Source organism: Gemmobacter fulvus, from assembly GCF_018798885.1.
GTDB lineage: Bacteria > Pseudomonadota > Alphaproteobacteria > Rhodobacterales > Rhodobacteraceae > Gemmobacter > Gemmobacter fulvus.
Window position 1 is genome coordinate 1,758,231 of the sequence record NZ_CP076361.1, and the last position, 57,671, is coordinate 1,815,901.

The following is a 57,671-nucleotide window of genomic DNA, read 5'->3' on the forward strand; positions in this document are numbered from 1 at the left end:
CTGCGCCATTTCCGCACCCTGCACGCGCTGGCCACCGATCAAAGCGGGCAGGCGGTTTTCCGGGTGCGCGGCCCGCGCAAGGACCGCATCCTGCGACAGTCGAAGGATTGGGCGGTCAAGCGGCTGGAAGATGCGCTTGGCCTGATCGTGGATACCGACCTCACGCTGCGCTCCACCTCCAAGGCCCCTGCGATGGCGGTGATGGAGCGGGCGATGATCCGACTGGCGATGATGAAGCGCTAGGCCATTAACCTAGCCTTTACCCTTTCGCGCGACGCTCACGGCATGACCAGTTCCCGCGCCTTTCACGAAGCAAGCCTGCCGCTGTTCGCCCCACCGGGCGACGAGGATGAGGCCATTGCAACCCCGCTTGCAGGCCGTCTGCCCTCGTATATCGCGGATCACCGCAAACGCCTGCGCGCACGCTTTACCGAAGGCGGGGCCGGCGCGATGGCGGATTATGAATTGCTGGAACTGGTGCTGTTCCGTGCCTTGCCCCGGCTGGATGTCAAACCGCTGGCCCGGCTGCTGCTGGACACTTTCGGCGATTTCAACCGGGTGGTCACAGCGCCCGCCCCCCGTCTGCTGGCGGTGAAGGGGGTGGGCGAGGCGGTGGTGCTGGAGCTGAAGGTGCTGGAGGCCGCAGCACAGCGTATGGCCCGCGCCAGGGTGATGCAGCGCGCCATCCTGTCCTCCTGGGATGCGCTGCTCGACTATTGCCACACCGCCATGGCGCATCGGGAAACCGAACAGTTCCGCATCCTGTTTCTCGACCGCAAGAATGTGCTGATCGCGGATGAGGAACAGGCCAAAGGCACAGTGGATCATGTGCCGGTCTATCCGCGCGAGGTGGTGAAGCGGGCGCTGGAGTTGAATGCGAGCGCGCTGATTCTGGTGCACAATCACCCCTCGGGCGACCCCACACCCTCGGATGCCGATATCAGTATGACCATGCAGATACGCGATGCGGCCGATGTGCTGGGCATCACCCTGCATGACCATCTGATCATCGGCAAGGAACGCGAGCTCAGTTTTCGGGCGCAGCACTATCTGTAGTGGCGGGCCGCAGCCAGAGTTCGACGCGGCGGTTTGCCCGCCGTCCTGCCGCCGTGGTATCGCAGGCCATCGGCAGCGCCTCGCCAAAGGCCTCGACCCGCGGGAAGGCCTGCCCTTCGGCCAGATCGGGCACGGCCTCGGCCAAAGCGGTGGCAATGCCCATCGCCCGGCTTTCCGACAGCGCCATATTGGCCGCCGCATCGCCGGACCCGTCCGAAAATCCGGCGAGGATCACATCCAGCCCCTTGAACGCCCCGACCGCCAGCAACTGCCCCAAGAGTTGCAGGTTTTCGCGGCTGCGCGCATCCAGCGTGCTGCTGCCATCCTCGAACCGGAAGGTCAGCGAGGACCGGCTGGCCCCCGCCATCACATCGGCAAGGCGTTTCAGCTCGTCCAGCGGCACATCGCCGCCCGCGCCCTTGATCGCATTCAGCAAGCGCAGGCCGTCGGCGGTCAAAGGCACCACCTCCGGCGCGCGGTCCACATACCCCGCCTCGGCCACAGCCGCCTGCGCGGCGGGGTGATCGAGAAATTCCAGCATTTCCCGCACGAACAGCGGCAGGCGGCGGCGCGGGGTCAACAGATGCAGCGGCAGGGTCAGCGGGTAATCCTCAGCCTTGACCGAGGCGCGCACTGGCAGCAGCAGAAAACCACAACTGTCGGTCAGCGGCAGCGCCCGGGCCGCGCCCTTGGCTGATTGGCCGGTGATCGCCAGCGCCCAAGGATCACGCGCCACCGCCTCGGCCAGATCGGCCACGCTGTCATGCTCCACCACCGCCGCCACATCGCGGCCCAGCCGCGCGGCCAGCGCCTCTTGCATCGAGGTGTCGCGGGACAGCGCGTGCAGCACCAGCGGCATATCCGGCCCGCCCAACTCCTGCCAGTTGCGGATCTCGCCCGACAGCGCGCGCGCCAGATCCGGGGTAGAGATGCGGGGGTGGATATTGTCCTGCGCCACAATCGGGATCAGCGCATCCAGCCCCATCGCCCGCGCGCCAAACCCCTTGTCTGCCGTCACCGACACCACCAGCTCTGCCGCGCCCGCCAGCAGCGCCGCGCGCCCCTGTTCTGGGGTGGAGGGGGTGAAGCTGATCTGCGCCAGCGCCTGACCGCTGCCCGGATCGGTCAGCCGGGTTTCAAAACCCTCGGCCAGTAGCTTGGTCTCGATGGTCAGGCCGCGCGTCGCGGCATAGGCGGCAAAAAGCCTGGGCAGCAGGGCATTGCCCGGCTCTTTTGCGCCCATGATCCGGATCATCGCGAAGGTGGCTGTCAGATCGGGGCAGCCCGGCCCTTCGCAGATCACGCCTTCGCCATCTAGCGTCAGCGGGCCGTATTTGGTGTCGACGCGGTAGAATTCACCGTCAAACCCCTGCAACGTGCCGTCGATGGACAAAGAGCCATCCCGTGCGGTCAAGGTGACATCCTGCGCAAAAGCACCTGTTCCGCAAAACGAGAGCGCGGCGAAAACCGCCGCGCACCAAAGCTTTCGCCGCATGAATGACCTACCTGTTACTTGGCAGCGAGTGTCATCTCCGGCACGAGATTTTTCAACACCAGAATGTCACCCGCTGCCGCACAATCGGGCATTGCCAGCGTCAATTCCGCCACCTCGACGGCACCGCCCCGCGAAGTCAGGGTTTCGCCCAGCAATTCGCGCCCGCAGGTCGCCTCTGTCACCGCGGCCTCGACCACCAGCTCTGCCGCCCCTGCCATCGGATAGGTGTAGATTTCGGCCAGCATCGGCAGATCCACCGTGCTGTCGCCCAGCAGGGTCAGGTATCCACCCTTGCTGGCCATGCCGGGGGCGGGGCGATGCGGATCGGCGGCAGAGACATGGCCCTTCTGGCCGTAATCCGCGCCGTTTTCAAAGGCATGAACCTGAAACGCATCCTGATCCAGCCATTGCACGGCAAACCGCTGCACGCCCGCCACCTCGGGCAGATCAATCTGGGCAGCCGTCTTTGTGCCATCGGCAAAGGCCAGCTCTACCTCGGCATTAGCTTTCAGGCCCGGCAGATCCAGAAACAAGGTGCCGGTGGAAGAGGTTTTCGCCGTCACCACCATCCCGCCATGCTTGACCACCACGCGCTCGGCGGGATGGCAGGGCGCGATCAGCGTCAGCCCGATCATGGCCCGATCCCGCGCCATCAGATCGAGTTGTCGGGGGCAGGCCTCTGCGCTGACGATGGGGGCGGGGGCAGCCGGGGCCAGGGCGGGCGCGGCGGGCAAGGCCGGTTTGCTTGGTGGGCTGGCCACATCCTCGGGGCCCGCAGCCAGCGGCACGACGCTGGACGGCGTCACCTCGGGCAGCGCCGCGAGGGTCTGCGCCTTGGTCGTGCGGTTCTGAACAAAATGCCCGGCACCCAGGCCAATGGCCAGAAGCGCAGAGGCAAGGGCGATGCGTCGTTGCAGCTTCATTTTCACGGCTCCACAGAAAATGCGTTGCTGCCGTGATAGGAGTCGAAAGGGGCCAATCCGTGGCGAAAGCGGGGAATGTTTCCAGCACGCCACCAAAGGAAAAGGGGGCCGCAGCCCCCCTTTCGCGTCAGGCCAGACGGCCGTGACAGTGCTTGAACTTCTCGCCCGATCCGCAGGGGCAGGGATCGTTGCGCGACGGATTGCCCCAGGTCGCCGGATCCGCCTCGTCAAAGCCGGGCAGCGCGGCGCTAGTGGCCTCGGGCAGCGCTGCGGGTTCCGGCTCGGGCTCTGCCGCGCGTTGCTGCGCCAGATATTGCGCCATCATCAACTGCTGCTCTTCCGCCGAGATCGGACGGACCAGCGCCAGTTTCTGCGTCACATCTTGGCGCAGACCATCGAGCATGGATTCAAACAGCGTGAAGCCTTCGTTCTTGTATTCCGACAGCGGGTCGCGCTGCGCATAGCCACGGAAGCCGACGACCGACCGCAGATGCTCCAGCCGCAGCAGATGCTCGCGCCATTTGCCGTCAATCGTTTGCAGCAACAGCTGCTTTTCGATGTTGCGCATGGTTTCCGGCCCGAAAGCGGCCAGTTTTTCATCCATCAGCGCATCCGAAGCCTTTTCCAGCCGCTCGCGGATCACGTCCTGATCGACGCCTTCTTCCTTGGCCCAGTCGATCACCTTCACGTCCAGACCGAGCTTTTCGATACAGGCGGCATAAAGCCCGGCGCTGTTCCACTGCTCAGGGTATGATTTCGACGGCATGAATTCTTCGACCAGATCGTCGACGACCTGATAGCGCATGTCCTGCACGATTTCCGACAGGTCTTCGGCCTGCATGATTTCCATGCGCTGCCCGAAGATGGCCTTGCGCTGGTCGTTCATCACATCGTCGAATTTCAGCAATTGCTTGCGCATGTCGAAGTTGCGGCCTTCGACCTTGGCCTGAGCCCGCTCCAGCGATTTGTTGACCCAGGGGTGAACAATCGCCTCGCCATCCTTCATGCCCAGTTTCGACAGCACGGAATCGAGCCGCTCTGACCCGAAGATGCGCATCAGGTCATCTTCCAGCGACAGGAAGAAACTGGACCGGCCCGGGTCGCCCTGACGGCCCGACCGGCCACGCAGCTGGTTGTCGATCCGGCGCGATTCGTGACGTTCGGTGGCCAGAACATAAAGCCCCCCCGCGTCGATCACCCGCTGCTTTTCGGCGGCATGTTCGGCCTCGATCCGGGTGCGGACCTCATCGGGGTGCAGATGCGGATCGGCGGCAATCGCCTCCATCACCTTCATCTCGACATTGCCGCCCAGCTGGATATCTGTGCCGCGACCGGCCATGTTGGTGGCGATGGTCACCGCGCCGAACTTGCCGGCATCGGCCACGATCTGCGCTTCCTGTTCGTGCTGGCGGGCGTTCAGCACGTTATGCGCGATGCCCTCTTTCTTCAGCAGGTCCGACAGGAATTCGGATTTCTCGATGGAGGTGGTGCCGACCAGCATCGGCTGGCCCTTTTCATGCGCCTCTTTGATCGCCTTCACCACGCCATCATATTTTTCGCGGGCGGTGCGATACACCTGGTCGTGATCGTCTTTCCGCGCCACAGGCCGGTTGGTCGGCACTTCCACCACACCCAGCTTGTAGATTTCCATGAATTCGTCGGCTTCGGTCTGGGCGGTGCCCGTCATCCCGGCCAGCTTGTCATACAGACGGAAATAGTTCTGGAAGGTGACAGAGGCGAGGGTCACGTTTTCGGGCTGGATCGCGACCTTTTCCTTCGCCTCGATGGCCTGATGCAACCCGTCCGACAACCGCCGTCCGCGCATCATGCGGCCGGTGAATTCGTCGATCAGCATCACCTCGCCATCGCGCACGATATAATTCTGATCCTTGTGGAACAGCTTGTGCGCGCGCAGGCCCTGATTGACGTGATGGACCAGCGTGGTGCTTTCCGGGTCATACAGGGTCTGGCCTTCGGGCAGCAGGCCAAGCTGGGTCAGCCGCTGTTCGACAAATTCGTTGCCATCCTCGGTAAAGGTGGCGTTGCGGCCTTTTTCGTCCAGCTTGTAATGCGTTTCCAGCAATTCCGGCATCAGCGCATCAACCGCCTGATACAGGTCCGAGCGGTCCTGCGACGGGCCGGAAATGATCAGCGGCGTGCGCGCCTCGTCGATCAGGATGCTGTCCACCTCGTCGACGATGGCATAGAAATGCCCGCGCTGCGCCATATCCTCGATCGAGGATTTCATGTTGTCGCGCAGGTAATCGAAGCCCAACTCGTTGTTGGTCGCATAGGTGATGTCGGCGCGGTAAGCCTCGCGCTTTTCCATATCCGGCTGATAGGGATAGACGACCCCGGTGGTTAGCCCGAGCGCAGAATAGACCTTGCTCATCCATTCGGCATCGCGCTTGGCAAGGTAATCGTTCACCGTCACCACATGCACGCCCTTGCCCGCCAAGGCGTTCAGATAGGCAGGAAAGGTGGCCATGAGGGTCTTGCCCTCGCCGGTTTTCATCTCGGCGATATTGCCCTGATGCAGGAAGATCCCCGCCTTCAGCTGCACATCAAACGCCCGCAGGCCAAGCGCCCGCCGCGCGGCTTCGCGGCAATTGGCAAAGGCTTCGGGCAGCAGCGTATCCAGGCTTTCACCGCCCTGTGCCCGCGCCTGAAACGCGCGGGTCTTTTCTTTCAGTCCCTCATCCGAGAGCGCCTGAAACTCTGGCTCCAGCGCATTGATCTTTGCGACCAGGGGGCGCACCGATTTGACCATGCGGTCATTCGGCGTTCCAAAGACCTTCCGCGCGAGCGTTCCGAGACCAAGCATGTTTTCTCCGCTGTGTCTTGCTGACAAGATCGTGCGAGGCTTAGGGGGTCATGGCACTTGCCCGCCTCACCCAGCTTTCATAGAAGAACCCGGAAAGGCGCGAAGGTGCCCCGTCTCGCGCGACCTCCGCGATGTAAGGGGCGGCTCGGCCCAAGTCAACGTGGCGCAAGGCGCAGCCCCGATCAGGAGACGGTGATAATGGCGAAAATGACGAAATTCCTCGGCGTAATCGCGCTTGGTGCGGCCCTGATGGCCGGGCCGGTGCTGGCAGAGGAGCTTTCGCCCGAAACGGTGGTTGCGACGGTCAATGGCAAGGCGATCACGCTGGGCCATATGCTGGTGATGCGCGCCACTTTGCCCGCGCAATACCAGTCTTTGCCCGATGACGTGCTGTTCAAGGGTATTCTGGATCAGCTGGTGCAACAGGCCGCACTGGCCGAGTCGGTCGAGCCGACGCTGGCCAAGCGCGATCTGCTGCAACTGGAAAACGACCGTCGCGGCACGCTGTCGGGCATCGCGCTGCAGGCCGTGGTCGACAAGGCCGTGACGGACAAGGCCCTGCAGGCGCTGTATGACAGCCGCTTCAAGGATGCCAAACCCGGCACCGAATATCACGCCGCCCATATCCTTGTGGACAGCGAAGACAAGGCAAAGGAGATCAAGGCGCAGATCGAAGGCGGCGTTGAATTTGCCGATGCCGCCAAGACCCACAGCAGCGACGGCGCTGCCGCCAATGGCGGCGATCTGGGCTGGTTCGGCCCGGGCATGATGGTGAAACCCTTCGAGGATGCGGTTCTGGCGATGAAGTCAGGCGAGCTGGCAGGCCCGGTTCAGACCGATTTCGGCTGGCACCTGATCAAGCTGATCGAAACCCGCGACGCGACAGTGCCGAGCCTTGACGATCTGCGCGACGAACTTGCCGCCGAGATTGAAAAGCAGGCCATTGCGGATCATCTTGCCGCCCTGACCAAGGATGCAAAGATCGAGAAGCCCGGCGAAGGGATTGACCCGGCGGTGCTGAAAGATCAGACCTTGCTCGACAAGTAATCCCGGCAGAGGGGGAAAACCATGGCCAAGACCGATTGGAAAGCCGAAGCAAAGGCGCTGAAGAAGAAACTGAAGAAAAAGGTTTCCGATCTGTCAGCGCAATTGGCCGAAGCGGGGGCCGCTGTTGGGGCCGAAGTGGCGGATGCAGCCGAAACGGCGGTGGCGGCGGTCAAGAAGGCGGCAAAGCCTGTCTCGCCGCTGGCTCCCAAGGACGGGTTTCCCAAGCTGCCGGTGATCAAGGGCGCGTCTTTCGCGGCAATCGGGGCCGGGATCAAATACCAGAATCGCAAGGATGTAATGCTGGTGCATCTGGCCCCCGGCACCACCGTGGCAGGGGTGTTCACCCGCTCCTCCACCCGGTCGGGCTGTGTGCGTGATTGTCAGGACAAGCTGGCGATGAAAGTTCCCGCCGGGGCGGGGGCGGCCATCGTTGTCAACTCCGGCAATTCCAATGCCTTTACCGGCAAGGTCGGCGATGCGGCTGTGGCCGCCGTCACCGGCGGCGTGGCCGAGGCGCTGGCGCTGCCCGCCTCGCGCGTGTTTTCCTCCTCCACCGGCGTGATCGGCGAGCCGCTGCCCTTCGAGAAGATCACTGCCGTCATTCCGCAACTGACCGCAGATCTGACCGAAGAGGCCATCCAGATGGCCGCCGAAGCCATCATGACCACTGACACCTTCCCGAAAGGGGCGGCTGCGGTGATCGAGGGCGAGGGCGGGCCGATCCATATTTCGGGCATCGCCAAAGGCTCGGGCATGATCGCGCCCGACATGGCTACGATGCTGGTCTATCTGTTCACCGATGCCAAGATCAGCGCCGCCAATCTGCAAAAGATGCTGGCGCGCAATGTCGACAGCACCTTCAACTCCATCACCGTCGACAGCGACACCTCGACCTCCGACACGCTGCTGCTCTGCGCCACCGGCCAGTCCGCTGCCGCCGAGGTGAAGGGCCCGGTGGCAAAGGCCTTTGAGGCGGCGCTGCGCGAGGTGATGATGAGCCTCGCGCATCAGGTGATCCGCGATGGCGAAGGCGCCACGAAATTCGTGGAAATCCGCGTGACAGGCGCCGCCTCGCCCGAAGATGCGGGCCGGGTTGCCATGTCCATCGCCAATTCGCCGCTGGTGAAAACGGCGGTGGCCGGGCAGGATCCGAACTGGGGTCGCATCGTGGCCGCAATCGGCAAATCCGGCGCTGCGGCAGACCGGGACCGGCTGAAGATCACCTTTGGCGATATTCTGGTGGCCGAAAAGGGCTGGCGCAACCCGGCCTATCGTGAAGAGGATGGGGCGGCCTATATGCTACGCGACGAATTGGTGATCGGCGTTGATCTGGGTCTTGGGCGGGCCGCACGCACTGTCTGGACCTGCGATCTGACCGACCGCTATATCGCCATCAATGCGGATTACCGCTCTTGAAAATCGTCCTTGTCGCCGCCGTGGCGCTCATTGATGCCGATGGCCGGGTGTTGCTGGCGCAACGCCCGGAAGGCAAATCCCTTGCCGGGTTGTGGGAGTTTCCGGGCGGCAAGGTGGAGCCGGGGGAAACCCCGGAAGTCGCGCTGATCCGCGAACTGAAGGAAGAGCTGGGCATCGACACCTGGAAAAGCTGCCTCGCGCCGCTGACCTTTGCCAGCCATGCCTATGAGCAGTTTCACCTGCTGATGCCGCTTTTTGCCTGCCGCCGCTGGGAGGGCACGCCGACCGGCCGCGAGGGCCAGCGACTCAGTTGGGCACGCGCGGATAAACTCAAAGACTACCCCATGCCACCCGCAGACATCCCTCTGATACCAATCTTGCGCGACTGGCTATAAAACAGGCAAAAATAGTGCTGAGACGGCCGGAATTGCGACGTTTTTGTTATTCCAAAGTTAAGCCTTTTGTCGCTATCCTGTCATACGAGGCTGCATATTTGGGGGGAGACAGAATGCTGCGCACGATATCTTTGGGAAGCTGTATTTCGGTTCAGGGCGTCGTTGTCGGCAAGACCGCCGATGGCAAGCTGATGGTTCGCGTCGATGACAAGACCTTTGTCGGCTATCCCGTATCAGGTGCCCGCGCCGCCTGATCCTTGCAGCCAGATCGCTGAGATCCGATAGAATAGACAAAGGCCGGGCATCTCGCCCGGCCTTGTTCATTTCTGGCGTCGCAAGATCAGTCCAGCTTGCGCTGGACCTCCTCGCGTTCAAAGATCTCGATGACATCGCCGGGGCGGATGTCTTCGTAGCGTTCAAAGGCCATGCCACATTCCTGGCCCGACTGCACTTCCTTGACCTCATCCTTGAAGCGTTTGAGGGTCTTGAGCGTGCCTTCGTGGATGACCACACTGTCACGCAGCAGGCGCACACCGGCAGAGCGGCGGGCGATGCCCTCGGTGACGATACAGCCAGCCACCATGCCAACGCCGGTGACCTTGAACACTTCCTTGATCTGCGCATAACCGATGAAGGTTTCGCGCACTTCGGCCTTGAGCAGGCCCGAGGCCGCCGCTTTGATATCATCCATCAGATCATAGATGATCGAGTAATAGCGCAGCTCGACCCCCTTCTGATGGGCGGTGTTGCGCGCCGAAGCATTGGCACGCACGTTGAAGCCGATCACCGGCGCGCCCGAGGCTTCTGCCAGCGTCACGTCCGATTCGGTGATGGCGCCAACGCCGTAATGCAGGATGCGCACGCGCACCTCGGCATTGCCAACCTTTTCCAGCGCCTGCACGATGGCCTCGGCAGAGCCCTGAACATCGGCCTTCACCACCACCGGCAGTTCGGCAACGCTCTGATCCGCCTTGGCTTTCGCCATCAGCTGTTCCATCGTCACCGCCGCACCGGCAGCCGCACGTTTGTCACGTGTTGCGCTTTCACGATAGGTTGCGATTTCGCGCGCCTGAGCTTCGGTTTCCACCACGTTCAGCACGTCACCGGCTTGCGGCGTGCCGTTCAGGCCCAGCACTTCAACCGGAACCGACGGACCGGCCTCGGTGACCACATCGCCCTTGTCGTTGATCAGCGCCCGCACCTTGCCCCACTGCTCGCCCACGACGAAGATATCGCCTTTCTTGAGCGTGCCGTGCTGCACCAAAACAGTTGCCACTGGGCCACGGCCGACATCCAGCTTGGCTTCGATCACTGCACCCATTGCCGCACGGGCAGGGTTGGCGCGCAGTTCCAGAATCTCGGCCTGAAGCGCGATAGCTTCCAGCAGGTTATCAAGGCCCTGGCCGGTCTTGGCCGAAACTTCGACATCCTGCACATCGCCCGACATTTCTTCGACGACGACTTCGTGTTGCAGCAGGTCGGTGCGGACCTTGGTCGGGTTCGCGCCGTGCTTGTCGACCTTGTTGATGGCCACGATCATCGGCACTTTCGCCGCTTTCGCGTGATTGATCGCCTCGATCGTCTGCGGCATCACGGCATCATCTGCCGCAACCACCAGCACCACGATATCCGTCACATGCGCGCCACGGGCCCGCATCGAGGTGAAGGCCGCGTGGCCGGGCGTATCGAGGAAGGTCAACAGCGCGCCGTTTTCGGTTTTCACCTGATAGGCACCGATGTGCTGGGTGATCCCGCCAGCCTCGCCAGAGACCACATTCGCCTTGCGAATCGCATCCAGAAGCGAGGTTTTGCCGTGGTCGACGTGGCCCATGATGGTCACGATCGGCGGACGCGGCAGCAGATCCTCGGCCTTGTCCTGAACCGAATCGATCACCTGTTCCACGTCGGAATCCGACACGCGCACCGCGCGGTGGCCGAATTCCTCGATCACCAGCTCGGCCGTATCGGCGTCGATGGTCTGGTTCATGGTGACCATCATGCCCATTTTCATGAGCGACTTGACCACATCGGCGGCGCGTTCCGCCATCCGGTTGGCCAGTTCCTGCACCACGATCGTTTCCGGCAGCTGCACATCGCGCACCTGCTTTTCGGGCTTCTGACCGAAGCCCATCGCCTTCTGGCGGGCCTTTTCCTGCTTGCGCTTCATCGCGGCGAGCGAGCGTGTGCGCCCGCCCTCGCCATCCAGCGCGGCGTTCAGGGTCAGCTTGCCGGCGCGGCGGCCATCGTCGCCCTTGTTCTTGGACGTGCGATCCCGGTCTTCGCGTTCGCGGTCGGTCTTGCGCGGGCTGAGGCCGGGTTTGGCCGAGGCCGGGCCACGGTTGTCCTCGGTCGCGGCAGGGGCCGCGGCGGGCGCGTCCTTTTCCTTGGCGGCGGGGCTCGCAGGCTGATCTTTCGGCTGTGCCGATTTCGGGCGGGTGCCCAGAACATCGGCTTTGCGGGCCGCAGCAGCCGCGAGTTTCGCTTCGGCTTCGGCACGCGCCGCGCGCTCTTCTTCTTCGGCCTTGGCTTTCAGCGCGGCCTCACGGGCACGCTCTTCCTGCTCTTTGGCCTCGATCTCGTCGCGGCGACGCTGACGATCTTCTTCGCGCTGACGATCTTCGGCCGCGCGGCGGATGTTGTCTTCCTGTTCGCGCGCTTTCGCAGCACGAAGCGCCGCCAGACGGCGCTCCATCTCGGCATCGGAAATCCCGGCCGGACGTTTGGAGGGATCTCCCAGATGCGGCGCAGAGCCGCCCGCGGCAGCACCACCCGTCGCACCCGGTTTCGGAACCACAACGCGCTTGCGTTTGGTTTCCACCACCACGCTCTTTGTGCGGCCATGGGAGAAGCTCTGCTTCACCTGACCGGAACGCGGCGTGTTGCCACCACCAAGCCCAAGGGGTTTTTTGCCGTCTGTATCGCTCATGCCGTCTTCGTATCCCTTCCGGCGGTCTCGCCGCCGACTTGCCCACCCGCTCCGCCAAATCGGAGCCCGGTAAGCCTTGCCGCTTCCTCTACAACACGGTTGCTGAGTCCACCAGCCGCAAGCGCGCCGTGTATTGCATGTTCACGACCGAATGCCAAACCCATTTCCTGGGCTGTCAGACAACTGATGAACTTGCCCGTTCCTTCCGGCGGCCTGAGCTTGGATTTCCCCCGCTCCGACCCGTCACTGGCCTGAATCAGGACGCGTGCCTGACCGGAGACCAGCCAATCCTTCACCTTCTCGTAGCCGGTGATCGCCAGCCCGGCCTTGCGGGCAAGGCTCAGCAGATCCACGGTGCGCCGCGCCAGCAGACCTTCGATCAGATCGGACAGCCCGTCCGGCACCTTTGCGGGTTGCCGGGCGGCGCGGGAAAACAGCCCCTTCGCCGCCGCCCTGTCGATCAACGCGCGGTCCGCTGCCACATAGATGCCCCTGCCGGGCAGGCGGCCCAGCAGGTCCGGCACCACCATGCCATCAGGGCCCAGCACAAAGCGGATCAACCCGCCTTTGGGCTGGCTTTCACCGGAGGCAATGCACTTGCGCTCCGGGTCTTGCGTCGTATCTGTCCGGCCCCCGCGTGTCACGCCTGGTGCTCCGAGGCCAATCAGGCCTCGGCCTCCTCTTCGTCGTCGCCGTCGACTTCCGCGTCGTCCGTCTCGGTGGCGAGTTCGGTCGGGTCCACCCAGCCCAGCATCACGCGGGCCGTCATCACCAAATGCTGCGCCTCTTCCAGCGAAACGTCAAACTTTTCAAGCACACCGTCGTCCTTCTTGCGCTGGCCGTTCTCGGTGGTCCAGCCACCGGCCAGCTCCCAGTCGGCGCAGGTCGCAAAGTCTTCCAGCGTCTTGATGCCATCCTTGGCCAGCGCCTCGATCATCTGCGGCGTCAGACCTTCAAAATTGAACAGGCTGTCATCGACACCCAGCGCCCGCGCGGTTTCAATCGCCTTGCGGTTCTGTTCTTCGATGTAGTCCCGTGCGCGCGCCTGAAGCTCGCCCGCCGTGCCCTCATCAAAGCCATCAATCGACAGAAGCTCGTCCTGTTCGACGTAGGCCACTTCTTCCAGATTGGTGAAGCCTTCCGCGACCAGCAGCTGCGCCATCATCTCGTCAATGTCGAGCGTGTCCATGAACAGCTTGGTGCGTTCTGCGAATTCGGCCTGACGACGCGCCGATTCTTCGGCTTCGGTCATGATGTCGATATCGAGGCCGGTCAGCTGCGATGCCAGACGCACGTTCTGGCCACGACGGCCGATGGCGAGGCTCAGCTGCTCGTCCGGCACCACGACTTCGATCTTGCCCGCGTCATCGTCGATCACAACCTTCGACACTTCGGCCGGTTGCAGCGCGTTCACGAGGAAGGTCGCCTGATCCTGATTCCACGGAATGATGTCGATCTTTTCGCCCTGAAGCTCGTTCACCACGGCCTGCACACGGCTGCCGCGCATCCCGACGCAGGCGCCGACCGGATCAATCGAGTTGTCATAGGAAATCACCGCAATCTTGGCGCGCGACCCCGGATCCCGCGCCACAGCCTTGATTTCAATGATGTTGTCATAGATTTCCGGCACTTCCATCTTGAACAGTTCGGCCATGAACTGCGGGTCGGTGCGGCTGAGGAACACCTGCGGGCCACGCGCTTCGCGACGCACATCCTTGATGTAGCAGCGGATCCGGTCATTCGGGCGATAGCTTTCGCGGCCGATCTTTTCGTTGCGGCGCAGGATGCCTTCACCCCGACCGATATCCACGATCAGGTTGCCATATTCCTCGCGCTTGACCACACCATTGATGATGGTGCCCTTGCGGTCCTTGAATTCATCATACTGGCGATCCCGCTCGGCTTCGCGCACCTTTTGCAGGATCACCTGCTTGGCGCTTTGCGCGGCGATGCGGCCCAGATCCACCGGCGGCACCTCGTCGATCACTTCGTCGCCGATCTGCGGGTCGGACAGGTAGGATTTCGCCTGTTTGACCGTCAGCTGGGCGTGGTGATTCTCCACCTCCTCATCCGCCACAACGGTGCGGATGCGGGCAAAGGTGGCACGGCCGGTCTTGCGGTCGATCTTCACCCGGATGTCGAGCTCCGAGCCATAGCGCGATTTGGCAGCACGGGCGAGGGATTCCTCCATCGCCTGAATGACCAGATCGGGGTCGATCATCTTTTCGCGTGCGACCGCTTCGGCGGTTTGAAGCAGTTCCAGCTGGTTCGCAGACGTAATCGCCATGATATCCCTCTTGGCCTTCAGTGTTTGGTCGCAGGGGTTTCCGACTCTTCGTCGTCATCCCCGTCGGTTTCTTCGATCTCGTCGAACTGGCTTTCATCGACAATGCCCGCAGCCTTGCGCTGGCGCAGCATTTCTGCGATCAGCTCGTCGGTCAGCAGCAGCTTCGCATCCGACAGCCAGTCGAATTGCAGACCGATGGTGACGCTTTCGCCACCCTCTTCGATCTCGATCAGCACCTCGTCGCCTTCGGTGCCCGCCAGCACGCCCTTGAAGCGGCGGCGGCCGTCGATCAGCTCGGTTGTCTCAAGCCGCGCCTCGTAATCCGACCACATGTCGAAATCCTTCAGGCGGGTCAGCGGCCGGTCGATACCGGGCGAGGAGACTTCGAGGATATAGTTTTCCTCGATCGGGTCTTCCACATCCAGAACGGCGGACACGGCGGTCGAAATGGCGGCACATTCGTCCACTTCGATGCCGCCATCCGGACGATCTGCCATGATTTGCAGCGTCCGCATCTTGCCGCCCATCAGACGGATGCGCACCAGTTCGAAGCCGAGGCCTTCGATGACGGGGCCGACGATATCCGCAAGGCGGCGATCAATGGCGGTTTTGGCGATGAGGTCGGACATCTATGTTCCAAAAACAAAAAACGGGCTCACAGGGCCCGTTTGCATCTTACGATGGGCTTCCGGTGTGGACCCGAAAGCGCCGCTGTTGAAGGGGACATAGCGCAGGTTTCCTGCAATTGCAAGGGGAGGCCTTGCGGAGGCCGGGGACGGCGCAACAGGCCGCCCCCGGCATGGACCGTTATGCCTCGACCACCTGATCTTTCGTTTTCCACAGCGACACCACGATCCCGGCACCCAGGATCGCGAAGGTGATGCCCAGCGACCAGGCCGGCGGGAACTTCTCCCAGCCCATCAGATCCGCGATGAAGATCTTGGAGCCGATGAACACCAGCAGGATCGACAGCGCATATTTCAGATAGGCGAAGCGGTGCAGAATGGCCGACAGCGCGAAATACAGCGCCCGCAGGCCCAGAATGGCAAAGATGTTCGACGTATAGACGATGAACGGGTCGGTGGTGATGGTGAATACGGCAGGCACCGAATCCACCGCAAAGACCAGATCCGCGATTTCGATCATCACCAGCGCCAGAAACAGCGGCGTGGCAAAGCGCACCAGACGCCCGGTTTCGGGATGCGGTTTCTTCACAAAGAAATCATGCCCATGCAGATCGTCGGTGACATGGAACCACCGCTTCATCACCCGCAACACCGGGTTGGCGTGCAGGTCAGGCTCTTTGTCCGAGGAAAACAGCATCTTGATCCCGGTCAGGATCAAGAACACCGCAAAGATATACAGAACCCAGTGATATTCCGCGACCAGCGTCGCCCCCAGCCCGATCATGATGCCCCGCAGCACGATCACCCCCAGGATGCCCCAGAACAGCACCCGGTGCTGATAGATGCGCGGCACGGCAAAAAAGCCGAAGATCAGCGCGATGACAAAGATATTGTCCAGTGCGAGGGTTTTTTCGACGACAAAGGCCGTCAGATATTGCGCCGTTGCGGTCGCCCCCATCTGCCACCAGACAAAGCCCGAAAAGGCCAGCCCGAGGGCGATGTAGAAGGCCGACATCCGCAGACTTTCGGCCACCCCGATCTCGTGATCGGTCTTGTTTGTCACGCCCAGATCCAGTGCCAGCAGCCCCAGAACCAGCGTCAGGAACACGGCCCACATCCAGACCGGCGTTCCCATGAAGAGTATTGTTAAAATGTCCATCCCTGACCTCCTTGCATGTTGCTGCGCTTGAGGTCAGGCCGAAGGCTCCGGGCTGGCATCGAGCGCGCTCGATGCGGTCCGACATCACGACATCTTCATGTCGTCAGAGGGGCCCGGTCCGCTTGTCAAAGATGTGATGTGGCGGCGCGGTTTCAAGCCTCCGCCGAAAAATTTGCACCGGGATTATCGCGCCAGACCCGCCAGTTCAGCGGCGCGGCCAGCCCCAGCCAGATCGCATAGGGCAGGATCATGGTGAAGGCCCAGCCATCCAGCGACCAGAAGGTCCACAGCATGCCCAGCACGGCGCAGCACAGCAGGCCCATCACGGCGACCGAAAGCCCCATGCGGCGTGCGCCGAAAAACACTGGCGTCCACAGGGTGTTGAGCGCGATCTGCATCGCCCAGAACGCCATCGCATAGGCATTGCCCGCCAGCGGGGCCACCCGCGCTGCGGCCAGCGCCGACAGGACATAGATCGTAGTCCAGGCCACCGGGAACATCCAGTTTTTCGGCCGCCAGTCCGGTTTTACCAGGCTTTCATACCAGGCACCCGGTTTGAACAGCACGCCCGTCAGCCCTGCCGCCGCTGAGGCGATCAGGAAAAGAAACGCAAGCTGCCAGTCAAAGCCCGCAGCACCGGCGATTTCGGGTGTCATGTGTCAGTCGTCCTTCATCAGCGGGCGCAGCCCATCCATCACATGCACAAGCTCTGACGAGATGCCCGGTTCCGACAGGGCATGGCCTGCCATCGTCACCATACGCAAATCACATCCGCGCCAGCCCTTCGCCAGCTTCCACGCCGACAGCGGCGGGCAGATCATGTCATAGCGGCCCTGCACGATGGTCGCCGTCAGATGTTCGATCCGGTGCCGCTCGCGCAGAATCCAGCCATCGGCCTCCAGAAACACCGCATTCTGGAAATAGTGATTCTCCAGCCGTGAAAACGCGCGGGCATATTCCGACGGGCTTTCATAATGTCCGCCATCGGCGGCAATCGCCGCCAGCGCATTTTCCCACTGCGCCCAAAGCCGCGCATAGCGCATTTCCTCGACCATATTGCCGGAAAACAGGCGGCGGTGATAGGCCGCCACCAGATCGCCGCGCTCTGCCTCGGGAATCGGCTCCACAAACCGCGCCCACAGCTCGGGAAAAAACGCACCCGCGCCGCCGCCATAAAACCACTCCAGCTCGGCTTTCTGGCCCAGAAACACCCCGCGCAGCACCAGATGGCGCACCGCTTCGGGGTGGCTGATTGCATAGATCAGGGCCAGCGTCGCGCCCCAGCTTCCCCCGAACAGAATGAACCGCTCAATGTCCAGCGCCGCGCGGATGGCCTCGATATCCGCCACCAGATGCCATGTCGTATTCGCCAGAACCGAGGCCGTGGGCCGCGACCGGCCACAGCCGCGCTGATCGAACAGCACCACCCGATAGATTGCCGGGTCAAAATAGCGCCGCATCGCCGGGCTGCACCCGCCGCCCGGCCCGCCATGCAGCACCAGAACGGGAACCCCCGCCGGATTGCCGCATTGCTCCATATACACCCGATGCCCGTCGCCCATATCAATCATGCGCTGGTCGAACGGCTCGACCGGCGGGTAAAGATATTCGACTGCGCGCTTTTGGCCTGATCTGTGATCCATGATCGCACTATATAACGCGCGGAGGCGACGCTGCCACAGAAACCGGAAGGACCAACCATGACCATATCCACGATTGACCCGTCCGAAGTGGCGAAATTCGAGGCGATGGCAGCCGAATGGTGGGATCCGCAGGGCAAGTTCAAACCGCTGCACGAAATGAACCCCTGTCGGCTGGATTATATCACCAGCCAGATCGCCGCCGAATTCGGGCGTGAACTGCGCGGCCCGCTGCCGTTTGCCGGATTGCGGATTCTGGATATCGGCTGCGGCGGCGGCCTGTTGTCGGAACCGATGGCGCGGCTGGGGGCAACCGTGGTCGGGGCCGATGCCGCCCCGCGCAACATCCCGGTGGCCGAGATCCATGCCGCACAGATGGGCCTGACCATCGACTATCGCCACACCACCGCGGAAGCCCTGGCCGATGCCGGAGAGCAGTTCGACGTGGTGCTGAACATGGAGGTGGTGGAGCATGTGGCCGATCCGCTGGCCTATCTGACCGCCTGCCAGCACTTGCTGAAACCCGGCGGGCTGATGCTGTGTTCCACGCTCAACCGCAATGCCAAAAGCTTTGCCATGGCGATTGTCGGCGCCGAATATGTGATGCGCTGGCTGCCCAAAGGCACGCATGACTGGAAGAAGTTCATCACCCCGGACGAGCTTTACGACCTGATCCGCCGCGCCGGTCTGGATCCGGTGGATCGCAAGGGCATGGTGTTCAACCCGCTTGGCTGGAGTTGGAGCCTGTCTGCCCGCGACCTGTCTGTCAATTACGTCACCGCCAGCGTGAAGCGGTGAAATCCGTGCTGTTCTGGGGCCTTCTGATCCTTGGTGCGGCATGGGCGGGCACGGCGCTCTGGGTGCAATTTCCGTCGGCCCGCTGGGTGGTGGGGCTGTTCGTGCTGGCGGTGGCCGGGGTGATCTGGCTGCGGCTGTCCTCTGGCTGGGGCTGGGCCGGGCTGGGCCTGCTGTCGGCGCTGCTGGCGGTCTGGTATCTGACGCTGACCCCGCGACAGGACCGCGACTGGGCCCCCGATGTGGCGCGGATCGTGCATGGCGAGGTGGCGGGCGATCAGGTGACCCTGCACAATCTGCGCGCCTTCCGCTGGCAGACCCGCGACACGGCGGAACAGACATGGCAAAGCGGGGTCTATGATCTGCGCCAGCTGACCGGCGCCGACATGATCACCTCGGTCTGGTCCAGCCCGGACATCGCGCATCTGCTGGTCAGCTTCGGTTTTGCCGATGGGCGGCATGTGGTGTTTTCGGTGGAAATCCGGCGCGAGGCGGATGAAAAATTCAGCTCGCTTGGTGGATTCTTCCGCCAGTTCGAACTGGCACTGATCGCGGCGGACGAGGCCGATATCGTCAAGCTGCGCAGCAATTTTCGGGGCGAGGATGTGCGGCTCTATCCGCTGCGCCTGACGCCAGAGCAATTGCGCGCGGTGTTCCTGCGTTATGTCGAGCTGGGCAATGAGCTGAACCGGGCGCCGCGCTTCTACAACACGATCACCAGCAATTGCACGACGGTGGTGTGGCATCTGGTCAAGGTGCTGAAGCCCGATCTGGGGCTGGACCCGAGCCTGCTGCTGTCAGGCCGCCTGCCGGACTGGCTGCACCGGCTGGGCGTGCTGGAGGGCAGCGGCTCTCTGGCCGACATCCGCGAACAGGCCCGGATCAGTACCCGCGCGCAGGCCGCACCGGCGGAGGCCGATTTTTCCGCCTGGATCCGTGAGACGGGCAGGCCCGCGCCCTGACGGCGCTGGCCCCTGCGATCAGAAATCGAGCCCGAGGTCCAGCACCGGGGCAGAATGGGTCAGCGCCCCCACCGAGATGTAATCCACCCCGGTTGCCGCCACCTCGGCAATGCGCGGCAGCGCCATATTGCCCGAAGCCTCCAGCACCACGCGCCCTGCGGCCAGCGCCACGGCCTCGGCCAGTTGCGGCGTGGTCATATTGTCCAGCAAGACCACATCGGCCCCGCCGATGGCCAGAACCTCGGCCAGCTGATCCAGCCGGTCCACCTCGATCTCGATCCGCATCATATGCGAGCGTGCGGCCATCGCCGCCGCCAGCACCGCGCGCACCCCACCTGCGGCGGCGATATGGTTGTCCTTGATCAGGATCGCATCCGACAGGCCATAGCGGTGGTTCGCGCCGCCGCCATGGCGCACCGCCTCTTTTTCCACCGCGCGCAGGCCGGGCGTGGTTTTGCGGGTGCAGGTGATGCGCGCCTTGTGCCTGGCGGTTTGCGCCACAAAGGCGGCGGTCAGCGTGGCAATGCCCGTCAGCCGCCCCGCAAAGTTCAGCGCCACCCGTTCCGCCATCAGGATCGAACTGGCGCTGCCGCTGATGCGCAACAGCGGATCGCCTGCCGCAAAGGGCTGTCCATCCGTCCGCAGCGGCTCGATCCGCAGCGCAGGATCCACCAGACGGAAGGCCATGGCCGCAATGCGCAGACCCGAGGCCACGCCCGCCGCCCGGGCATTCAGCTGCGCCGCATAGGTCAGGCCCGGCGGAATCACCGCGCGGCAGGTTGCATCACCCATCGGGCCCAGATCTTCGATCAATGCGGCACGAACCAGCGGTTCCAGCAGAAGATCAGGCAGCATCAGGCAGGTTCCTTCATGTCACGCAGGCTTTCGGCCTGATCCAGCAACAGGCGCGAGCGTTGCGCCTGCGCCGGATCGGCAAGGGGATGATCGGTGCGGAAATGCCCGCCCCGGCTTTCGCGGCGCAGCAAGGCGGCGCTGGTGATCAGGGTGGCCGTGGCCAACATATTGTCCAGCGCGGCACTGGCAGAGGCCGTTGCGGCCAGCGCGGCGATACGGTCCAGCGCCCGGCGCAGCCCCGCGCCATCGCGCAGCACGCCCACGTGATCCGTCATCACCCGCCGCAATTGCGCCACCACAGCCGGATCTGTTCCCGCGCCCCCCTGCGCAAAGCGCAAGGCCAAGGGCGGTGCTTCGACACTGGCGGGCAGGCGGGCGGCAATGTCATCCGCCGCCCGATGGGCATAGACCAGCGCTTCGAGCAGGCCGTTGGACGCCAGCCGGTTCGCGCCATGCAGCCCGGTACAGGCCGCCTCGCCACAGACCCACAGGCCGGGCAGCGAGGCACGCCCCCACAGATCCGCCTCGACCCCGCCCATATGGTAATGCGCCGCAGCGGCCACCGGAATCGGCTGGGTCACCGGGTCGATCCCCGCGCGGGCGCAGGCCTCCGCCACTGCCGGAAAGCGGCTGAGGATCTCGTCTCCCAGACAGGCGCGGGTATCCAGCATCGGGTGCCGCCCGGCCTGCGATTCGGCAAAGATCGCCCGCGCCACCACATCGCGCGGCGCAAGCTCAGCATCCGGGTGATGGGCCAGCATGAAGCGCGCGCCACGGTCATTGATCAGCAACGCCCCTTCGCCCCGCAGCGCTTCGGTCGCCAAGGGGGCCGGGTCTTCGCCGCAGGCAATCGCGGTCGGGTGGAACTGCACGAATTCGGCATCGGCAATCACCGCCCCGGCCCGGGCCGCCATGCCGATCCCCTGCCCGCGAATCCGCGCCGGATTGGTGGTGACGGCATAAAGCCCGCCCGATCCCCCCCCCGCCAGCAGCACGGCAGGCGCCTCGACCCGCAGCGGAGCCGAAGGCATATCGGCGCGTTCCAGCCAGACACCGCTCACCCGCCCCGAAGTCACCGCCAGCGCCGAGGCCATCACTCCTTCGACCACTTGCACCGAAGGGGTGGCCCGCACCGCGCGCACCAGCGCCGCCATGATCTCGCGCCCGGCCTGATCGCCCTGCACCCGCACCACGCGCGCGCAGACATGCGCCGCCTCGCGCGACAGCACATAATCCCCCGCCGCCGTGCGATCAAACGGCGTGCCCAACCGTGTCAGATCCAGGATATGACCGCGCGCCGCCTGCGTGACCAGCGCCGCCACAGCCGGATCCACCGTGCCCGCCCCGGCGCGGATGGTATCCGCCGCATGGCTTTCGGCGCTGTCGCCTGCCCCGATCGCCGCCGCCACGCCGCCCTGCGCCCAGGCCGACGAGGCCCCCGCCCCCAGTGGCTCGGGCGAAATCAGAAGCACCGGACGCGGTGCCAGCCGCAGCGCCGCCGACAGCGCCGCCAGCCCCGCGCCGATGATGATGACGCGCGGCGTGTGCAGCGTCATGCCGCAGGCTTCCGCGACAGATCAATCATGCGCTGCACCGCGATCCGCGCCCGCGCCGCAATCTCTGGCTCCACCTCAACCGGGGTCGTCATCGAATGCAGCGACCACAGCACCTTTTCCAGCGTGATCATCTTCATGTAGGGGCACATGTTGCAGGGGCCGACGAACTCCACCTCCGGCAGCTCGTCCGCGATGTTGGAGGCCATCGAACATTCCGTCACCAGCAGCGCCTTGGCCGGCCTCATACGATGCACAAAGTCGATGATACCGGCGGTCGAGCCCGAAAAATCGGCCTCGGCCACCACATCCGGCGGACATTCGGGATGGGCGATGATCGTAGTATCGGGCTGGAAACTGCGGAAATCGCGCAGATCCGCCGCCGAAAACCGTTCATGCACGATGCAGGAGCCTTCCCACCAGACCACCCGCTTGCCGGGCACCTGCCGCGCCACATTCTGCGCCAGATACTGATCCGGCGTCATGATGACGGTATCGCTCTCCATCGCCGCCACGATCTGCGCCGCATTGGACGAGGTGCAGCAGATGTCAGAGGCGGCCTTCACCGCCGCCGTGGTGTTGACATAGCTGACGACGGGCGCGCCGGGATATTGCGCGCGCATCTGAGCGATGCCATCCGGCGTGATCGATTCCGCAAGGCTGCACCCCGCGCCCATGTCGGGTATCAGAACCGTCTTGCCAGGGTTGAGGATCTTCGAGGTTTCGGCCATGAAATGCACACCGCATTGCACGATCACATCCGCCTGAACCTCAACCGCCTTCACCGCCAGTTGCAGGCTGTCGCCCACCACATCGGCCACGCCGTGAAAGATATCCGGCGTCATGTAGTTATGGGCCAGAATGACCGCGTTCCGCTCGGCCTTCAGGCGGTTGATCGCCAGCACATAGGGGGCATGGCGCGCCCAATCGGCCAGCGGCACCACCCGCGCCATGCGCGCGTGAATGTCGCGCGTCGCCTCTGCCGCCTGCATCGAGGGGCGCAGATCGTAATGGCGGGCCAGTTCGGCGCGCATCGGAGAGAGGTCGGTCAACAGCGTCATATCGGTCAGGCCTCGCAGGGGGCTGGGTGCCCGGCGCTGTTACACGACTGGCCGTTATGACGCAATCTATTGAAAAATGGTCGTTTTTGGATGTTTACAAACAATCCGGGTGGTCAGCCCCGGCTGGCCGCCACCGCCTCGGCCCGCAACGCCTCGCCAAAAATCACCATCATCGGCCCGGTGCCGGACGCGCCCTGCCGCAACAGGCCGGGCAGATCGGCCAGTGCCGTCAGCCGTGCCACCTGCCAGCCGCAGGCGGTGGCAATCGCCGCCAGATCAGGGGTCAGCAGATCCACCCCAAGGGGCGGCACGTTCTGCGCCAGCATATAGGATTTGATCTCGCCATAGCCTTTGTTGTCATGCAGCATCAGGATCAGCGGCACCTGCGCCTCGGCGGCACTTGCCAGTTCCGCCAGCACGAATTGCACGCCGCCATCCCCCGACAGCGCCACCACCGGCCGGTCCCCCGACAGCCGCGCCCCGATGGCCGCAGGCAGGCCATATCCCAGCGTGCCATATCCGGTGGCCGAGTTGAAATAGCTGCCCGGTGTGGCGGCGGCAAAGGCCACGTTGCCCGCATAGACAAGCTGGGTGGAATCGCCCACGATCAGCGCATCCGGCAAGGTGTCCCGCACCATGTTCAGCAGATGCAGGTCGCCCTGCATCGCCTCGGGCAAAGCAGCGCGTCCCGCCTGCGCCGCGGCGGCCCGCGCGGCCCCGCTGCCCGGCAGCCGCGGGGCAATCGCCGCCAGCAGCGCCGCCGCCGTCAATCCGGCATCGCCCACCATTCCAAGATCCGGCATCACGCCGCGCAGGATCTGACAGGGATCAATATCGGCGCGGATCAGGGTGCCATTGATGGCAAACCCGCCATCCTCATACATGTCGTAATCCGTCGGGCCCAGTTCGGTACCCAGCGCCAGCACCACATCCGCCGTCGCGATCATTGCGCGCGGCGCGGGCATCGAGGCGGTCAGGTTGACGCCGAGCGGATGGTCGGGCGGCAACAGGCCACGGGCGTTGGTGGTCATCACCACCGGCGCATCCAGCGCCTCGGCCAGTGCCTGCACGGCGGTTGCCCGCACCGCACCTCCACCCGCAAGGATCACCGGGGCCTGCGCCGCCGACAGCAGTGCCGCAGCCTGGGCCACCAGATCCGGCGCAGGCCCGGGCCGCGACAGGCGCAGCGGGCGCTCGGGCAGCGTAAGGTTGGGGGCCGGGGCCAGCATCACGTCAATCGGCAGTTCCAGATGCACCGGGCGCGGGCGCGCGCCATCAAACACCGCAAAGGCCTGCGCCAGGGCCGGGGCCAGTTCCTCGGGCCGGTTCACCGTGCGGCTGAAGGCAGACACCCCGGCAATCAGCCCGCGCTGGTCCGGCAATTCGTGCAGCCAGCCTTCACCCGATCCCATGCGGCCATGGGCGTTGACGGTGGAAATCACCAGCATCGGCACCGAATCCGCATAGGCCTGCCCCATCGCGGTGGTGATATTGGTCATGCCGGGGCCGGAGATGATGAAACAGACCCCCACCTTGCCCGAGGCCCGCGCATAGCCATCAGCCATGAAACCTGCGCCCTGTTCGTGGCGTGGCGTCACATGGCGGATGCCACTGCCCGCAAGGCCGCGATAGAGCTCGATCGTATGCACGCCCGGAATACCAAAAACCGTGTCGACGCCATAGCTGCGCAGCAACCGGGTCAGATAGACCCCGGTGCTTGTCTCGGTGCCTGTGTGCATCTGTCAGCCTTTCTCGTGTCGGCGTGCCTGCAACGCCTGTATCGCGGTTTTGCCCAGCACCACGGCCACAACAATGGCGATCAGCACCACCGAAATGGCGGCAATCGCCGGGTCGATATTGTCGCGCAGCCCCATCCACATCATGCGCGGCAGCGTCACCGCCTGAACCGAGGTGATGAACAGCGTCACCCCGATCTCCTCCCAGGACAGCACGAAGGTCAGGAACAGCGCGGTCAGGATGCCAAAGCGGATATTGGGCAGGATCACCCGGAACACCCGCATCGCCAGCCCTGCCCCCATGCTGCGCGCCGCCAGATCAATGCGGCGATCCACCTGCGACAGGGCCACCGTGATCAGCACCACCGCAAACGGCGCGATCATCACGGCATGGGCCAGTGCAACTCCGGCCCAGGTGTCATAGGCGACAAAGCTGTTCACCTTGCTGAGCGAGATCAGAAAGAAATACAGCGTCAGCGCCGAGACCACGGGCGGGGCCACCATCGGCAGCAGGGCCAGCCCCATCAGCAGCCCGGCAAAGCGCGGCTGGATCATCCAGATGCCCAGACTGAACGTCAGCGCCAGCGTCGTGGCCACCAGTGCCGCCACCACCCCGATGCGGATCGACAGCCAGACCCCCTGCGCCCAGGCCGGATTGTCGATCAGTGACTGATAGTGGCGCAGCGACCAGACATCCTCGGGCACGGCCAGATAGCGCGTGGGGGTAAAGCTGACCGGAATCACCGCGATCAGCGGCATCATCAGGAACACCGCAATCAGCGCGGCAAGCGTGGTGGCCAGCAGGCCGGGGCGCAGCGCCGTCATCTTGCCGCCCCCTGCTTGGTCTGCCGCAGCAACGCGGCCAACAGCGCGCCCACACCCAGCATCAGAATGACGCTGATGGCGGCGCCAAGGCCCCAGTCCGGGCTTTGGAAAATGCGCAGGTAAATCAGTTCCGCCACCATCACGCTGCGTCCGCCCCCCAGAATGGCCGGGGTCACAAAGAAGCCCAGCGCAAAGACAAAGACCACAAGCCCTGCCCCCATGATGCCCGCGCGGGTCATCGGCACGAACACCTGCCAGAACACCCGCGTGCGCGAGGCCCCCATGCCGCGCGCCGCCATCAGCACACGTTCATCGACATTGCGCATGGCCGAGGCGAGCGGGAACACCGCAAAGGGGATCAGGAAATGGGTCATGCCGACCACCACGCCAAATTCGTTGCGCACCATGGTCAGCGGCTCTGACAACACGCCCAGCCCTTGCAGCCAGCCGTTGAGAATGCCCTTGTTCGACAGCAGCGCCAGCCAGCCAAAGGCACGGGTCAGCACCGAAATCCAGAACGGGATCAGGATGCACAGCTCCACCGCCAGTTTCAGCGCAGGCCCGCCGCGCACCCAGGCCAGCGTAACGACATAGCCTGCCGCCACCGATGCCAGCGTGACCATCGCGCAGATGCGGATGGTGCGCCAGAACACCGTCAGCACCAGCGGATCGGTCAGCGCCGCCTTGTATTGGCCCAGGCCCGGTTCCGGCAGGGTCACGCTCCAGCGCAGCACCCCCAGAAAGGGCAGCAGATAGGTCAGCGCCAGAAACAGCATCAGCGGGCCGAGCAGCAGGATCAGGCGGGAAGATTGGGTCATGCAGCGCCTCGTGAAAAAGCTCTCTCCGGCGCAGCGCCAGAGAGAGCGCAGGATCAGGCCGAGATGATCTTGAGGTATTCATCCAGCGCCGGGCCGTAGTTTTCTTCGTACCACGGCATGTCGAGCGGGATTTGCAGCGCGAAATTGGCCGGATCCACCGGGTTGAAGCGCGCCTCTTCCGGCGGCAACAGCGCATCGGCTGCCGGGTTGGCCGGTCCCTGGCCCAACATGCGGAACATCACCAGCTGCTTTTCGGGATCCTGCGCCGAGGCGATGAATTTCATCGCCGCCTCGGCCCCAGCGGGATTGCCCTTGATCACCCCCATCGCACCGGGGGCGATCAGGCCCTGATCCCAGATGAACTTCACATCGCCGCCCGAATCCTCTTCGATCAGCTTGGCACGGGTGGACCAGATCAGCGCCATCGACGCCTCGCCATTCAGCAGCAGCGACTGGCTTTCCGATCCGCCGCCCCAGAAAGCCACCACATTGTCCTTGAACGCGGCGAGTTTGTCATGCGCGCGCTTGAGATCGAGCGGATAGAGATCGGCAGGCGCCACGCCATCGGCCAGCAGCGCCGCCTCCCACATGCCGACACCCCATTTGTACATGGCGCGCTTGCCGGGGAATTTTTCGACATCAAAGAAATCCGCCATGGATTTCGGCGGGGTATCGCCAAACTTCGTCGCGTCATAGGCGATGATATAGGAATAGAAATAGGTCGAGGCGGCGTAATCCCAGCCAAAGCCCTCGCGCATCTTGGCACGATCGACCACGGCATAGTCAATCGGCTCCATCATGCCCTTCTTGCCCAGCGCCTCGGCCGAGAAGGGATCGACATCCACGATGTCCCAGCTGGGTTTGCCGCTTTCAAACTGCGCCGCAATCGCGCCTTCGGTCGGGCCCGAGCCATCCTGTTTCACGGTGATGCCCGCATCAGCCAGGAAGGCCTTGCCATAGGCCTCATCATAAGCAGTGCCCGCATCGCCGCCCCAGTTGACGAACACCAGCTCGCCACTTTGCGCCATGGCGACAGTGCCGCGCAGGCCCAGCGCCGTCGTGCCCAGAAACACCGCCGCCAGTTGCGCGAAACTGCGGCGGCTGATCTGACCGCGCTGCGCCCGCGTTGCGAGGATCTCCAGACAGTCGCGTTCGAAATGTTCATTCATCGTCGTCATCCCTGTTATGGTTATTGGTGCAAGATCACAGGTGCCGCCCGTTGCCCGGCAGCGCGTCGTCACAGAAAGAAACCACGGTCATCAGGCCAGCTGGCCCAGACGGCCACACCGGGGGCAAGGCCCGCAGGAAGCTGCGCGGTGGGCAGGCTCAGCGCCAGATCGACACCGCCGGGGCTGCGCAGGCTCAACCGCGTCTCGGCGCCCAGATAGGTCAGATCCTGCAAACTGGCGGCGATGGCATTGCCACTTGCAGGCGAGGCCAGATGCAGCTGCATATATTCCGGCCGGATCGCCAGATGCGCCCCTTGCCCGGCATCGGCGCGCACCGCCTGACCTTCAAACCGGCCATCCACCAGCGGCAGGATGTTGATATCACCCAGAAATTCCGCCACAAACCGATTGGCCGGGCGTTCGTACACCTCGCGCGGGGCGGCGACCTGCTGCAAGCGGCCCTTTTCGAAAATCGCGATGCGGGTCGACAGCGCCAGCGCTTCGGACTGGTCATGCGTCACGAATACGAAGGTGGTACCGGTTTCGCGGTGCAGGCGGCGCATCTCGTCCTGCATCTGGCCGCGCAGGTTCTTGTCCAATGCGGAAAACGGCTCGTCCAACAGCAGCACCGGCGGCGCATAGACCAGCGCGCGGGCCAGCGCCACGCGCTGCTGTTGCCCACCCGACAGGCCGGAGGGGCGTTTGTGGCCATGGCCGCCCAGCCCCACCATTTCCACCATATCGGCGACGCGGCGCTTGATATCCGCCGCACCGCGCCGCTGCACCTTGAGCGGGAAGGCGATATTCTCCTCCACCGTCATATGCGGAAATAGCGCATAGCCCTGAAACACCATGCCAAAGGCGCGATCTTCGGCGGGCATCTGCGTCACATCTTGCCCGTTCAGCGTCAGCCGACCCGAGGTTGCCGCCTCGAACCCCGACAGGATCATCAGGAAGGTGGTCTTGCCGGATCCTGACGGGCCGAGCAGTGTCAGAAACTCGCCGCGCCCGATGGTCAGGCTGATGTCCTCCAGCGCGGTGAAGCGCCCGAACGTCTTGCCGATCTGATGGGCCCCGATTTCTGCTGCCCGTATCTCTGCGGCTTTTGTCACCCTGGATTTCCCCGTTCTGCGCATGGTCAGCGCCATTGATTGCAAAACCCTAGGGACGGGGGCGCAATCATGGCAAACGAAAGTTTTTCGTCCAATCGGGGAATGAAATTTGTCGATGCGGGTAAAGCCACGCCTTGGCTCAGGATTGCGGCAGTTCCGCCCTGAGCCAGCCGCGAAAGGCAGCAACCGTGGGATTTTCCGCCTTTTCCGGCGGCACGATCATGAAATATGACCGGGGAGAGCGGATGGCCAGATCAAAGGGCCGGATCAGCAGACCATTGGCCATCGCCTCGTGGCAGATGAATTCATCACCCATCGCCACCCCCTGCGACGACAGCGCGGCGGAATAGACCAGATTCATGTCCGAGAATCGCAGCCCGGTGCGGCTGCCTGCCTCGGGCAGCCCCGACAGGCGGAACCAGCTGGTCCAATCGTCGAAATCCGTCAGGTGCAGCAGGGTGGCGCGCGACAGATCTCTGGGATTGCCCAGCCCATCCAGCCGGTTCAGCAGCGCGGGGCTGCACAGCGGCGTGAATTCGACCTCTTTCAGCAGCTCCACCTGCATATCCGGCTGGTTTCCCAGCCCGAAGGTAATGAAAAGATCCACATCCGGGTTGCTGACATCATCCAGACGCCGGGGCGTCACCAGCAACAGCGCCACATCGGGAAAGGCGGCATTGAAGCGCCCGATCTTGGTGCAGAGCCAGCTGGAGGCAAATCCGGGCGGGCAGCTGACGGTCAGCGCGCCGCTGATGCCCCGCCCGGCATGGCGCGTGGCAGAGCCTGCCAGCGCCGACAGCGCACGCCGCACATCGGCGGCATAGGCAAGCCCCTGCGGCGTCAGTTCCACCCTTGTGCCGATGCGGTTCATCAGCCGGAAATCCAGATCCCGCTCCAGCAAGCGCAACTGGTGGCTGACGGCGCTGCGGGTCAGGTTCAGCTCGTCCGCCGCCTGCCAGACCGTGCCGTGGCGGGCAAAGCTTTCCAGCGCGCGCAGGGCCTGGGTTGAAGGGATGCGGGACATAGCAGCGGTTCCTGTCAGATCCGCACCAGCCTAGCGCCCCCGCACCGGGCTGGCCAGAGATTGGTGAAAATCATTTGCCGATCCCGCGAAAAGGTTTCACTTCGCCCGATCCGAAACGGCGTGTAGCGATAAGAGACCGTCCTTCGTAGATCCTGCTGACAGGAGCCGTGTTTGCCCCCCCTTTCCGCTGCCCAGACCACTGCCCTTGCGGCGATAGAAGCGCGCAAAGCCGAACTCTCGGTCTGGTGCGCGACGATTTTCGACCATGGCGAAACGGCCTGGCGCGAGTACCGCTCTGCCGCCTGGTATGTGGCGCGGCTGCGGGCCGAAGGTTTCACCGTCGAGGAAGGCTCGGGCGGGATGCCCACGGCCTTTTGCGCCGAATGGCAGAACGGCGCAGGCCCGGTGATCGGCATGTATGCCGAATATGATGCGGTGCCCGGCAATTGTCAGGCGGCCAGCCCTCGGCGCGAACCCCGCGCGGGCCTCGGCTTTCAGGCGGGCGGGCATACCGATCCCCACTCCGGCCTTGGCATCGCCCAGCTTGGCGGATTGCTGGCCACCAAGGCCGCGATGCAGCGGCACGGCATCAAGGGCGGTCTGCGCTTTACCGGCGAACCCGCCGAAAAGGTGCGCGGCTCGAAGCCCATTCACGCCGCCAAGGGCTATTACGACGGGCTCGCGGCAATGCTGTCCTTTCATCCGTTCTACATGCTGCCCATGTGCAACACCGTGCGCTGGGACACGCATTGCGGCGCGGCCTATGCCATGGTGTATCGCTTTCTGTGCGATGCGCCCGAAGGCTGGGGCCGCAGCGACGGCGCACCGATCCCGCAAAGCCATTCGACGGTGCGCGCACCGGGCGCCAATGATGCGCTGAACCTGATGTATCTGAGCAGCAAATCCCTGCGCGACTCCATGCTGCCGCATCAGGGCGGCTGGTCGATCTCCGAGGCGATCCTGACTGCGGGGCAGGCCACGGCAGACAATCTGCCCGCCGGTCTGGCGGAGATCCAGTATATGATGCGGGTGCCGACGCTGGAGATGGCCGAGGCGGTGACAGCGGTGCTGGACCGCAACGCCGAGGCCGCCGCCGCGATGACCGGCTGCCGGGTGGAACGCCATTGGGTGTGCAAATCGCGGCCCGGTCTGGCCAATCACGCGATGGCGCAGGTGGTCTGGGGTGCGCTGCAAATGCTGGGCGCGCCGCAATGGGACGAGGACGCAAAGGCAGTGGCGCGCGAGATTCAGGCCAATCTGGGCCTTGATCCGATGGCAGAGCCGTTCATTGACGAAATGACCCGGCTGATCGACCCCGAGGCGGCCGAGGCGATCCTGCGTCAGGATCTGCCGCCATCACAGCGCAACTCCACCTCGGATGACTATACCGACATGACATGGCACGCGCCGACGGCGCGGTTCTACATCGCCCGGCCCGCGCTGAAGGCCCCGGCGGGATATACCTATCCCACCTGGGTGATGAACGCGCTTGGCGGCATCCCAGCCACGATTGACCCGATGGTGGAACGCGCGGCGCAGGTGCTGGCGCTGTCGGCCCTGCGGCTGCTGGAGGATGACAGCGCGCGCGCGGCGGCATGGACCGAATTTACGCAGCGCACTGGCGGCGGCATCGGCGGTGAGCGCTGGCTTGCGCCGCTGTGCGATTACCCGCCACCCATCCATTTCCGCTGGCCCGAATATATCACAACCCCGCGCGGGCGGGACTGGTGGATCCCCGCCAGCCTGCCCGGCGCCTGAACAGGAGCTTTCCATGAACATCCAGACCCGCAACGAACCGTTCAGCCTGCGCCGCCGCAACCTCAAGGGCGCTACGCCCACCTTGCAGGGCTGGGGCTTTGCCAATGAAACCGACCGGCTGACCGATGTGCTGCTGGGCAGCCCCGCGCATCTGCGGCATCTGTCGACCTCCAGCCTGTCGCGCAAACATCTGCGCGAAAATCCCTGCAATGTGCAGGTGGCACAGGCACAGCACGCCGAACTGGTCGCCGCCTATGAGCATTTCGGGGTGAAGGTGCATATGGTGGAGCCGGAACCGGAACTGCCGATGCAGGTCTATACCCGCGATTCCTCGGTGATGACGCCCTACGGCGCGATCATCACCGCGATGAGCCAGTGGTGGCGGCGCGGCGAGAATTACGCCGCCATCCGCAATTACGAAAAGCTGGGCATCCCGATCTATGACATGGTGACGTCAGGCACTTTTGAAGGCGGTGATTTCAACGTGATCGAGGAAGGCTGCGTGCTGATCGGCTGCGGCGGGGCGCGCACGCAGGAAGAAGGTGCCCGGCAGGTGCAAGGCTGGTTCGAGGCCGAGGGCTGGGAGGTGCGGCTGGCCTTCATCGACGAATATTATGTGCATATCGACCTGATGGTGGTGCCGATCGCGCCAAAGCTGACGGCGGTCTGCCTCGCCTGCACCGAACCCGCGATTGTCGACTGGCTGCGCGCCAAGGGGCATGAAATCATCGACGTGCCGTTCCCGGATACGATGGCACTGGGCTGCAACTTCATGTCTCTGGGCGGCGACCGGGTGATTGCCCCCACCTCGTCGCAAAGCCTGATCGGGCAACTGAAGGCGCGCGGCTTCGAGGTGGCATCGGTGGATATGTCTGAAATCTCGAAAACCGGCGGCGGGATTCACTGCATGGCGCAGGCACTGCGCCGCGCGCCGTGATGCTGGCCGAGCTGCTGGCGGCACTGGGGCCGGCAGGCTGCCTGACCGGCGACCGCGTGGCCGAGGCCGCGCGGTCGGATGCCAGCCGCAGCGGGCAGACCCTGCCACTGGCGCTGCTGCGCCCGTCCAGCGTGGCCGAAGTCTCGGCGGCGCTGGAGATCTGTCACCGCCACGGACAGCCGGTGGTGCCGCAAGGCGGCATGACCGGGCTGGCGGGCGGGGCCAATCCGCGCTCTGACGACGTGGCGCTGTCTCTGGCGCGGTTTGCCGGGGTGGAGGAGATCGACCCCGATGCCGGAACCATGCTGCTGCGCGCAGGCACAGTGCTGGAGCGGGCACAGGAGGTAGCGGCCGAGGCGGGCTTTCTGCTGCCGATTGATCTGGGCGCGCGCGGCTCTTGCCAGATCGGCGGCAATATCGCCACCAATGCGGGCGGGTTGCGGGTGATCCGCCATGGCATGACACGCGACAATCTTCTGGGGATCGAGGCGGTGCTGGCGGATGGCCGTGTCGTCTCGTCGTTGGGGCGCATGGTCAAGAACAATACCGGCTATGATCTGCGGCATCTGTTCTGCGGGTCCGAGGGCAGTTTGGGCGTGATCACCCGCGCCGTGATCCGGCTGCGCCCGCTACCCGAGGCGCGGCAGACCGCGCTCTGCGCGCTAAGCTCTTACCGCGCGGTGCTGACCCTGCTCGACATGGCGCGCAAGACCCTGACGGTGTCGGCGTTCGAGGCGATGTGGCAGGATTATTTCGCCTTCAACCAACAGATCGCCCGGCTGTCTCTGTTTGCCAACCCGCCACCCTTTGCCGTGATCCTTGAGGCGGAAGGCGCGGGGCTGGAGCCGCTGCTGGAACAGGCGTTCGAGGCCGGGGTGATTGACGACGCGCTGGTGGCGCAATCGCAGACCGACGCCCGGCGCTTCTGGGAGGTGCGCGAGGGGCACGCGATGGAAACCGCGCTGCCCGGGCTGATCAATCTGGACATCAGCCTGCCGGTGGCGCGTCTGGATGATTTTGCGCAGGCCTGCCGCGCCGGGCTGCGGGCGCGCTTTCCCGATGCGCATGTGTCCTTTTATGGCCATGTGGGCGACAGCAACCTGCATGTCGCGGTGGCGCTGGCCGACAATGCAGAGGATGGCGGGCATGAGGTGGACCGCATCGCCTATGATCTGGTGCGCGGCTTTGGCGGCTCCATTTCCGCCGAACATGGCATCGGCACGCTGAAACGCGATTGGCTTGGCCATTCGCGCAGCCCGGTGGAACTGGCGGTAATGCGGCAGATCAAGGCGGCGCTGGACCCCAAGGGCATCCTCAACCCCGGCAAACTGCTGCCTGCTTGACCTTGGCTTGCGCCGCCGGGATGGTGGGGCCGCAAGCGGAAGGAGAGCACCATGGCGCAGCAGGACGCGGCCCCGGCCCTGAAAGAGATCTTCAACGTCGCAGCCCTGGAAGAGATCGCGCAGGCAGTGCAACGGGTGCATCCGGCGTTTCCGGCAACGCGCTTTCTGGCGCTCTGTGCCGAGGGTCATGCCGATATGGCCCTGATGGCCCGCCTGCACCGGGTGTCAGAGGCGCTGCACGCCACATTGCCCGCCGATTACCTGACGGCGCTGGACATCCTGCTGCGGCTGGTCCCGCATCTGAAACGCGGCTTCCTCACGCTGTTCCTGCCGGATTTCGTCGCCCGTTATGGGCTGCACAGCTTTGAGCCGTCGATGGAGGCGCTGAAGGCCTTTACCCCCTATGGATCATCGGAATTCGCGGTGCGCGCCTTTTTGCGGCAGGATTTTGACCGCACGCTGGCGGTGATGCAGGAGTGGGCCGGGGATGACGATCCGCATGTTCGGCGGCTGGCCAGCGAAGGATCGCGGCCCCGGCTGCCGTGGTCCTTCAAGCTGGATCGGCTGGTGGCGGATCCCGCCCCGGTGCGGCCCATCCTGACGGCGCTGAACGCGGATCCCAGCCTTTATGTGCGCAAATCAGTGGCCAATCACCTGAATGACATCAGTAAGGACCATCCGGGCTGGGCGCTGGATCTGATCGGCGCATGGCCCCGCGATGTGCCCGAAACGGCATGGATCACCAAACATGCGCTGCGCAGCCTGATCAAGGCGGGCGATGGCCGCGCGCTGGCGCTGATCGGTGCAGGTGGTCCGGCGCAGGCCCGGGTGGCCGATCTTCAGATCAGCCCGGCGGCGCTGGCCCTGGGCGGTGAGATCACCCTGAGCTTTGCGCTGATTTCTGACGCGGCAGAAGCGCAGCGGCTGGTGGTGGATTACGCGGTGCATTACGTCAAGAAATCGGGCGGCAGCGCGGCCAAGGTGTTCAAGCTGAAACTGCTGACGCTCGACCCCGGCGCGGTGCTGCATCTGAGCCAGCGGCGCGCCCTGCGCAACTTCACCACGCGGGTGCATTATCCGGGGCGTCACCGGGTGGATATTCTGGTGAATGGCGCCGTGCTGGCCAGCGGCGCCTTTGATCTGCTGCCCGAGGCGTCAGAGGGGCAGGGCACCGCCCTGCCCTGAGCCGTCAGCGCGCGACCGGCACGCCGCCCGCAGTGGCAAGGCTGAGCGCGACATAATGCGCCGCCTCGGCCCGGATGGCCTGCGCGAGGGCACGACGCGCATCGAACTCGGTGCGCTCGGCATCCAGCACCGCCAGAAAATCGCCCTGCCCCAGATCGAATTCGGCCCGCGCCAGATCCAGCGTCTGCCGCGAGGTGCTGACCAGCTTGTCCTGCGCGCCGATGTTGCGGGCATCGCGGCGATAGGCCGACAGCGCCGCCTCCACCTCTTCCACCGCTTTGGTCACTGCGGATTTCCACGCAAGCTCCGCCTGCACCGCCCGGGCCTCGGCCCCGCGCAGGGTGGCGCGATTGCGCCCGCCATCAAAGATCGGCAACGAGATCTGCGGCCCGAAGGACCAGGTGGTCAGCGCGCCGGAGGCCCGCGCCTCGCTCGCCGTCACGGTGCCACCCAGCGACAGCGACGGATAAAGGGCCGCCCGCGCCACCCCGACCGAGGCCGCAGCCGAGGCCAGATCGCGCTCTGCCTTGCGGATGTCGGGGCGGTTGCGCAGCACATCGGCAGGCACGCCGATTGCGGCGCGATAGCGCGGCCGCGGCTGCGCCATGCCCTTTTGCAGATCGGCGCGCAGGCGGCTGGCCGATTGCCCGGTCAGCGTGGCCAGCCGATAGATCGCCTGATCATAGCCCACTTCCAGCGCGGGCAGCTCTGCCTCGGCCACGGCCACCAGTTGTTCGGCCTGCAACACATCCAGCCGCGCCACGCTGCCCAGATCGAACTTCTCGCGCGTCAGGCTCAGGCTTTTGCGGCGGCCCGACAGGCTGTCTTGCGTCAGCGCGATGCTGTGCTGGTAAAAGCGCAGATCGGCATAGGTGGTGGCGATTTCGGCCAGAATGGCCAGACGCGCCACATCCGCCGACAGATAGGCCGCATCCAGCTGCGCCGCAGCCGAGCGTTTGGCGGCGCGATTGGCCCCGAACAGATCAATCATCCAGCTGGTGTTCAGCCCGACGCTGCTGGTGCTGTCTGCGCCCTTGCCTTGCAGATCGCTGCGCCCGGCACTGCCCGTCGCAGACAGTTGCGGCAGATCGGCCGCTCCGGCGAGGCCCGCATTGGCGCGGGCCTCGCTGATCCGCGCCACCGCCTGTTGCACATCGAGGTTCTGTGCAAGGCCCTGCTGCATCAGGGCGTCTAGGCGGCTGTCGCGGAAGGCCGCCCACCATTGCGGCGATTGCGCGGTGTCGGCGGCGGGTTTGGTGCCGGTGAAGGCGGCAGGCACGGAAACGCTGGGCGCTTTGCTGGATGCCGCCGGGCCGTCACCCGGCAATACGCAGGCAGACAGCATCAGCAGGGCAAAGCCCGGAACGGTAAAACGAAGCGAGGTCATGGAAAGGCACCTGTCGGGCAAGGGAGGGGCGGCTGCGGGCGGCATCGCGCCCGCAGCAAGTGGGATCGGCAGACCGCTCAGACGGCGGTCGTGTCAGGTTTTGACGCCGTGCCGTCAGGGCCGGATGATCCGCTGCGCGAGCCGAAAAGCGACAGCACAAAGACGAAGAACACCGGCACAAAGAAGATGGCAAAGATGGTGGCCGCAATCATGCCGCCGATCACCCCGGTGCCAATCGCATTCTGGCTGGCCGCGCTGGCCCCGGTGGCAATGGCCAGCGGCACCACGCCCAGCGTGAAGGCAAGCGAGGTCATCAGGATCGGCCGGAAGCGCAGCTGCGCCGCCTGCACCGCCGCATCACGCAGGCTCAGCCCCTGTTCGCGCAGCTCTTTGGCAAACTCCACGATCAGGATCGCGTTCTTGGCCGAAAGCCCGATGATCGTGATCAGACCCACCTTGAAGTAAAGGTCATTCGGCATGTCACGCAACCAGACGGCAGCCACACAGCCCGCGACCCCCAGGGGAACCACCAGCATCACCGACAGCGGGATCGACCAGCTTTCGTAAAGCCCCGCCAGCAGCAGGAACACGAACAGGATGCTGAGCCCGTAAAGGATCAGTTCCTGCGAGCCGGACTGCAGTTCTTCCAGCGATTGCCCGGTCCATTCAAAGCCGAAACCTTCGGGCAGTTCGGCGGCCAGCTGTTCCATCGTCGCCATGGCGGCCCCGGTGGAGGAACCGGGCGCAGCGCCCCCGGACAGGCGCACCGCCGCATAGCCGTTGTAGCCAACCACCTGCGACGCGCCATTCTGCCAGGCGACGCTGGCGAAGGACGAGAAGGGCACCATGCCGCCATTGCTGTTGCGCACGGTAAGCTTCAGCAGATCTTCGGCCTGCATCCGCGCATCCTGATCCGCCTGCACCACCACCCGCTGCAAACGCCCGGCATTCGGGAAGTCGTTGACATAGGACGAGGCGAGGTTTTGCGAAATCGTGGTGTTGATGTCCACGAAGGTCACGCCAAAGGTATTGGCCTTTTCGCGGTCGATGGTCAGGATCACCTGCGCTGCGGGCGGCATGCCTTCGCTGCGCAATCCGGCAATCACGCCGCTTTGCTGCGCGCTCTGCATCAGTTGTGCCGCTGCGGCCTGAAGCGCCTGTTGGCCATGGCCGGCACGGTCCTGCAAGCGGAAGCTGAACCCCCCCGAGGTGCCAAGCCCCATGATCGCCGGGGGCGACAGGGCAAAGGCCTGCGCATCCTTCAGCCCGAACAGCTGCATGTTCGCGCCATTGGCCACATCCTGCGCCGCCTGATCGCGGTCGGCCCAGTCCTTCAGCGTGACGAACATCAGCGCCGCGTTGGTGCCGGTGCCCGAGAAGCTGTAGCCCTTGATGCCGACGGCATTTTCAACCGCCTCATTGCCGAGGAACAGCTGTTCGGCGGTCTGGATCACCTCCATCGTGCGGTTGCCCGATGCGGTAGGCGGTGTTTGCAGGTCAACGATGATGAAGCCCTGATCCTCGTTCGGCAAGAAGCTGGTCGGCAGTTTGACGAAGCCGAAGCCCACCGCGACGCCGATCACCAGATAGATCACCATCATCAGGCCGGTGCGCCCGGTCAGCCGCCGAACCAGACCGGAATAGCCCTTGGTCGAACGGTCAAAGCCGCGGTTGAATAGGCCAAAGAAGCCGCGTTTGGCATGGCCCTGCCCCTTCTCGATCGGCTTGAGGAAGGTCGCGCACAGCGCGGGCGTCAGGCTAAGCGCGAGGAAGGCCGAAAACAGGATCGAGGCCACCATGGTCAGCGAGAATTGCCGGTAGATGATGCCCGTCGATCCGGCAAAGAAGGCCATCGGAATGAACACCGCCGACAGCACCAGCGAAATGCCGATGATCGCACCGGTGATCTGGCCCATGGCCTTGCGGGTCGCCTCTTTCGGGGGCAGCCCTTCGCTTTCCATGATCCGCTCGACGTTTTCCACCACCACGATGGCGTCATCGACCAGAATCCCGATGGCCAGCACCATGGCGAACATGGTCAGCACGTTGATCGAAAACCCCGTGGCCAGCATCACGGCCATCGTGCCCAACAGTGCCACCGGCACCACCAGCGTCGGGATGATGGTGTACCGGAAGTTCTGAAGGAAGATGAACATCACGATGAACACAAGGACGACAGCCTCGATCAGCGTGTGAACCACCTTTTCAATGGATTTCTCCACGAAAGGCGCCGTGTCATAGGGGATGGAATAGGCAACACCTTCGGGGAAGAATACCGACAGCTCTTCCATCTTGGCCTTGATTGCCTCGGAGGTCGCCAGCGCATTGCCGGTCGAGGCAAGCTGCACCCCCACGGCGGCGCTCGGCTGGCCATTCAGCCGCGAGGAAAAGCCATAGCTTTCGGCCCCCATCTCGATCCGGGCCACATCTTTCAGCCGCACCGCAGAGCCATCAGGATTGGCGCGCAGGACGATGTTTTCAAACTCGGTCAGGGTGTTGAGCTGCCCTTTGACCAGCACGGTCGCCGTCAGCTGCTGCGCAATCGGGTTGGGGTCGGCACCGATGCTGCCCGCCGCCACCTGCGCATTCTGCGCTGTGATTGCGGCCGTCACATCGGCACTGGTCAGGCTCAGCCCGGTCAGCTTGCTCGGGTCGATCCAGACCCGCATCGCGCGGCCTGCGGCAAACAGCTGTGCTGCGCCCACACCATCAATCCGGCGGATCTCGCCCAGCACGTTGCGGGTCAGATAGTCGCCCAGATCCACCTCGTCACGGGTGCCATCGGTCGAGGTCATCGACAGGATCAGAAGAAACCCGGCACCGGCCTGTTCGACACTGATCCCCTGCTGCGTCACGGAACGCGGCAGGCGCGGCTCGACCCGGCTGACGGCATTCTGCACGTCAATCGTGGCCTTGGCGACATTGGTGCCCGGCGTGAAGGTGGCGGTGATGGTGATCCGCCCCGACGCATCCGAGGTGGATTCGAAATAGGTGATGCCTTCGATGCCGTTCAGCTCTTCTTCGATGGGCTGGGCGACGCCGGCATACATCTCTTCGGGCGAGGCCCCGGTATAGACAGCCGACACGGAAATCTGCGGCGGGGCCACATCCGGGTATTGGCTGACGGGCAGCATCGGGATCGACAGGATCCCCGCGATGGAAATGAAGATGGCGATGACCCAGGCAAGAATGGGTCGGCCAATGAAAAACTGTGCCATGAGCGCGCGCCTTATTCGTTGGCTGCGGCAGGCGCAGCGGCGGGGTCAGTCGAAGCCGGAGCTGGTTCGGTCGTCACCACCTCGGGGGCCACGGTCGCACCGGGATAAAGCTTCTGCGCCCCCTCGACGACGATGGTTTCACCGGCTTCCAGCCCGCTTTCCACCAGCCAGCGGTCGCCCAGCGTGGCGCCAAGCCGCACGCGGCGCAGATCCACCAGCGTTTCATCCTTAAGCACATAGACCTGTGCATTGCCCTGCGCGTCACGCATCACGGCCTTCTGCGGCACCGCCAGCGCGTTCTTGCGCACGGCCTGTTCGATCCGCACCCGCACATAAAGGCCGGGCAGCAGGTCGCCTTCGGGGTTCGGAAACTCTCCGCGCAGCGTCACCTGCCCCGTGGTGGCATCCACCGCCGCCTCGGAAAACAGCAGGGTGCCCTTGTGCTGATAGGGCGAGCCGTCATCAAAGAACAGTTGCACCGTGGCCGCGCCGGGGGCGGTTGCCACCAGTTCGCCGGCCGCCATCGCGCGTTTCAGTTGAAACAGTTCTGACGAGGATTGGGTGAAGTCGGCATAGACCGGATCAAGCTGCTGGATCAACGCCAGATGCTGCTCGCCGGTCGCGCTGACCAGCGCGCCTTCGGTGACCAGCGCCCGCCCGATCACGCCGGTGATCGGGGCGCGCACTTCGGTGTAATCGAGGTTCAGCGCCGCTTCGGCCAGCGCCGCATCGGCAATCGCCACATCCGCCTCGGCCTGTGCCACCAGCGTTTCGGCATTGTCCAGCTCGACCCCGGACGAGACATTGCGTTCGCGCAGCTTTTTCTGCCGCTGCAATTCCACCTGCGCATTGGACAGGGTGGCCTTGGCGCGGGACAACGAGGCCTCGGCACTGGCGACCCGCACCCGGAACGGCGCGGCATCAATGCGATAAAGCACATCGCCTTCCTGTACGCGGCTGCCCTGTTCGAACACCCGCTCCACCAGAATACCCGAGACGCGCGGGCGCACTTCGGACATGCGGGTCGCAGAAATGCGGCCCGGCAATTCATTGATGATCGGCAGTTCTTCGGGCGTCAGGGTCAGAACACTGACCGGGGTTGGTGGCATCTGCCCGCCCTGCTGCGCAAGAACCGGGGCAGAAAGGGCGAGAGTGAGCGCCGCAACCGGCGCGAGGAGAGAGGGAAACCGGATCATCTTGAACCTGTGATTGAAGGCGATGGCACCAGAATGGCGCGTGGCTGTGGGGTCAGTCTTGCAGCGGATCAGGGGCTGGCGGCAGGGTGTCTGCGCTGGCGAGGGTGCGGATATCCTGCATCACACGGGCGCGCAGGTCTTGGTCAAAGCTGTGGAAGCCCAGATATTCCATCGACATTACCCCTTGCAGCGCCAGATAGGCCAGCATCGCCACCCGCGGATTTTCCGCGCTGTCGGTGATGCGGGCAATATCGGCAGTGAAAAGATCACGCAGGATATTCTGACAACTGTTGGTGGTGCTGAGCGATGCTGTCAACACCATGGCCGAAGCCATCTCATCGGCGGAGGGCGCTTCGCAGGCATGGTCGATCACGGCGGCAAGCCAGGCCGCCGTGCTGCCGCCCGCCGCATCTGCCGCCGCATGGATCGCGGCGCGCTTCGCCTCGACCCGGTTACGGACATAGGCGGCCATCATTTCGTTCTTGTTGGCAAAATCATAAACGACGCCAGCCTTGCTGATGCCTGCGGCGCGCGCCACGGCATCAATCGTCAGCGCGGCGGCACCCTGCTGATGCACGACCGCCTCGATGGCATCCATGATCGTCTGGCGATCTATGGTTTTCCTGCGGCCCATTGTTTTGCCTGCATAAATAGAAATACGTCCGTTCGTGTATTTTCTTTTGCCTCATGCGTCAAGTCCAGCAGACATGACAAAGGCCCCTTGCGGGGCCTCTGTGCAACAGTGCGGTGCGGCTGACAGGCTCAGAAATCGAGGTGTTCGACGTTGAGCGCGTTCTGCTGGATGAACTCGCGGCGCGGCTCCACCACATCGCCCATCAGCTTGGTAAAGATGTCATCGGCATCGGCCACATCATCCACCTTCACCTGCAACAGGGTGCGCGCCTCGGGGTCCAGCGTGGTTTCCCACAGCTGTTCCGGGTTCATTTCGCCCAAACCTTTATAGCGTTGCAGCGACAGGCCCTTCTCGCCCTCGGCCAGCACTGCCTTCAGCAGATCAACCGGGCCGTGAATCGCCACATCCCGATCCTTGCGCACAAGCTGCGCCGGGCTGGTGAACACATCGCGCAACCCGCCTGCCAGACCGGACAACCGCCGCGCCTCGCCCGAGCGCAGAACGGCACCGTCCAGCGCGCGCAGCTCTTCAACGCCGCGCAGCACCCGGCTCAGGCGGATACCATGATCCTGAGTGATGCGCCCGGTCCAGCCGCGCTCATATTCCACCGCAACCCCGTCCAGCCGGGTGGCAACGGTATTGGCCACCAGTTGCAGGTCGGCATCGGCCTTGCCAGCATCAAAGGCACCGGCCAGCGCGGCCTGCTCCACGATATTGCGCGGGTAATGCGTCGGAAACGCCTCCAGAACCCGGCGGAACTGGCGCGCGCCTTCCACCACCCGGGCCAGATCGGCCCCGGCAAGCTCCTCACCCGAGCCAAGGCGCAGCACCGCGCCATCAATGCCCATCTCGATCAGGTAATCCTCGAAGGCGGCCTGATCCTTCAGATAGACCTCGGATTTGCCGCGCGATACCTTATAGAGCGGCGGCTGCGCGATATAGAGGTATCCGCCGTCGATGATCTGGGGCATCTGCCGATAGAAGAACGTGAGCAACAGCGTGCGGATATGCGCGCCGTCGACGTCAGCATCGGTCATGATGATGATCTTGTGATAGCGCAGTTTTTTGATGTCGAACTCGTCGCGGCCAATGCCGGTGCCCAGCGCCGTGATCAGCGTGCCCACGGTTTCAGAGGCCAGCATCCGGTCAAACCGGGCGCGTTCCACGTTGAGAATCTTGCCGCGCAACGGCAGCACCGCCTGGTTCTTGCGCGAGCGCCCCTGTTTGGCCGACCCACCGGCCGAGTCACCCTCGACGATGAACAGTTCGGACAACGCCGGGTCTTTTTCCTGACAATCGGCCAGCTTACCGGGCAAGGAGGCCACATCCATCGCCGTCTTGCGCCGGGTCAGTTCGCGCGCCTTGCGCGCCGCCTCGCGGGCCAGCGCCGCTTCGATGATCTTGCCGACGATGATCTTGGCCTGCGCCGGATTTTCCTCGAACCATTCGGCCAGCTTTTCGTTCACCAGATTCTCGACCGCCGGGCGCACCTCGGACGACACAAGCTTGTCCTTGGTCTGGCTGGAGAATTTCGGATCGGGCACTTTCACCGACAGCACGCAGGTCAGGCCTTCGCGCGCGTCATCGCCAGTGAAATCGACCTTTTCCTTTTTGGCAATGCCCGATGATTGCGCATAGGCGTTGATGGTGCGCGTCAGCGCGCCCCGGAAGCCCGCCATATGCGTGCCGCCATCGCGCTGCGGGATGTTGTTGGTAAAGGGCAGCACGTTTTCGTGGTAGCTGTCATTCCACCACATCGCCACTTCAACCCCGATGCCGCCACGTTCCCCGATCATGTAGATCGGCTCCGGCATCACCGAGGATTTGGACCGGTCAAGGTATTTGACGAATTCGCGCACACCGCCATCATAAAACAGCTCGGTGCGGATCGGTTCGGCATGGCGCTCATCCTCGATGATGATGCGCACACCCGAATTCAGGAAGGCCAGTTCGCGCAGCCGGGTTTCCAGTGTCTTGAAGCTGTAGTCCAGATTCGAGAAGGTGCCCTCGGGGATATTGGTCTTGGCCGAGGCCAGAAACCGGACCTGCGTACCACGCATCCCCGGCGCCGGGCCGACCTCATGCACATGGACGACACATTCGCCATGTTCGAACCGCGCGCGATATTCGGTATCGTTGCGCCAGACCGTCAGTTCCAGCCATTCCGACAGCGCGTTCACCACCGAAACGCCCACGCCATGCAGACCGCCCGACACCTTGTAGGCATTGCCGCTGTCATCGGTATTGTTGAACTTACCGCCCGCGTGCAGCTGCGTCATGATCACTTCAGCCGCCGAAACGCCCTCTTCCTGATGGATGTCCACCGGAATACCACGCCCGTTGTCGCGCACCGATACGCTGTCATCGGCATGGATCTTGACGGTCACGGCGGTGGCGTGGCCAGCCAGCGCCTCGTCGATGCCGTTGTCGACCACCTCATACACCATATGGTGCAGGCCAGACCCGTCATCGGTATCCCCGATATACATGCCCGGACGTTTACGAACAGCATCCAAGCCCTTGAGAACCTTGATGGAATCGGCACCGTATTCTTGCGGCTTCTTCGCGGCTTCGGCCATGTATTCTGCATCCCTCGAATGACCTGCGAGTTATAGCGGCTGGGGGGGGCAATGTCACCCCTTACCCCCAAGATTTGGGGGGGTGGTCCCGTCAGGTCAGGCCGGTCTCAGCTGAGCGCGATAAACAGCCCGACACAGACCAGCAGCACACCAGAACCCACATTCAACCGATGCAGCGCCTGCGGGCTCGACAGCAGCGCCCGCGCCCGGTCCAGAAACAGCGCCAGCCCCAGATTGCCCAGCATCGGCACCAGCGCCGAAATCAGCAGGATGGCGGCAATATCGGCAGCGGTCACGCGCGACAGATCAAAAAAGCCCGGCAGAACCCCCATATAGAACAGGATCGCCTTGGGATTTCCGATCACTGCCGCCACCCCCACCGCAAAACCTGCCCACATGCCCGGACGGGTCAGCGTGCTGTCGGCATCCGGCGGCGCGGCGGGCTTTCGGATCAGCAAGATCCCCATCAGAATAAAGGTGGCCGCAGCCACCCATTGCATCGCATCCAGAAATCCGCCGTAGAGCGACAGGATCCAGCTGAGCCCAAACACCGCGCACAGTGGCCAGAGCAGATCGCCCAGCGCCACCCCCACCGCCAGCGGCCAGGCTGCCGAAAACCCGCCCGACAGCGCCCGCGCCACCAGCGCAACCCAGACCGGGCCGGGTATGACCCAGAGCAAGGCCATCCCCCCCGCATAAAGCAGGAGGTCATATGCGGACACTGTCATGGTTTACTCCGGCAGGGTCAAAGACCCGTCTTCGGCCAAGGGCCAGAACGGGTTCATGGCCACCTCCCAGACATGGCCATCCAGATCGGACCAATAGCCGGAATATCCGCCCCAGAACACTTTCTCGGGGGCTTTCAGTGCCGTGCCCCCTGCCGCAAGCGCTGCGGCATAGGCGGCATCCACCTCGGCCTCGGTGGCAAAATTCTGCGCCAGCGTCACGGCGCCCACACCCAGCACCGCACCGGGACGCCCCTGATCAGCAGCCAGATCGGCCAGCCCGAACAAGCCCAGCACCGCACCATTCATCTGAAAGAAGGCGACACCTGGCTGGCTTTCCTTATGCTCCACCCAGCCGAGACGGCCATAAAACGCCCGTGACGCCGCCAGATCCGCCACGCCAAGGGTTGTCAGGGTCACACGCTGCGGAGTCATTGGGATACCTCAAGAATACACGATTGGCCTGCCTCATCGGCAATGGCGAAGGTTTGCCCGCGTGCGGCCAGACTGTCAAACAATCCCGGCTCCGTCCCCGTCATCAGCGCCTGCGCCCCCAGCGCGCAGAGCTCATCATACAGCGCGGCGCGGCGACCGACATCCAGATGGGCGGCCACCTCATCCAGCAGCAGGATCGGCGGCGCCCCCAGATCGGCCGAAAGCGCCCGCGCATTGGCCAGGATCAGGCTGATCAGCAGCGCCTTCTGCTCCCCGGTCGAACATTGATCGGCGGCAACGCCCTTGGCCGAAAACACCGCCGCCAGATCGGCGCGATGCGGCCCGATCAGCGTGCGTCCGGCCGCCAGATCGCGCCGCCGCCCCGCCGCCAGCGCCTGCGCCAGATCCTCCGGCGCGCCTTCGGGATGCAGGATGGCCAGATCGGCGCGGGGAAAGGCGGTTTCCGCCCCGGCCTGCGCCTGTTCCAGCCGCGCCACGGTCAGCGCCCGGTTGGCGGTGATCACCGCCCCCGTGGCCGCCATCTGCGCCTCCAGCGCGGCATACCAATGCGGATCCGACACCTGATCTTTCAGCAGCCGGTTGCGATCCCGCATCGCCTTTTCATACCCCAACACCGCCTCGGCATGATCGGGCACAAAGCTGAGCGTCATCCGGTCCAGAAACCGCCGCCGCCCCTCCGCCGCCTCCAGCCACAGTCGGTCCATCGCGGGCACCAGCCAGACCATGCGGGTGATCCGCGCCAGATGCGCCTGCGGTACCGCCTTGCCATCAATCCGCACCTGCCGCGAGGCCCCGCCTTCGGCCCAGGTCTCCACCTCATGCGCCGCCGTCAGCCCGGCCACGCGGGCGCTGACCTTCCAGCCGATCGCCTCGGGTCGGCGCGCAATCTCTTCGGCCCCGGCCCGGCGCAGCCCGCGACCCGGCGACAGCAGCGAGATCGCCTCAAGGATATTGGTCTTGCCCGCGCCATTCGGCCCGACCAGCGCCACAGGCCGCCCGTCAAACGCCAGCCGCGCGGCGCGATGGCTGCGAAAATGCGACACCGCCAGCGACAGGATGGCCAGACCGCTCACGCTTTACACTTTCATCTTGGTGGAAATATCCCACGGGGGTCCGGGGGTGTGAAACCCCCGGCGTCCGGTCACACGCGCATCGGCATGACGACATAGACCGCCGACATGTCATTGCCTTCGCGCATCAGCGTCGGGTCGCCCGCCGAATTGAACAGGAACACCGCGTTTTCACGATCCACCTGCGACGCGATCTCCAGAAGATATTTGGCGTTGAAGCCAATCTCCAGCCGCTCGTCGCCATAAGCCACGGCCAGCTCTTCTTCGGCGGCACCGGAATCGGGCGCATTGACCGACAGGATCAGCCGATCCTCATCCAAGCTCAGCTTCACCGCGCGCGAGCGTTCGGAGGACACCGTAGCCACGCGGTCCACCGCCTTGGCGAAATCAGAGGCATCGACCTCAAGCCGCCGGGTGTTGCCGGTCGGGATGACGCGGGTGTAATCGGGGAAGGTGCCGTCGATGACCTTTGAGGTCATGGTGATCAGCGGCGTGGCAAACCGTACCTTGGTTTCCGACACCGAAACCGCGATCTGCGCCTCGTCATCGTCCAGCAGCTTGCGCAGCTCGTTCACCGTCTTGCGCGGCACGATCACGCCCGCCATGCCCTGCGCGCCCTCCGGCAGTGGCGCGTCGATCCGGGCCAGACGGTGGCCATCGGTGGCCACACAGCGCAGCACCGGGCCGTCTTCGCCGGTGGCGACATGCATATAGACGCCGTTCAGGTAATAACGGGTTTCCTCGGTCGAGATAGCGAATTTCGCCTTGTCGAACAGGCGGCGCAGCACCGGGGCCGGGGCCGCGAAATTGGTGGAATATTCCGAGCTGGCCATCACCGGAAAATCTTCTTTCGGCAAGGTCGCCAGATTGAAGGTGGACCGGCCCGCCGCCACGGTCAGACGCCCGGCGGCGCTGTCTTCCGACAGGGTGATCAGCGATCCATCCGGCAGTTTGCGCACGATTTCGTGCAGCATGACCGCCGACACCGTGGTTGCCCCGGCGCGTTCGACCATGGCAGGCGCGCGGTCCACCACCTCGATATCCAGATCGGTCGCGCGGAAGCTGACCTGATTGCCCTCGGCCTCGATCAAAACATTGGCGAGGATCGGGATGGTGTTGCGGCGCTCCACAACCGATTGCGCCTGCCCCACAGCTTTCAGAAGCGTGCCGCGTTCGATGCTGATCTTCATCCCTGTCACCCTTTGCGTTCGGCCCGATCCAGGCGGGAAAACGAAATTACCCGGTTCCCGCCGGTCATCAAGCCTTTTCGCGGACTTTCTGTTGCTTTGCGGGGGCCGTCAAGCCCGCCCCCGCACTCTCGCCGCCCTGATTGCGGCTCAGGCCTGCAACAACCGCTTCAGCAGTTGCAGATCATCGGCCAATTGGCTGTCGGTCGCCATCAGCTCTTCAATCTTGCGAACACCGTGCATGATGGTGGTGTGGTCACGTCCGCCAAAGCGGCGACCGATTTCCGGCAGACTGCGCGGGGTCAGCTGTTTGGCCAGATACATGGCGATCTGTCGTGGCCGCGCGATGTTGCGCAGACGCTTCGGCCCGATCATGTCGGACAGGCGGATGTTGTAATGTTCCGCCACCTTGCGCTGGATTTCCTCGATGGTGACCTTGCGGTCCGAGGCGCGCAGGATGTCGGCCAGACAGTCCTGCGTCAGATCCAGCGTGATTTCGCGGCCTACAAGGCTAGCAAAGGCGAACAGCCGGGTCAGCGCCCCTTCCAGCACACGCACATTGGTGGTGATGCGATGCGCCAGAAACTCCAGCACGCCATCGGCCATTTTCAGGCCCTTGTACTGGCTGCGGTAAAACTCGGCCTTCTGTTGCAGGATGCCCAGCCGCAATTCGTAATCGGTCGGGTGCAGGTCCACCACAAGCCCACATTGCAGGCGCGATTTGATCCGCTCTTCCAGATCCTTGATCTCGCCCGGGGCGCGGTCGGCGGAAATCACGATCTGCTTGTTCTGATCGACCAGCGCGTTGAAGGTGTGGAAAAACTCTTCCTGCGTAGAATCCTTGCCTGCAATGAACTGCACATCATCGACCATCAGCACATCGACCGAGCGGAACAGCTCTTTGAAATCCATGATCTGCTTTTCGCGCAGCGCCTGCACGAACCGATACATGAACTGTTCGGCCGACAGATAGAGCACCCGCAGATGCGGCTGACGGGTTTGCAGCTCATGCGCGATGGCATGCATCAGGTGCGTCTTGCCCAGGCCCACGCCGCCATAGAGGAACAGCGGGTTGAAGGTCACAGGCCCCCCATCCGCGACACGGCGCGCGGCGGCATGGGCCAGTTCGTTCGGTTTGCCGACCACGAAGCTGTCAAAGGTGAAACGGGCATCCAGCGGTGCCCCCGGCATTTCTTCATCGGCCTGACGCGCCTTGGGCGCGGGCTTGGCCTTGACGGCAGGCTTGGCCGCCACAGCGGCATCTTGCGCCCGCGGCGCGCTGTTCACGGCAAACTCCACCCGCTCCACATCGGCGCCGGCAGCATTGAGGTGGTGGCGGATATGATCGCCATAGTTGCGGGAAACCCAGTCGCCAAAAAAGGTGGTCGGCACTTCGAATCGTGCGACACCGTTTTTAAGCTGCGACAGCTTCAGCGGTTCGATCCAGGTGGTGTAGTTGTTTTTTCCAACACGTTTTTGCAGTTGCTCACGAATCTCGCCCCAAGTTTCGTTTGTCATTCTCTTTTCAACCCGTCCCGCGCCATTCTTGGCCTGATTGGGGCGCATACACCGCCCATTTCATACAAAAGCCACACCGCCCGTTCCGGCACAAAACCCGGACATGGCAGGCGCTTCGCAGCAGCCCATAGGGGAACGGCACGCATGAAAAGGCACGGTCGGAAAGTTCCGGCCATGGCCTTTCAGGCGTCGAATCTGGAGCAAGTACGCTCAGACCCATAACTCATTGATCGCAAATCCGAAAACGGATCCCAGCGCGGCAGAGCGCGGGGTGGCAGACCGATGTTTCAGATCGCAATCGCGTTATGTCCCCCAGGACAACGTGAATCGCTTGGACAAGCTAGCAAGCCGCGCACGGGGGCTGCAACCGAACTTCGTTGTTGACAGAGGTTTGTTGCAGCGAATCCCAAAGCCAGTGCAAACGCGCAACGCTTGGCCGGAATTCAGGAAAAAAGTGCATAAAAATGCAAAAAGCGCGCCATTTGGCGCGCTTCAGCAAAATCTTTTAATATCAGGATCAGGCGGTTGCGGTCGCGCCCAGAGCCTTCACGCGCGACGACAGGCGCGACATTTTACGGCCCACGGTGTTCTTGTGCAGAACGCCTTTGGTGACGCCACGCGCCAGTTCCGGCTGTGCCAGTTTCAGCGCGGCAGCCGCAGCAGCCTGATCGCCCGACGCCAGCGCCTCTTCAACCTTGCGCAGGTAGGTGCGGATGCGCGAGCGGCGCGCCTTGTTCACGGCATAGCGGGTTTCGGACTGACGGGCGCGTTTTTTGGACTGGGGCGTATTCGCCATGGGGAAGTTCCTATCGTCTGGATCGTTTGCATTTCAGTTGCACAATAGACCCAAGACGCCCGCCCATAATAGCGGAACTGATTCTTGCCTAAGCGGGCCCACGCGCATGTAGGGGGTGCCTTTACGCCAAGTGCGGCGTAAAGGAAAGGGAAAAACCGGGTTCAGCGGTCGCGGAACTGCGGCTGGCGCTTTTCAAGGAAGGCCGCCATGCCCTCTTTCTGATCTTCGGTGGCAAACAGCGCATGGAACAGGCGGCGTTCAAACAGGATGCCCTCGCGCAGCGTCGTCTCATAGCTGCGGTTGACCGCTTCTTTCACCGCCATCGTGGTCAGGCCGGATTTTTCGGCAATCTTGGCGGCAGCCTTTCTGGCTTCGGTCAGCAGATCCTTCACCGGCACCACGCGCGACACAAGGCCGGACCGCTCTGCTTCGGCGGCATCCATGAAGCGCCCGGTCAGGTGCATGTCCATGGATTTCGACTTGCCGACAAAACGGGTCAGGCGCTGAGTGCCGCCGATCCCGGCCACAACGCCCAGATTGATCTCCGGCTGACCGAATTTCGCGGTTTCCGAGGCGATGATGAAGTCACAGGCCATGGCGAGTTCGCAGCCGCCGCCCAGCGCATAGCCCGACACCGCCGCGATGATCGGCTTGCGGGTGCGGACGATGGCATCGGATTCGGCGGCAAAGAAGTCCGACATGAACATGTCGACAAAGCTTTTCTCCGACATCTCCTTGATGTCGGCACCCGCCGCAAAGGCCTTTTCCGATCCGGTGATGATGATGCAGCGCACCGAATTGTCGGCATCGGCGGCTTTCAGCGCCTCCGACAGTTCCGACAACAGCGTGCTGTTCAGCGCATTCAGGGCATCGGGCCGGTTCAGCCGGATCAATGCGACATAATCCTCGATTTCGACTATCAGTGTCTCGTAGGCCATGCGAGGCTCCTTTGTGGTCTTGCCCGACTCCTAACAGCCTCGGCCCAAGGTTCAAGCCATCTTCCCGCCCTCAGCGCTGACAGATCGGACAGAAAAAGCTGGACCGCCCGGATTGCACCAGCCGCTGCACAACACCTGTGCAGCCCGGCGTGACACAGCCCGCCCCCTCCCGGCCATAGACCCGGAAGCTGTGCTGAAAATAGCCCAGATCGCCATCCGCCTGCCGGTAATCGCGCAAGGACGAGCCGCCCGCGGTGATCGCATCGGCCAGAACCTCCCGGATCAGCGGCACCAGACTGGCGGCCTCGGCCCGGCTCAGGCTGCTGGCGCGGCGTTCGGGGTGGATACCGGCGCGGAACAGCACCTCGCAGACATAGATATTGCCCAGCCCCGCCACCAGATGCTGATCGAGCAGCGCGGTCTTGATCGGCGTGTTGCGCCCGGCAAGCCGCGCCACCAGATAGGATTCGTCAAATTCATTGCCCAACGGCTCTGGCCCAAGCACCGACAACAGCGGATGCGCCTCCGCCGTGGCCGTCGCCATCAGATCCATCGCGCCAAAGCGACGGGCGTCATTGAAGGTCACGCGCGCGCCGCCCTCCAGATCAAACACCACATGGTCATGTTTCGCAGGTGCCGGATGGGCGTGATGGAACGCACCCAGAGCCGCGCCGGAAATCAGCATCCGCCCCGACATGCCCAGATGGATCAGCAGGCTTTCCCCGCTGGACAGATCGGCCAGAATGTATTTCGACCGGCGGCGCAGCGCCTCGATCCGTGCGCCGGTCAGGCGCTCGGCCATGCGCGGTGGAAAGGGCCAGCGCAGATCGGGACGGTTGACCTGCGCCTGAAGAATAAGGCGGCCCGTCATCACCGGCTCCAGCCCGCGACGGACGGTTTCAACCTCGGGCAGTTCGGGCATTCGGCACCTCTGGACAGTTGGGCGCATTGCAGCGCGCGCATTGCGCCCTATAAGGTGTGGCAAAAGCAATGGCGGCAAGTGCAGATGACCGACGAAGAGCAAAAGACCCATTTCGGCTTTCAGACCGTGAACGAGGCGGAAAAGGCCGGCATGGTCCATGGCGTGTTCACCCGCGTTGCCAGCAAATATGACATCATGAATGATGTGATGAGCATGGGGATTCACCGCATCTGGAAAGATGCGATGATGGATTGGCTGGCACCACGGCCCGGCCAGCGCCTGCTGGATGTCGCCGGGGGCACGGGCGATGTGTCCTTCCGCTTTCTGAACCGGGCACCGGGTGCCCATGCCACCGTGCTGGACATGACCGAAAGCATGCTGGTCGAAGGGCGTCAGCGCGCCGAAGCCAGCGACATGGCCGACCGGCTCGACTGGGTGGTCGGGGATGCGATGGCCCTGCCGTTCAAGGCGAATACCTTCGATGTCTATACGATCAGCTTTGGCATCCGCAACGTGACCCGGGTGCAGGATGCGCTGAACGAAGCCTATCGCGTGCTGCGCCCCGGCGGGCGGCTGATGGTGCTGGAATTCAGCCAGCTGCCCAACGCCGCCATGCAGAAAGCCTATGACCTTTACAGTTTCAATGTGATCCCGGTCATGGGGCAGATCATTGCGAATGACCGCGACAGCTATCAGTATCTCGTGGAAAGCATTCGCAAATTCCCCGATCAGGACACGTTTGCCGCCATGATCCGCAAAGCGGGGTTCGGTCAGGTGAGCTATCGGAACCTGTCCTTGGGCATTGCCGCGCTGCATTCCGGCTGGAAGCTGTAAATGCGCGGTCCGCACAACATCATCCGTCTGGTGCGCACACTCGCCACGCTGGAACGCAGCGGCGCGATTGGCGTGGTGCTGGAAGCGATGGACGCCCCGCCCCGGTTGCGGCTGGCCGCGCGGGTGCTGGGATGGCCGTTCAAATGGCTGGGGCTGAAGGGGGATCCGGCACTGCCCCCCGCCACGCGCGCCCTGACGGCGCTGGGTCCGGCCTATATCAAATTCGGCCAGATCCTGTCGACGCGCCCCGATATTGTCGGCGATGAGCTCGCGTTGCAGCTGAAATACCTGCAAGACAAACTGCCGCCCTTCCCGGTGGAGGTGGCCAAACGCATGGTCGCGGAAGAGCTGGCGCTGCCGGTCGACCAGATGTTTTCCGAATTTTCCGAACCCGTCGCCGCCGCCTCGATCGCGCAGGTGCATCGGGCGCGGCTGGTCGATACCGGGCAAGAGGTGGCGGTCAAAGTGCTGCGCCCCGGCATCGAACGCGCCTTCCGCAAGGATATCGACGCCTTCTATTTCGCCGCGCGGGTGATCGAAACGCTGTCGCCCGCCTCGCGCCGCCTGCACCCGATGGAGGTAATCCGCCATTTCGAGGGCGTGGTCATGGGCGAGCTGGATCTGCGGCTGGAATCCGCCGCCGCCGCCGAATTCTCCGCCAACACCGAAAAGGATGAAGGATTTCAGGTGCCCGCGCCGATCTGGCATCTGTCCAGCCGTCAGGTGATGACGATGGGCTGGGCAGAGGGCGTGTCGATGGCCGACAATCTGGCGATTGATGCGGCCGGGCATGACAGAACCCTTCTCGGTGCGCGGGTGTTGCAACTGTTCCTGCAACACGCGCTGCGCGACGGCTATTTCCACGCCGACATGCACCAGGGCAACCTGAAGGTCGCGGCCAGTGGCAATATCATTGCCTATGATTTTGGCATCATGGGGCGGCTGGATGAATATACCCGCCGGGTTTACGCCGAAATCCTGTTTGGCTTCATCCGCAAGGATTATCGCCGGGTGGCGGAGGTACATTTCGAGGCTGGTTATGTTCCAGCCGACCGCGACATCGACGAATTTGCCCGCGCCCTGCGTGTGGTGGGTGAGCCGATCTTCGGCATGGATGCCTCGCGCATCTCCATGGCGCGGCTTTTGTCGTATCTGTTTGAAGTCACAGAAAAATTCGGCATGGAAACCCGCACCGAGCTGATCCTTCTGCAACGCACGATGGTCGTGGTGGAAGGGGTGGCGCGGGGGTTGGACCCGCATATCAACATCTGGCAGGTCGCCCGGCCCATCGTGGAAAGCTATATCGCCCAGAATGTCGGCCCGCGCGCCTTGCTGCGGGATCTGGGCAAGACCATGCGGGTTCTGGCCCGGTTCGGCCCCAAGCTTCCGGGCATGGTGGAATCGCGTCTGATCCAGCAGACTGAACCGGCCCCCGCGCCGCGCCCGGTGCTGCATCCCGTGATCTGGATGGGGTTGGGTGGCGGCTTCGTGGCGCTTGGTGTGGCGCTGGGATCCCTGCTTTAAAGCCGGGCTATCTCCAGCCGACAGGCCGCCGCATAATCCGCATCCCCCTGCGCCGCACGCCAGGCGCAATGCGCCGCAATGCGCCAATGCAGCAAGGGGCGCAGCATCAGATAGCGCTGCACAACCGCGCGATCCGCATAGGCGGCAAGGAAAGCCTCAGCCTCCGCTTCGGTCAGCGCCGCGCCGCGATACAGAAGCTGCATGGCAGGCGACAGGAAAAGCGCAATATCATCAACGGGATCGCCAAGGCCGGGGCATTGCCAGTCAATCATGGTGATGCGGTGCCCCGCAACGATCATATTGCCGGGCACCGCATCGCCATGCACCAGCCTCGGCCTGGCCAAAGCCGCGACCTCGGGCACTTGCGGCTGTGCGGGTAGCCACCCTGCCGGGGCAAAGCTGTCGGCATGGCGGGCAATCGCGGCGCTTCCCATTGGCAGCAAACGCAACGGCAGGCTCTGGCGATGAATGGCAGACAACACGGTCGCAACCTGCGCCGGGCCGCTCTGCCAACTCTGCCCAGATTGATGCCGGTATGCGATCCAGCCGTCTCCGCGATACAGCAATTCCGGCGCAAGACCCGTCGCCGCAAGCCGCTGCAACACCATCGCCTCTGCGCCTGGATCATTGGGGAACAGCGGGCTTGCCATCATCGGGCGGTAGAGCTTGATGGCCACATCCGCCACTTGCCAGACTAGATTGCTGCGCCCCCCCGTCAGGGCAAGCCAAGGCTGCTGCCGCAACGCAGGAAACGCGCCCAGAACGGCGCGGTGCAGCGCCGGGGGCACTGTCAGGTCGGATGCGGAGGCAACTGTCGTCATGATCAGGCGCGACGCTAGGCGCAGAGACGCGCGGTGGCAAGGGTGGGCAAGGGTCATTCACGCAGCGCAGTCACAGCGGCAACAGAGACCTCTGCCCCCCCCTCCATCAACAGCGTCATTCCAGAGGCGCCGCCGCGAACCTCGGTGATCCGCCCGTAAAGCTCGACGGCGGTATCCTCCAACTGCTCGCCATTGCGATAATTTTCCAGCGTGAACGTATACAGGCCGTCGGGCAAGGGCGCCTCCTCGATATCAACGGGCGTCCACTCATATTCGGTGGCATCCTTGGGCAGATCCAGCCGGTTGACCACCTCCCCCTCCGCGTTGGTGACCACCATCACCACCCGATCAACCCCCGCAATCGGATTGGGCGAGAGCGCGATTGCCTGCCCGTCGGTGATCAGCCCCGGCATGGCGGCCCGCGCCTCGCTGCCCACCCAGGTCGCCATCTGCGCCATGCCCAACATGCCGAACTGCGTCTGCATCGCCTCCAGCAGCTGATTGGTTTTCGTCTGTTGCTCGACCCCGGAAAACGTGGCGAGCTGCACGGCATAATCAGAGCTGTCGATCGGGTTCAACGGATCCTGATTCTGCAACTGGGTCGTCATCATTTTCAGGAAGGTTTGAAAATCCGAGGCGACGGTGGTCCGGTCGCGGCCCAGCGGGCCGGTGGCGCCAGATCGCGAAGCAGACAGTGCCGCATTCACTTGCATGATGGTCCTTTCAAAGCCTGAGATTGAGGCCAGATCCCGGCGAGACCTGCACCGTTTGCAGCATCCTGTCACCGGACGGCGCAGGCAGGGCCGGGGCGGCAACAGGCGCGGTTTTGTCCTGTGCGGCCTGCCCATCCTGGCCCCATTGGCCAAACGTCATTTCGGATTGGGCAAACCCCGCCTCCAGAAACTCCTGCGCCAATTGGTCGGCATTGCGCCGCAGCAGATCGAGTGTTTCGGAGCGTTCCGCTATCAGATGCACTCGCATCACCTCACCATCCGGGGTCAATGACAGCTGAACGCGGCCAAGCTCTTCCGGGGCGAGGATCACTTCGATAGCGGTTTCTGAGGGCGGAGCGACGTTTGGCTGTGCCAGATCCGGCCGGAGCGTTTCAAGGCACAGGCGCAGCTGGCGGGCGGCCACCTTCGCCACGTCGCCCTGCCCGGTTTCGGCCAAAGCCCGACCCTCCGGGCCAGACGCGGGCACGCCGGTTTCAGCACCGTCATCTGCCATCGCCAGATCCGCATCGTCGGGCGAAACGTTGGCACCTGCCTGCGGTTCGGCCTCTGCGGCGACTGGCTGCACGTCCGGCTCTGCATCGCCACCCGATGCCTGCGGTTCGGTGGGATCATCCGGCAACAGCGGCTCTGGCGCCGACAGCGTTCGGGCAAACACCACAAGGCCAGCCGGAAGCTGTGCCGATGGCGGCGTGATGGGCGGTTCCTCTTGCGGGGCGGCTTGCGTCGTTGTTTGCAGCGGCGCTGCAGGATCGCCGTCAATCTGCTGAACGGCCTCGTCCGGCAGATCCGGCCCGCCCTCGATCACCGGGGCAATCGGCTGCGGCATCATCTGGGCAATCGCAGGTGGCTCCACCAGCGCGGGCGGATCAGGATCATCAGTCTGGTCGCGCGTTTCGACCTCGGGATCGGCGGTCACACTCAGATCAAATACAGCGCCAAAGTCCTCCGCACCCGGCATCGTCGCCACAGCTTTCGCCATGGGCGTCGGGGTCACCTTGAAAAGGGTCAGAACTGGAATCACCGGGGCCTCACACTCTGCAACCAACTTCCCCGTTATCAGGGCAACTAATTACCGGATGTTTACCTGCCATCACCGATAGTGCCGAAAATCTGATACAAAAGGAGAACGCACATGCTGCCCCCCCTTCTACCCGACCCCCGCCGCAGTTGCCTCGGCGCGCCTTCCGCCGCCTTGCCGGACAGGCAGGCGCAGATCTGCCAGAAAGCCATTGATCTGGAACAGATTTTCCTTGCCGAGATGCTGGCCCATGCCGAGATGGGAAACACGGCGGCATCGTTCGGCGGTGGCATTGGCGAGACGCAATTCGCCTCTTTTCTGCGTCAGGAGCAGGCGCGCGCGATGGTGACGGCAGGTGGCATCGGGCTCAGCGAATCGCTTTTCAAGGCTTTGACAGAGGCAGACACCGATGGAAACTGACCCCCTGCAGCGGCTTGATCATACGATGGATGCGCTGCGCGCGGCGCTTCTGTCAGGCGACCTTCTGGCGCTCGAACCCCTTGAGGCCATCCTGACGGCGGAAAGCGGCAGTCTTGCGGCGGAAACGCCAGCCGACAGCCTGGCGCGGCTGCGCGGCAAGGCGGCACAGAGCGAGGTTCTGCTGGCTGCAGCGCTGCGCGGCTTGCGATCCGCGCAGCGTCGCATGGCCGAGATCGAGGCGATCCAGAACGGCTTTTCCACCTATGACCATCAGGGACAGCGTCAGGCCCACAGCACGGCGGCGGGCGATCTGGCACGACGTTTCTGATCTGATTCAAATACCGAGAATTTCCATCCGAACCAGCAAACAACTTTAGGGAACTGTTAGAACTTCGTCTGCATCACTGACAGGGCATCCCATGGTGGGTTGGCGCGGTCGCCGTTCAGGCACCGCAAGGGCGAGAAAGCCGGAATTGCCGCAGATCTGCGGCGTGCCATGCCTGACGCAAAGCGCGGGCATATCGAAAGGTAGAGGACATGTCGTCCATTCTGACAAATACCAGTGCCATGGTCGCCCTTCAGACCATGAAAAGCATCAATTCCAACCTGAGCCAGGTGCAATCGGAAATCTCGACTGGCAAATCCGTGTCGACGGCGCGTGACAATGCGGCAGTCTGGGCCATCTCGAAAGTGATGGAATCGGATGTGAAAGGCTTCAAAGGCATTTCCGACAGCCTCTCGCTCGGCTCTTCGACCATTTCTGTTGC

At 63.8% G+C, this 57,671-nt stretch carries 52 protein-coding genes (2 of these 52 cut by a window edge); 17 read left to right on the forward strand and 35 right to left on the reverse strand.

The window, feature by feature from the left end; all coding sequences use genetic code 11:
- Positions 1-243, forward strand: partial view of a DNA polymerase III subunit delta gene (gene holA / locus KM031_RS08630; protein WP_215506264.1) — the final stretch only. The gene continues 759 nt to the left of window position 1, outside the view; the window shows 243 of its 1,002 coding nt (coding positions 760-1,002); its start codon lies beyond the left edge, outside the window; its stop codon occupies positions 241-243.
- Between the two features lie 42 nt (positions 244-285).
- Positions 286-1,056 (forward strand): RadC family protein, encoded by a 771-nt coding sequence (gene radC, locus KM031_RS08635; RefSeq protein WP_215506263.1) that lies wholly within the window; start codon positions 286-288, stop codon positions 1,054-1,056.
- On the opposite strand, the gene KM031_RS08640 is transcribed toward radC, so the two are convergent.
- From KM031_RS08640 to secA, 3 genes are all read right to left on the reverse strand, one after another.
- Complete coding sequence (locus tag KM031_RS08640) at positions 1,028-2,470, reverse strand: phosphate ABC transporter substrate-binding/OmpA family protein (protein ID WP_246567175.1); 1,443 nt, start codon at positions 2,468-2,470, stop codon at positions 1,028-1,030. The two genes, radC and KM031_RS08640, sit on opposite strands and share 29 nt — an antisense overlap.
- 95 nt (positions 2,471-2,565) lie before the next feature.
- Positions 2,566-3,474 (reverse strand): hypothetical protein, encoded by a 909-nt coding sequence (locus KM031_RS08645; protein ID WP_215506261.1) that lies wholly within the window; start codon positions 3,472-3,474, stop codon positions 2,566-2,568.
- Between the two features lie 127 nt (positions 3,475-3,601).
- A complete protein-coding gene (secA, locus tag KM031_RS08650) occupies positions 3,602-6,298 on the reverse strand; it encodes a preprotein translocase subunit SecA (protein WP_215506260.1) in 2,697 nt (898 codons plus the stop codon).
- Between the two features lie 198 nt (positions 6,299-6,496).
- Between secA and KM031_RS08655 the strand changes: the two genes are divergently transcribed.
- The 4 genes from KM031_RS08655 (at position 6,497) to KM031_RS08670 (ending at position 9,410) form a co-directional block, all read left to right on the forward strand.
- Positions 6,497-7,345, forward strand: a complete 849-nt coding sequence (locus tag KM031_RS08655) for a peptidylprolyl isomerase (protein ID WP_215506259.1) — start codon at positions 6,497-6,499, stop codon at positions 7,343-7,345.
- A 21-nt stretch (positions 7,346-7,366) separates the two neighbouring features.
- Positions 7,367-8,761 (forward strand): bifunctional glutamate N-acetyltransferase/amino-acid acetyltransferase ArgJ, encoded by a 1,395-nt coding sequence (argJ, locus tag KM031_RS08660; protein WP_215506258.1) that lies wholly within the window; start codon positions 7,367-7,369, stop codon positions 8,759-8,761.
- Complete coding sequence (mutT, locus tag KM031_RS08665; RefSeq protein ID WP_215506257.1) at positions 8,758-9,156, forward strand: 8-oxo-dGTP diphosphatase MutT; 399 nt, start codon at positions 8,758-8,760, stop codon at positions 9,154-9,156. Before argJ ends, mutT begins: the two co-directional genes overlap by 4 nt.
- Positions 9,157-9,269: 113 nt before the next feature.
- Complete coding sequence (locus KM031_RS08670; protein ID WP_215506256.1) at positions 9,270-9,410, forward strand: hypothetical protein; 141 nt, start codon at positions 9,270-9,272, stop codon at positions 9,408-9,410.
- Between the two features lie 86 nt (positions 9,411-9,496).
- On the opposite strand, the gene infB is transcribed toward KM031_RS08670, so the two are convergent.
- The 7 genes from infB to pip form a co-directional block, all read right to left on the reverse strand.
- Positions 9,497-12,082, reverse strand: coding sequence for a translation initiation factor IF-2 (gene infB, locus KM031_RS08675; RefSeq protein WP_215506255.1), 2,586 nt, complete (start codon positions 12,080-12,082; stop codon positions 9,497-9,499).
- Positions 12,079-12,726: an RNA-binding protein gene (locus KM031_RS08680; protein ID WP_215506254.1), complete on the reverse strand. Its 648-nt coding sequence runs from the start codon at positions 12,724-12,726 to the stop codon at positions 12,079-12,081. Before KM031_RS08680 ends, infB begins: the two co-directional genes overlap by 4 nt.
- Positions 12,727-12,746: 20 nt before the next feature.
- Positions 12,747-14,369 carry a transcription termination factor NusA gene (gene nusA, locus KM031_RS08685; RefSeq protein WP_215506253.1) on the reverse strand — a complete coding sequence of 541 codons (1,623 nt, stop codon included), beginning with the start codon at positions 14,367-14,369 and terminating at the stop codon, positions 12,747-12,749.
- A 17-nt stretch (positions 14,370-14,386) separates the two neighbouring features.
- Positions 14,387-14,998, reverse strand: a complete 612-nt coding sequence (gene rimP, locus KM031_RS08690; protein ID WP_215506252.1) for a ribosome maturation factor RimP — start codon at positions 14,996-14,998, stop codon at positions 14,387-14,389.
- Between the two features lie 178 nt (positions 14,999-15,176).
- Positions 15,177-16,154 (reverse strand): TerC family protein, encoded by a 978-nt coding sequence (locus KM031_RS08695; RefSeq protein ID WP_215506251.1) that lies wholly within the window; start codon positions 16,152-16,154, stop codon positions 15,177-15,179.
- Positions 16,155-16,306: 152 nt separating this feature from the next.
- Positions 16,307-16,810, reverse strand: coding sequence for a tryptophan-rich sensory protein TspO (gene tspO / locus KM031_RS08700; protein ID WP_215506250.1), 504 nt, complete (start codon positions 16,808-16,810; stop codon positions 16,307-16,309).
- Positions 16,811-16,813: 3 nt separating this feature from the next.
- Positions 16,814-17,797 (reverse strand): prolyl aminopeptidase, encoded by a 984-nt coding sequence (gene pip / locus KM031_RS08705; protein WP_215506249.1) that lies wholly within the window; start codon positions 17,795-17,797, stop codon positions 16,814-16,816.
- A gap of 57 nt (positions 17,798-17,854) precedes the next feature.
- On the opposite strand from pip, the gene ubiG reads away from it, so the two are divergent.
- Both ubiG and KM031_RS08715 read left to right on the forward strand, forming a co-directional pair.
- Entirely contained in the window at positions 17,855-18,592 is a 738-nt protein-coding gene (gene ubiG, locus KM031_RS08710) for a bifunctional 2-polyprenyl-6-hydroxyphenol methylase/3-demethylubiquinol 3-O-methyltransferase UbiG (protein WP_215506248.1), read from the forward strand.
- Positions 18,589-19,551, forward strand: coding sequence for an Lnb N-terminal periplasmic domain-containing protein (locus KM031_RS08715; RefSeq protein WP_215506247.1), 963 nt, complete (start codon positions 18,589-18,591; stop codon positions 19,549-19,551). The genes ubiG and KM031_RS08715 overlap by 4 nt, the downstream gene beginning before the upstream one ends.
- 18 nt (positions 19,552-19,569) lie before the next feature.
- Here the strand turns inward: KM031_RS08715 and nadC are convergent, their stop codons facing one another.
- From nadC to KM031_RS08760, 9 genes are all read right to left on the reverse strand, one after another.
- Complete coding sequence (gene nadC, locus KM031_RS08720; RefSeq protein WP_215506246.1) at positions 19,570-20,406, reverse strand: carboxylating nicotinate-nucleotide diphosphorylase; 837 nt, start codon at positions 20,404-20,406, stop codon at positions 19,570-19,572.
- Positions 20,406-21,962, reverse strand: a complete 1,557-nt coding sequence (locus tag KM031_RS08725) for an L-aspartate oxidase (protein ID WP_215506245.1) — start codon at positions 21,960-21,962, stop codon at positions 20,406-20,408. Before KM031_RS08725 ends, nadC begins: the two co-directional genes overlap by 1 nt.
- Positions 21,959-23,020: a quinolinate synthase NadA gene (gene nadA, locus KM031_RS08730; protein ID WP_371878988.1), complete on the reverse strand. Its 1,062-nt coding sequence runs from the start codon at positions 23,018-23,020 to the stop codon at positions 21,959-21,961. Before nadA ends, KM031_RS08725 begins: the two co-directional genes overlap by 4 nt.
- A gap of 113 nt (positions 23,021-23,133) precedes the next feature.
- Entirely contained in the window at positions 23,134-24,759 is a 1,626-nt protein-coding gene (locus KM031_RS08735) for a 5-guanidino-2-oxopentanoate decarboxylase (RefSeq protein ID WP_215506244.1), read from the reverse strand.
- A 3-nt stretch (positions 24,760-24,762) separates the two neighbouring features.
- A complete protein-coding gene (locus KM031_RS08740; protein ID WP_215506243.1) occupies positions 24,763-25,581 on the reverse strand; it encodes an ABC transporter permease in 819 nt (272 codons plus the stop codon).
- Positions 25,578-26,399 carry an ABC transporter permease gene (locus KM031_RS08745; protein WP_215506242.1) on the reverse strand — a complete coding sequence of 274 codons (822 nt, stop codon included), beginning with the start codon at positions 26,397-26,399 and terminating at the stop codon, positions 25,578-25,580. Before KM031_RS08745 ends, KM031_RS08740 begins: the two co-directional genes overlap by 4 nt.
- A gap of 53 nt (positions 26,400-26,452) precedes the next feature.
- Positions 26,453-27,568, reverse strand: a complete 1,116-nt coding sequence (locus KM031_RS08750) for an ABC transporter substrate-binding protein (protein ID WP_215506241.1) — start codon at positions 27,566-27,568, stop codon at positions 26,453-26,455.
- 68 nt (positions 27,569-27,636) lie between these two features.
- Positions 27,637-28,680: an ABC transporter ATP-binding protein gene (locus tag KM031_RS08755; RefSeq protein WP_260691891.1), complete on the reverse strand. Its 1,044-nt coding sequence runs from the start codon at positions 28,678-28,680 to the stop codon at positions 27,637-27,639.
- A gap of 139 nt (positions 28,681-28,819) precedes the next feature.
- Complete coding sequence (locus KM031_RS08760) at positions 28,820-29,704, reverse strand: LysR substrate-binding domain-containing protein (protein ID WP_215506239.1); 885 nt, start codon at positions 29,702-29,704, stop codon at positions 28,820-28,822.
- Positions 29,705-29,875: 171 nt separating this feature from the next.
- Between KM031_RS08760 and KM031_RS08765 the strand changes: the two genes are divergently transcribed.
- Genes KM031_RS08765 through KM031_RS08780 form a run of 4 tightly spaced genes read left to right on the forward strand, consistent with a single transcriptional unit; the run spans position 29,876 to position 34,927 of the window.
- Complete coding sequence (locus KM031_RS08765) at positions 29,876-31,462, forward strand: zinc-binding metallopeptidase family protein (RefSeq protein WP_215506238.1); 1,587 nt, start codon at positions 29,876-29,878, stop codon at positions 31,460-31,462.
- Positions 31,463-31,475: 13 nt separating this feature from the next.
- Positions 31,476-32,399 (forward strand): dimethylarginine dimethylaminohydrolase family protein, encoded by a 924-nt coding sequence (locus KM031_RS08770; RefSeq protein WP_215506237.1) that lies wholly within the window; start codon positions 31,476-31,478, stop codon positions 32,397-32,399.
- Positions 32,399-33,742 (forward strand): FAD-binding oxidoreductase, encoded by a 1,344-nt coding sequence (locus KM031_RS08775; RefSeq protein WP_215506236.1) that lies wholly within the window; start codon positions 32,399-32,401, stop codon positions 33,740-33,742. The genes KM031_RS08770 and KM031_RS08775 overlap by 1 nt, the downstream gene beginning before the upstream one ends.
- A gap of 51 nt (positions 33,743-33,793) precedes the next feature.
- On the forward strand, positions 33,794-34,927 hold the full coding sequence (locus KM031_RS08780) for a DNA alkylation repair protein (RefSeq protein WP_215506235.1): 1,134 nt from the start codon (positions 33,794-33,796) through the stop codon (positions 34,925-34,927).
- A gap of 4 nt (positions 34,928-34,931) precedes the next feature.
- Here the strand turns inward: KM031_RS08780 and KM031_RS08785 are convergent, their stop codons facing one another.
- The 13 genes from KM031_RS08785 to mutM form a co-directional block, all read right to left on the reverse strand.
- Positions 34,932-36,314 carry an efflux transporter outer membrane subunit gene (locus KM031_RS08785; RefSeq protein WP_246567173.1) on the reverse strand — a complete coding sequence of 461 codons (1,383 nt, stop codon included), beginning with the start codon at positions 36,312-36,314 and terminating at the stop codon, positions 34,932-34,934.
- 77 nt (positions 36,315-36,391) lie between these two features.
- The gene (locus tag KM031_RS08790; protein WP_215506233.1) at positions 36,392-39,532 is read right to left on the reverse strand and encodes a multidrug efflux RND transporter permease subunit; all 3,141 of its coding nucleotides are present in this window, start codon (positions 39,530-39,532) and stop codon (positions 36,392-36,394) included.
- An 11-nt stretch (positions 39,533-39,543) separates the two neighbouring features.
- Entirely contained in the window at positions 39,544-40,728 is a 1,185-nt protein-coding gene (locus KM031_RS08795; RefSeq protein WP_215506232.1) for an efflux RND transporter periplasmic adaptor subunit, read from the reverse strand.
- 52 nt (positions 40,729-40,780) lie between these two features.
- Positions 40,781-41,362, reverse strand: a complete 582-nt coding sequence (locus KM031_RS08800; protein ID WP_215506231.1) for a TetR/AcrR family transcriptional regulator — start codon at positions 41,360-41,362, stop codon at positions 40,781-40,783.
- Positions 41,363-41,490: 128 nt separating this feature from the next.
- Entirely contained in the window at positions 41,491-43,941 is a 2,451-nt protein-coding gene (gene gyrB, locus KM031_RS08805) for a DNA topoisomerase (ATP-hydrolyzing) subunit B (protein ID WP_215506230.1), read from the reverse strand.
- 107 nt (positions 43,942-44,048) lie between these two features.
- On the reverse strand, positions 44,049-44,669 hold the full coding sequence (locus tag KM031_RS08810) for a LysE family translocator (RefSeq protein ID WP_215506229.1): 621 nt from the start codon (positions 44,667-44,669) through the stop codon (positions 44,049-44,051).
- A gap of 3 nt (positions 44,670-44,672) precedes the next feature.
- Complete coding sequence (locus KM031_RS08815; RefSeq protein ID WP_215506228.1) at positions 44,673-45,101, reverse strand: VOC family protein; 429 nt, start codon at positions 45,099-45,101, stop codon at positions 44,673-44,675.
- Positions 45,098-46,195 (reverse strand): DNA replication/repair protein RecF, encoded by a 1,098-nt coding sequence (recF, locus tag KM031_RS08820; RefSeq protein ID WP_215506227.1) that lies wholly within the window; start codon positions 46,193-46,195, stop codon positions 45,098-45,100. Before recF ends, KM031_RS08815 begins: the two co-directional genes overlap by 4 nt.
- Positions 46,196-46,263: 68 nt before the next feature.
- A complete protein-coding gene (dnaN, locus tag KM031_RS08825) occupies positions 46,264-47,382 on the reverse strand; it encodes a DNA polymerase III subunit beta (RefSeq protein ID WP_215506226.1) in 1,119 nt (372 codons plus the stop codon).
- A 147-nt stretch (positions 47,383-47,529) separates the two neighbouring features.
- The gene (dnaA, locus tag KM031_RS08830) at positions 47,530-48,897 is read right to left on the reverse strand and encodes a chromosomal replication initiator protein DnaA (RefSeq protein ID WP_215506225.1); all 1,368 of its coding nucleotides are present in this window, start codon (positions 48,895-48,897) and stop codon (positions 47,530-47,532) included.
- Between the two features lie 517 nt (positions 48,898-49,414).
- Positions 49,415-49,693, reverse strand: a complete 279-nt coding sequence (rpsT, locus tag KM031_RS08835; RefSeq protein WP_215506224.1) for a 30S ribosomal protein S20 — start codon at positions 49,691-49,693, stop codon at positions 49,415-49,417.
- Positions 49,694-49,854: 161 nt separating this feature from the next.
- On the reverse strand, positions 49,855-50,631 hold the full coding sequence (locus tag KM031_RS08840; RefSeq protein ID WP_215506223.1) for an enoyl-CoA hydratase: 777 nt from the start codon (positions 50,629-50,631) through the stop codon (positions 49,855-49,857).
- A 70-nt stretch (positions 50,632-50,701) separates the two neighbouring features.
- Entirely contained in the window at positions 50,702-51,553 is an 852-nt protein-coding gene (gene mutM, locus KM031_RS08845; protein WP_215506222.1) for a bifunctional DNA-formamidopyrimidine glycosylase/DNA-(apurinic or apyrimidinic site) lyase, read from the reverse strand.
- An 84-nt stretch (positions 51,554-51,637) separates the two neighbouring features.
- Here mutM and ubiE point away from each other — a divergent pair, with 84 nt between their 5' ends.
- Both ubiE and ubiB read left to right on the forward strand, forming a co-directional pair.
- Complete coding sequence (gene ubiE / locus KM031_RS08850; RefSeq protein ID WP_215506221.1) at positions 51,638-52,387, forward strand: bifunctional demethylmenaquinone methyltransferase/2-methoxy-6-polyprenyl-1,4-benzoquinol methylase UbiE; 750 nt, start codon at positions 51,638-51,640, stop codon at positions 52,385-52,387.
- A complete protein-coding gene (gene ubiB, locus KM031_RS08855) occupies positions 52,388-53,911 on the forward strand; it encodes a 2-polyprenylphenol 6-hydroxylase (RefSeq protein WP_215506220.1) in 1,524 nt (507 codons plus the stop codon).
- Here the strand turns inward: ubiB and KM031_RS08860 are convergent.
- The 3 genes from KM031_RS08860 to KM031_RS08870 are packed head-to-tail and all read right to left on the reverse strand — an operon-like array spanning position 53,908 to position 56,445.
- On the reverse strand, positions 53,908-54,732 hold the full coding sequence (locus tag KM031_RS08860; RefSeq protein ID WP_215506219.1) for a phosphotransferase: 825 nt from the start codon (positions 54,730-54,732) through the stop codon (positions 53,908-53,910). The genes ubiB and KM031_RS08860 overlap by 4 nt on opposite strands.
- A 53-nt stretch (positions 54,733-54,785) precedes the next feature.
- On the reverse strand, positions 54,786-55,445 hold the full coding sequence (locus tag KM031_RS08865) for a flagellar hook capping FlgD N-terminal domain-containing protein (RefSeq protein WP_215506218.1): 660 nt from the start codon (positions 55,443-55,445) through the stop codon (positions 54,786-54,788).
- 10 nt (positions 55,446-55,455) lie between these two features.
- Positions 55,456-56,445 carry a flagellar hook-length control protein FliK gene (locus tag KM031_RS08870; protein ID WP_215506217.1) on the reverse strand — a complete coding sequence of 330 codons (990 nt, stop codon included), beginning with the start codon at positions 56,443-56,445 and terminating at the stop codon, positions 55,456-55,458.
- A 153-nt stretch (positions 56,446-56,598) separates the two neighbouring features.
- On the opposite strand from KM031_RS08870, the gene KM031_RS08875 reads away from it, so the two are divergent.
- The 3 genes from KM031_RS08875 to KM031_RS08885 form a co-directional block, all read left to right on the forward strand.
- Complete coding sequence (locus KM031_RS08875) at positions 56,599-56,904, forward strand: rod-binding protein (protein WP_215506216.1); 306 nt, start codon at positions 56,599-56,601, stop codon at positions 56,902-56,904.
- The gene (locus KM031_RS08880) at positions 56,894-57,232 is read left to right on the forward strand and encodes a hypothetical protein (protein WP_215506215.1); all 339 of its coding nucleotides are present in this window, start codon (positions 56,894-56,896) and stop codon (positions 57,230-57,232) included. Before KM031_RS08875 ends, KM031_RS08880 begins: the two co-directional genes overlap by 11 nt.
- A 209-nt stretch (positions 57,233-57,441) precedes the next feature.
- Positions 57,442-57,671, forward strand: partial view of a flagellin N-terminal helical domain-containing protein gene (locus KM031_RS08885; protein WP_215506214.1) — the beginning only. The gene runs 988 nt beyond the window's last position; the window shows 230 of its 1,218 coding nt (coding positions 1-230); it begins with the start codon at positions 57,442-57,444; the stop codon falls past the right edge of the window.

Bases quoted from the DNA above. Each gene is read 5' to 3' on its own strand.
- KM031_RS08775 (WP_215506236.1), top strand. From the start codon at position 32,399: ATGCTGGCCGAGCTGCTGGCGGCACTGGGGCCGGCAGGCTGCCTGACC.
- ubiE (WP_215506221.1), top strand. From the start codon at position 51,638: ATGACCGACGAAGAGCAAAAGACCCATTTCGGCTTTCAGACCGTGAAC.
- KM031_RS08645 (WP_215506261.1), bottom strand. From the start codon at position 3,474: ATGAAGCTGCAACGACGCATCGCCCTTGCCTCTGCGCTTCTGGCCATT.
- KM031_RS08865 (WP_215506218.1), bottom strand. From the start codon at position 55,445: ATGCAAGTGAATGCGGCACTGTCTGCTTCGCGATCTGGCGCCACCGGC.
- KM031_RS08745 (WP_215506242.1), bottom strand. From the start codon at position 26,399: ATGACCCAATCTTCCCGCCTGATCCTGCTGCTCGGCCCGCTGATGCTG.
- KM031_RS08760 (WP_215506239.1), bottom strand. From the start codon at position 29,704: ATGTCCCGCATCCCTTCAACCCAGGCCCTGCGCGCGCTGGAAAGCTTT.
- KM031_RS08860 (WP_215506219.1), bottom strand. From the start codon at position 54,732: ATGACGACAGTTGCCTCCGCATCCGACCTGACAGTGCCCCCGGCGCTG.
- KM031_RS08785 (WP_246567173.1), bottom strand. From the start codon at position 36,314: ATGACCTCGCTTCGTTTTACCGTTCCGGGCTTTGCCCTGCTGATGCTG.
- KM031_RS08815 (WP_215506228.1), bottom strand. From the start codon at position 45,101: ATGACTCCGCAGCGTGTGACCCTGACAACCCTTGGCGTGGCGGATCTG.
- KM031_RS08800 (WP_215506231.1), bottom strand. From the start codon at position 41,362: ATGGGCCGCAGGAAAACCATAGATCGCCAGACGATCATGGATGCCATC.
- tspO (WP_215506250.1), bottom strand. From the start codon at position 16,810: ATGACACCCGAAATCGCCGGTGCTGCGGGCTTTGACTGGCAGCTTGCG.
- KM031_RS08770 (WP_215506237.1), top strand. From the start codon at position 31,476: ATGAACATCCAGACCCGCAACGAACCGTTCAGCCTGCGCCGCCGCAAC.
- KM031_RS08810 (WP_215506229.1), bottom strand. From the start codon at position 44,669: ATGACAGTGTCCGCATATGACCTCCTGCTTTATGCGGGGGGGATGGCC.
- nadA (WP_371878988.1), bottom strand. From the start codon at position 23,020: ATGACGCTGTTGACCGACCTCTCTCCGATGCGCGCCGAACTGGCCCGC.
- KM031_RS08735 (WP_215506244.1), bottom strand. From the start codon at position 24,759: ATGCACACAGGCACCGAGACAAGCACCGGGGTCTATCTGACCCGGTTG.
- KM031_RS08875 (WP_215506216.1), top strand. From the start codon at position 56,599: ATGCTGCCCCCCCTTCTACCCGACCCCCGCCGCAGTTGCCTCGGCGCG.
- KM031_RS08670 (WP_215506256.1), top strand. From the start codon at position 9,270: ATGCTGCGCACGATATCTTTGGGAAGCTGTATTTCGGTTCAGGGCGTC.
- rimP (WP_215506252.1), bottom strand. From the start codon at position 14,998: ATGTCCGACCTCATCGCCAAAACCGCCATTGATCGCCGCCTTGCGGAT.
- pip (WP_215506249.1), bottom strand. From the start codon at position 17,797: ATGGATCACAGATCAGGCCAAAAGCGCGCAGTCGAATATCTTTACCCG.
- secA (WP_215506260.1), bottom strand. From the start codon at position 6,298: ATGCTTGGTCTCGGAACGCTCGCGCGGAAGGTCTTTGGAACGCCGAAT.
- nadC (WP_215506246.1), bottom strand. From the start codon at position 20,406: ATGCTGCCTGATCTTCTGCTGGAACCGCTGGTTCGTGCCGCATTGATC.
- KM031_RS08790 (WP_215506233.1), bottom strand. From the start codon at position 39,532: ATGGCACAGTTTTTCATTGGCCGACCCATTCTTGCCTGGGTCATCGCC.
- KM031_RS08870 (WP_215506217.1), bottom strand. From the start codon at position 56,445: ATGGCGAAAGCTGTGGCGACGATGCCGGGTGCGGAGGACTTTGGCGCT.
- KM031_RS08655 (WP_215506259.1), top strand. From the start codon at position 6,497: ATGGCGAAAATGACGAAATTCCTCGGCGTAATCGCGCTTGGTGCGGCC.
- argJ (WP_215506258.1), top strand. From the start codon at position 7,367: ATGGCCAAGACCGATTGGAAAGCCGAAGCAAAGGCGCTGAAGAAGAAA.
- mutM (WP_215506222.1), bottom strand. From the start codon at position 51,553: ATGCCCGAACTGCCCGAGGTTGAAACCGTCCGTCGCGGGCTGGAGCCG.
- radC (WP_215506263.1), top strand. From the start codon at position 286: ATGACCAGTTCCCGCGCCTTTCACGAAGCAAGCCTGCCGCTGTTCGCC.
- KM031_RS08795 (WP_215506232.1), bottom strand. From the start codon at position 40,728: ATGATCCGGTTTCCCTCTCTCCTCGCGCCGGTTGCGGCGCTCACTCTC.
- gyrB (WP_215506230.1), bottom strand. From the start codon at position 43,941: ATGGCCGAAGCCGCGAAGAAGCCGCAAGAATACGGTGCCGATTCCATC.
- infB (WP_215506255.1), bottom strand. From the start codon at position 12,082: ATGAGCGATACAGACGGCAAAAAACCCCTTGGGCTTGGTGGTGGCAAC.
- KM031_RS08840 (WP_215506223.1), bottom strand. From the start codon at position 50,631: ATGGCCTACGAGACACTGATAGTCGAAATCGAGGATTATGTCGCATTG.
- dnaN (WP_215506226.1), bottom strand. From the start codon at position 47,382: ATGAAGATCAGCATCGAACGCGGCACGCTTCTGAAAGCTGTGGGGCAG.
- nusA (WP_215506253.1), bottom strand. From the start codon at position 14,369: ATGGCGATTACGTCTGCGAACCAGCTGGAACTGCTTCAAACCGCCGAA.
- ubiG (WP_215506248.1), top strand. From the start codon at position 17,855: ATGACCATATCCACGATTGACCCGTCCGAAGTGGCGAAATTCGAGGCG.
- KM031_RS08880 (WP_215506215.1), top strand. From the start codon at position 56,894: ATGGAAACTGACCCCCTGCAGCGGCTTGATCATACGATGGATGCGCTG.
- ubiB (WP_215506220.1), top strand. From the start codon at position 52,388: ATGCGCGGTCCGCACAACATCATCCGTCTGGTGCGCACACTCGCCACG.
- KM031_RS08695 (WP_215506251.1), bottom strand. From the start codon at position 16,154: ATGGACATTTTAACAATACTCTTCATGGGAACGCCGGTCTGGATGTGG.
- KM031_RS08725 (WP_215506245.1), bottom strand. From the start codon at position 21,962: ATGACGCTGCACACGCCGCGCGTCATCATCATCGGCGCGGGGCTGGCG.
- dnaA (WP_215506225.1), bottom strand. From the start codon at position 48,897: ATGACAAACGAAACTTGGGGCGAGATTCGTGAGCAACTGCAAAAACGT.
- KM031_RS08740 (WP_215506243.1), bottom strand. From the start codon at position 25,581: ATGACGGCGCTGCGCCCCGGCCTGCTGGCCACCACGCTTGCCGCGCTG.
- rpsT (WP_215506224.1), bottom strand. From the start codon at position 49,693: ATGGCGAATACGCCCCAGTCCAAAAAACGCGCCCGTCAGTCCGAAACC.
- KM031_RS08750 (WP_215506241.1), bottom strand. From the start codon at position 27,568: ATGAATGAACATTTCGAACGCGACTGTCTGGAGATCCTCGCAACGCGG.
- KM031_RS08780 (WP_215506235.1), top strand. From the start codon at position 33,794: ATGGCGCAGCAGGACGCGGCCCCGGCCCTGAAAGAGATCTTCAACGTC.